The following is a 57,671-nucleotide window of genomic DNA, read 5'->3' as shown; positions in this document are numbered from 1 at the left end:
TAGGGGATACGACTGACGATACATATAAAGGCGTGCCAAATTTCTCCATGTTCCCCCTACAGCATAAAAATCCCGATCCTCAAAATCAGATAACCACTCTTCCCCAGATAAAGTTTTATCTATCAGCGCAGTAATTTTCTTAAAGCTTCTTTCTTCATTCATTAACCGCAACACCCCAAGGGGAAAAGAAACAGCCTCCGTAACCCGACCCTCAATAACGCCAGCCAGTTCAAGACTGCCCCCGCCTAAATCACCTACAATCCCATGAACCTCCCCCATACCCATCAAGACACCGCGGGCTGCTAAATGAGCCTCCTCGACGCCAGATATCTGCCTGATGGGCGTGCCAAGAGTCTCCTCGGCGGCGGCCACAAAATTATCACCATTATGGGCATCCCGAATAGCCGCTGTGGCTACTGCAAAAATTTGCCCCACCCCAACAATTTCCGCCACAGCACTAAAACCCCGCAAGGCCTCCAAAGCCAGCGCTACCCCCTCTTTATCTAGACTTCCAGTACGCACCACTGTACGCCCAAGACCACATAAGACCCGCTCATTAAACAAAGGTACTGGCACAGATATGTCCCCCCTGTATATGACAAGCCGTACAGAGTTTGAGCCTATATCTACAACACCAACAGGAGAGGTCTCTCTAGAGAAAAAACTTTTCAACGCCGCCAATATACCTGTTGCCATATTGTTATACGGAATAAATAGTCAAAGGCTGGATTCTGCGTTGCAGTCTGAGAAACGAGGTATGTCTTTCGTATCAGAATCCCCCCGCCCCGATAGACTCGGATTGGTCATAAAATAATCCTGAGCATTTAACATCTCCTCATCTTTGCTCACCTCAGTGCGTACATAAAAGCCATCAGGTGACAATTCCCAGCTTTGCAGATTGTCCTTCAAATTAGCTACCATGATTTGATCTAAAATCTGCTCATGGACTGTTGGATTCAAAATCGGAACCAACGTTTCCACTCGACGGTCAAGATTACGCGGCATCCAATCAGCAGAGGAAATAAAAACCTTAGCCTTATCAGAAGGCAAACCAGAGCCCGCCCCAAAACAAACAATACGAGAGTGCTCAAGAAACCGACCAATGATACTTCTCACTTGAATGTTTTCTGACAATCCAGGCACCCTTGCCCGCAAACAACATATGCCACGCACTACCAATCTAATAGCGACACCCGCCTGTGAGGCCCTATAGAGGGTATCAATAATGTCCGCATCAACCAGAGAGTTCATTTTTGCCCATATCTGAGCCGGTCGCCCAGCCTCGGCGTGAGCAATTTCATCATAAATAAGAGCGACCAACGTCTCTCTCATATTGGCAGGCGAGGCGGCAACATGACGAATACGCGTTGGTGGTGCATAGCCAGTAATATAATTAAACAAGCGGCCCATATCGCTTGTTAAAGCACGGTCAGCTGTGAATAAAGATAAATCCGTATAAATTCTTGCAGTCACAGGATGGTAATTGCCGGTTCCAAAGTGAGCATAGGATCGCAGTTTACTTCCCTCACGGCGTACTACAAGACTCAACTTGGCATGAGTCTTAAGATCAATGAAACCGTAGACCACCTGAATGCCCGCCCGCTCCATATCTCGTGCCCATTTAATATTGGCGGCTTCATCAAATCGGGCTTTAAGCTCCACCACCGCCGTTACGGATTTACCTGCTTCCGCCGCCTCAATCAGTGCCTTGACGATAGGAGAATTACTAGACGTGCGATAAAGGGTCTGTTTGATGGCTACCACTTCAGGATCTGTTGAGGCTTGGCGTATAAATTGCACCACTACATCAAAAGACTCATATGGGTGGTGAACTAAAATATCCTTCGCTCGGATGGCTGCAAAGCAATCGCCACCATGGTCCCGAATACGTTCTGGAAATCGCGCATTATAAGATTTAAACCGTAAATCAGTGCGATCGGCGACCACCATCTGACTGGTCTGCACCAGACCTATCAAGCCATCTACAAACATCATATTATCGTCGGACACTTCCAGCGCCGATATAATCATATTGCGCAGATCGGCGGGCATATTGTTAGTAATTTCAAGGCGAATAACATGGCCCCGACGACGGCGCTTTAAGGCCGTTTCATAAACACGGACGAGATCTTCTGCCTCCTCCTCAACCTCAACATCACTATCTCGAATAGCTCTAAAAACACCAAAGCCCTTAACGTCATAGCCGTAAAATAGCTGATTTAAAAAAAGACTAATTGTATCTTCTATGCTGATAAAACGTATTTGATTTTTTTGTCCTGCTTCCTCCTCCCTATCGTGCTCTTGCACACTACGCCCCAACCCATTGGGCAAGCGAATAAAACGGTCAACCTTGCCTGGCACAGAAAGAAGAGCATTCAAAATTGTACCATCATTCCTGCGGCACATTTTCACTGCTAGTGTAAACCCAAGATTAGGAATAAAGGGAAAAGGGTGTGCTGGATCAATTGCCAACGGCGTTAAGACCGGAAATATCTGCTCAAGAAAATAATCCTCCAACCATTCATGATCTTCATTATTAATATCCTCGGGGTTGAGAAGAACAATGTCGTTCTCCTTCAAGGACTGTCGCAGAAGTGCCCAGCATTTCTGCTGCTGCTTCATTAGATCATTAGCTACAGTGTTAATACGCCTGAGTTGTTGTTTTGGCGTCAAGCCATCCTGACTAATTAGATCAATGTCTGCGTTAATCTGCCCCCACAAACCACCGACGCGAACCATATAAAACTCATCCAGATTGTTTGCGGAAATAGACAAAAACCGTAACCGTTCCAACAAAGGATGATTTTCATTCTCAGATTCCTGCACAACACGGCGATTAAATTCCAGCCATGAGAGTTCACGATTGATAAATCGCTCTGCCGAATCAAGTGTCAAACCTACAGCAACCTCTTGGGCTATCTCAACAACAGACATAAATCTCAAATGCCTCACTCATAATAAACTCCCTCTGTCACTATATGTTGCTCCCCCACCTGAAACAAAGCCTGTGACTTCTTGCCTTATCCGGCCCTCCTTCATTATCTTAGCCAACACCAAAAGCACGAGCCCTTTGGTTATAGATTTGCCTTCTCCCAACGAGACTGCATCCAAGGCCTCTACAAGCCGCCCCGCTGCCGCCAACGAGCGCTCCATGCGCGACACCATATAATGAACTAAATCTTCCGAAACCCGCAACTGCCGGTCACGCAATAATTTATCCAAAACTGCTGCCAATAGGGTATCATCAGGCGACTCTAGAAAAACATGCGGGGCTGCTCGCAGCCGCGAGGCTAGATCCGGTAAACAAATTGGCCATTTGGTCGGCGTTAAGCGGCTAGTTAGCAAAAGCCATCCCTTCTCCTGACGCACCATGTTCACCAGATGCAGCAACTTTCTCTCTCCATCTTTTGGGCATTGATGTATATCTTCCACAATAACAGCGCACTGTCCTATACCCTCTGCTAAGGCTTGATTTAACCCACCCAAGTCAACCATTTGTGCTCCAGAGATCTGTTGCCAGACGCAAGCCAGATGGCTCTTACCACTACCCTCAGGCCCACATAACACTAACACACGGTCCGGCCAGCTAGGCCAGCAATCAATCATGGAGAGCGCATGCGCATTGGCCTCATTCATGAAAAAATCATCACGGCCCACAGCCGAGTGATGAGGCAAATCAAGAAATAGCTGATGAATCGTCATAGTGTCTACATCCAGATGTTAATGTACTGTTTACTGTTGCTATGCACTTTTTTTAGGCGTAAGGATGGCTTTTATCCACTGCCGACAATAAGACACAATAGAAAGCACCGATGTTATAACCATAACCCAAACAACACCTTCAATGAGCGTATTGCCTATCACTGTCACAGCGTCTACAATAGACAGATTATCTGCATACATGATAGTTTTATTCCAAGAAGCTACTGCCAAAATGAGCGCAATCAGCAAGATTTGCACTACCGAGTTTACTTTACTGACGAAAACAGGACTGATCTTCAAAGGAACCCCCCAAAATCGCGCCAGCAGTACGCCCGCAATAATGAGGGCATCGCGACCGATAACCACGCCCGTAACCCATAACGGAATAACTTGCATATATCCCAGTAACACGTATGAACTTCCCAGCATAATTTTATCTGCAGCGGCATCCAACCATACGCCAAGGTCGGTATAATTCTTAGACATGCGAGCTATAAAACCATCAGCCGCATCACTCAACCCCGCCAACACCATAGCACCAAGAGCAAAGGTCGGTTCATTCCAGACGATCATGACAATAACTAAAGGCGTTAGTACCAATAAACGCGTTAAGGTAATCATGTTTGGTATTGTCAGGTACGTCATAATGTTATCTGAATATTATTATTTGCACCCACGATTAATCTAAGACGAACTGAAAACAATCCACCCACCCTCTTCTCTGACAAGATGTAGATTCTGTCGAGACAGCGCCATTGACAGAGCACTCACATCGCCAAGATGCGATAATACCACCCAAGCACCCGATATCGTCTGCTCCTGAATAGTAAAACTGTCAACTGATGCCACACCTTGAATTTTTTTTCTTATCCCCAACCATTCTCTAAGATTATCATAGGCTACCCACACCAGCAATGAACCCCCTCCATCATCTTGAGCCAACAAGCCCTTTTTCCAACCCTCCTCAGAGCGGGCAATAAGTTGTTGAATGCCCTCTTCTAACAGGTTATTCCTAGCTATACCAGCGTCAGTCATCGCTCTAGGCAGTTGGTCAGAAGATTCTTCTGTTTGAAAAACGGGCTGCACCTCCACTTCCTTGTTGCTTACAGTGAAGGTGAACGTACGTTGCACACCATCATAATCGTAGAGAGTGGCCACTACTTGCACCAAACCACCCTCCAGAAACAGCAAGGCTTGCGCTACCATAATACGGTTCAGCTGATAGCGAGCGGCTAGATTGTACAAAGCCGATACATCACCTGTCAGAGCCTGTTGGACCGACACATCGGTGATATCCTCAAGGTCACCTACCGGTAAAACAAAGGGCGTCAAACTACCAACAATATCAGCTCGCGCCCAAGCCTCACGCCAGTTGTTATCTTCTTGCCACAAGATACTCCCATATTGGTCACTATATACCGGCAAGAGAAGTATCGGTTCTGATTGAAGTTGCACAAAATCAATCCCCGCCCCCTGTAGCAGTGCCGTAATAGCAGGTGGCTTAAAACTCACCGCCAACCATCCCAGATAACGCGTGGAGCTAGTTTTTTCTCCTGTAACCTGCAATCCTTTAACAAGAAAAGGGAGCGCCTCTGACTCCACCACCGGCAACTCATCCCAGACAGATGATGGCGTTAGACGACGCAAGAGATGTCCGATGGCCTCCTCTTGACTCTCCTTGAGAGCTATCGCCCGTGCTTCTCTAGCAGAAGCCGCTGTTTTATCCATACGAATTCCCTGAACCGTAAAGATATCCTGCGCCTGCACATCTGGTGCCCAAACCGGAGCTAAGATGAGAATGGCCACAAAATGAATGCCAAAATACAGAGAATGCAGTAACTTTGGTTTTTTTTGAGTATCCTTCATGTTTATTTTTGCCAACTCTATGGATTCCCAACGTACTTCGGTATAGAAGGAGTACATCACGCTTGACGCTAACATAAGGCGCTACCGAAAACCACACATTGTCCGCCTAGCATGATAATACCTCTAAGAGAGGTATGCGTATTTGCTCCCCCTGAAAGTCTTGTTGGAAGACAAATCAAGAATATGCAGAAATCATTATGAGTTCTACTAAAAAAGGTCAAAGCCGCCTCACCAATAGCTATAGTTACCAGAAGGCTGGGGTGGATATTGACGCAGGCCATGCCCTGATACGTGCCATAGCTCCATTGGCAGCCTCAACGGCTCGTGCCGGAACCAGTGCCTCTCTTGGAGGATTTGGGGGCCTGTTTGATATGGCCTCTCTTGAGTATTGCGATCCAATTCTGGTACTTGCAACCGATGGCGTGGGGACAAAACTCAAACTCGCAACCGCTACCGGGCAAAATAATACCATCGGCGTTGATTTGGTTGCCATGTGTGTCAATGATTTGATTGTACAAGGTGCCGAGCCTCTTTGTTTTTTGGATTATTTTGCAACCGCCCACCTTGATATCAAGCAAGCCACACAAATAATTGAAGGTATTGCCGTGGGATGCCGCGAGGCCGGATGTGCTTTGATTGGTGGAGAGACCGCCGAAATGCCCGGGCATTATCAATCTGGTGACTATGATTTGGCGGGCTTTGCTCTTGGTGTTGTAGAGCGAGAAGCCGTGTTGCCCCGTGATGATATTGCCGAGGGAGATATCCTGCTAGGGTTGGCCTCTTCCGGTGTTCACGCCAACGGTTTTTCGCTAGTGCACCAGTTAATTGAAGATAACGCTTATAGGTATGATGATCCTTTTCCTTTAGACCCTTCTCAAAATATTGGAGAATGTCTACTAACCCCTACCCGTATTTACGTCCGCTCTCTACTGGCGGCCCTGCAGCATAAAGACGCTTCTATGTTCAAGGGTATCAAGGCCATGGCTCATATCACCGGTGGCGGGTTGATAGATAATATTGCTCGTTTTCTGCCAGACACCATTCAGGCTCATGTTGATGGCACAACATGGCCTCTGCCTCCGATTTTTCGCTGGTTGTCTGATTTAGGCGGCCTGCCAGACATGGAAATGGCCCATACATTTAACTGCGGCCTCGGCATGGTGGTGGTTGTACCCGCCAGCCAAGAAGACACCCTAAAAAACCACTTTGAAAGTTTTGGTGAAACCGTCTGGACCATTGGAACTTTTGTTTCCCGAATGCCAGAAGAGGCTCCTGTCATTATTACTGGCTCCCCCGGAAGCGCCCCATGACAGGCCAGCAGAAGCACATCCCCACAGGTATCTTGATTTCCGGACGTGGCTCTAACATGGCAGCCCTTGCCAAAGCCACTTTTGACTCCACCTACCCTGCCAAGATTGCCCTTGTGGTTTCAGACCGACCCGATGCCTCTGGGCTTGAATGGGCAAAAACCCATGGCTTAACCACTCAGGTCATTGACCACAAGGGCTACGTAAGCCGCGAATCTTTTGAAGAGGCTCTCACCACAACTCTAGAAGACGCTGGTGTGGAAATTTTGTGCAACGCGGGTTTTATGCGCTTATTGACCACCTCTTTTGTTAATCGCTGGCATGACCGCCATCTCAATATTCATCCCTCCTTGTTACCTTCTTTTCGGGGACTTCATGTCCATGAGCGAGTATTAAAGACAGGTGTTTGCCTAACCGGATGCACAGTGCATTATGTACGCACCGAAATGGATGCAGGCCCCATCATCGCCCAAGCCGCCGTACCCGTAAGCCCAGATGATACCTCAGATAGCCTTGCCGCCCGTGTTCTTAAGGCCGAGCATAAAATCTATCCCCTAGCTCTAAAGCTGGTCATAGAAGGTCGTGCTCCTGTTATTGATGGGCGCGTTCAGTTACACGATGTAACACTGCCACCTACATTCCTGACAGTACCACAATAATCATCCAACAATTTCATCTTCTCTGAAGAAGAATGCAATTTCCTCGCGGGCTGTATCTACACCATCAGATCCATGCACTGAATTGGCTTCAATGGACTCCGCAAAGTCAGCGCGAATGGTACCGATCTTTGCATCTACCGGATTTGTCGCCCCCATCACTTTTCTGTTGAGGGCAATAGCATCCTCCCCCTCCAATACCTGAACCACCACTGGACCAGACGTTATAAAAGACACCAACCCGTCAAAAAACGGCCTATCCTTGTGAACACCGTAAAAATTCTCTGCTTGTGCCGTAGTCATCCGGATGCGCTTTTGAGCGACTACCCGCAACCCCGCTTTTTCCAGACGATCAACAATAGCACCGGTGAGATTGCGACGAGTCGCATCAGGCTTGATGATGGAAAAGGTCCTTTCAAAGGACATGGTATAAACACCTTCTTTAAGTAAAATCAAGGTTATTGGTTATAGAACGTCACCATTACGGTCGCAAGTTGAAGCCTTTATCCAAGGCTGTCATGCCATAAAGCCCTTATGGGTTTTATATTCTCTCTGGCATGGATCACACCAGCACCATACACCTCTCCTACATAACCATTTCTAGCTTACGGCTGAAAAACTCCCTTGTCCAGCACAGTAGCATCTAGCATCCTTAATTATTGGCTTCCCTTCTCCCAGCGACCGGCCTCATTTTGAAGCCAATAAACTGTCTTCTGTTTTCCCTCCCGGGCAGTGCGCCAATCCTCCCGTGCGCCCACTACCATTGTTTCATTGCAACCATCAAACAAAACCGCACACCGCTCATAACCATTGACCTGACTCACCCGCATCCCGTCAACAAGAAACAATGCCTGCGCTTCATTAGGGTTATCAACTTCGTTATCTGTAATCCATATTGGTTGTTGATCTCCTTCGCTTGAGCCCCGTGACCCATGAGGCAAGAAACTATCATCCCGCCACGTCCACAACAGAGTATCCAAATCTTTCACGCGTTCTGCTGATCCGGTGCGCACCACACACCGCCATCCCCGCTCCAAAGAGCGCTCTAGCAATTCCGGCAAAGCCCGTTCCAGAGGTTTGATCGTTAGCTGATAAAACAAGAGTTCTGCCACTGTATATCCTAGCCTTTTCAAAGATTATTTTTCGTAGTGCCTGACTACTAACTGATTAAGCAACCTCACGCCATAGCCACTGCCCCACGAGTGGTTAATGTCAGAAGATGGACACGCCATAGCCGTTCCCGCAATATCAAGATGCGCCCATGGTGTTTTATCAATAAATCGCTGGAGAAATTGTGCAGCTGTGATGGATCCTGCATAGCGGCCTCCAATATTCTTTACATCCGCAAACGAAGACTTAAGCATCTTATCATAAGAGTCATGCAAGGGCATACGCCATACTTTTTCGTTCACTGTCTCTCCTGCTGTTATAAGGCGCTCCGACAACCGATCATTATTTGAAAACAATCCCGCATATTCTTGCCCCAGTGCCACCATGATCGCACCAGTTAAGGTCGCCAAATCAATAACTATTTTAGGTTTGAACCGTTGCTGAGCGTACCACAGAGCATCCGCCAAAACCAAGCGCCCTTCGGCATCCGTATTCAAAATCTCAATGGTCTTGCCAGACATAGACGTCACAATATCTCCGGGTCGCTGAGCGTTGCCACCGGGCATATTTTCCACAAGACCAACAATCACAACCGCATTAACTTTCGCCCGACGCCTAGCCAGTGCATGAATAAGGCCTGTTACACACGCAGCCCCTCCCATATCACCCTTCATATCTTCCATGCCTACAGGAGGTTTCAAAGAAATGCCGCCCGTATCAAAACAAACTCCCTTACCGACAAAGGCTATTGGCTGTGATGTTTTCTGACGCGCTCCCTTCCACTGCATGACCACCAGTTTGCTCTCTCTGATACTCCCTTGTCCCACACCTAACAGGGCATTCATGCCAAGTTTTTTCATTTTTTCTTCATTTAAAACTTCAACCTTCACCCCTACAGAGCGCAGTTCAAGGGCACGTGCAGCAAACTCTTCTGGACAAAGTACATTGGGTGGTTCATTCACCAAATCTCGCGCCAAATAGATACCTTCCGTTAGAGCTTCAGAGGCTTCATAAGCCCTGCTGGCCCCCACAACAGATTGCGTCATCAAACAGACATGCTCAAGGCATAGCGATCTGTCTTTTCCTTTTTTCTTGCTTTTATATTTATTAAAGCGATACGCCCGCAAGCGCGCGCCCAAAGCAATGCAGGCAGCCATTCGCGAAGCTGATACCTGACATCCATGAACGGGCTCAACAGCAATATTCAATTTTGTCTCACCACTATTTTCCACCCGCCCAACCAGTTTTCCCCCCAAATTCTCTAACTCTCTCTCCCCTACCGATGGCCTACTCAACCCCATCACCACAACACGCCCTATACCCCCTGACGCGCCTAATACGTCCACAGTTTCGCTAGATTTTCCCTTAAAATGAGAGGCATTCAGAGCACGACTCACTGCTCCTCCGGTTGCCGCATCAACCTTTCGGCCAAAAGAGCCCAGCCGAGTTCCCTCAGCAACAATCAACGCCACTATACCTTTAGTGGGTATTTTCAGTGAGGTAAAGGAAATTTCCATAATTTTACTCCTATGCTACTATCAAAAATCAAGGCTCTTTCGGCGAATCCTTAAAAAGGCGTGGGGATAAGAAACCAAAACTACAACAATTATAATAGAAAATAACCCATCCACAATAAGGGGGATATTAAGACCAATGACAATCCTCGACCGCTACATTATCCGACAACTAATGATCTCTTTTGGCTTTCTGACACTCATTTTAGCCAGCGTTACTTGGCTTACCCAAACCCTAAAGTTTTTAGAAATCTCTATCAAATACAATCAGGGTATTAGTGTCTTTTTTGAACTCGCCCTGTTTTACCTGCCCTACATTATGACTCTTATCCTGCCAGCGGCCCTACTGTGTGCCTCACTTTATGTGCTGTACCGCCTAAGAACCGACAGAGAACTCATTATCATGCTAGCAACTGGCGTTAATTACTGGGGGTTCATCCGCCCCGTTATTACTTTTGCCGGTCTTATCGCCATCCTAACCTTGTTGATTAATATCTACGTTAGTCCGGCCTCCATGCGCCACAATCGGGATGTAATGATGGAAGCACGTAGCGAACTTGTTTTTTCTCTCGTTCGCGCAGGTCAATTTATGAACCCTACCATAGGCATTACCATTTATGCCCAACACAAAAACCCAAACGGTGTCATTAACAATATCCTATTTCAGGATGAGAGAAATCCTGACGAACGCCTCACCTATATTGCACAATCCGGCACTTTATCTATTGATGGCGAAAGATCCTTCCTGATTATGCACAACGGCTCTGTACAATACAGCCCCACAAAGAGTGGTGTACCACCCGCCAACACCATCAACTTTGACCAATATAGTATTGATATCTCCAACCTGATAGAAGAAAACAACGACGTCAATTACAACTCCCGTGAACGTTTCATTCAGGAGCTGCTGTTTCTTAACGCAAATAATCTCTACGAAAACCAACAAAAAAATAAATTTCTAGCACGAGGACATGACCACCTAACCTCTCCCTTGTTTTGTTTTCTCTACGCTCTCATTGCTCTGGCAACCTTCTTGCCGGGTTTCCATAGCCGGCAAGAAAATTACACTTTGCGTATTGCCATAGGCGTTTCCATCGCCGTCGTGTTACGCATCGCTCAACTTGGCTTAGTTTCCCTCTCTACCCGTTACCCAGCCCTGTTGTTCACCCTGTATATGCTCCCCCTCAGCGCTTGCTTCATTACTGTACTTATTATCTTCGCAGGGGGTCCTTCAAGGTTACTATCACACCTCATACAAAAGATTACACCTCCTCAAGAACAAGGCACGTAATCGTCTCATGCCTTGGACTCTTTTCCTTTATCTTGCGAAACAATCTCTTACCGCCTTGATGATTGTCGTTTCTGTCTTCGGAATAATTATTTTTCTTGGTGATTTTACAGAATTGCTAAGACGCACTGCAGGTAAGGCTCATATATCCCTTGATCAGGTGTTAGGCATGGCGCTTCTCAAACTACCCAATTTGATGGAGGAAGCGCTTCCCTTTATCGTATTGCTAGCAACATTATTATATTTTTTCCGATTGTTGCGTAATCACGAACTAGTTGCCATACGAGCAACCGGCCTTTCCATCTGGCAGATGCTAGCGCCTGTGTTGAGTCTTACGCTAGCTGTCGGTGTTTTAGCTGTGACTATCTATAATCCGATAGCTGCATTGTTATTTCAAAAGTACAAGTATATGGAGAACGTTCTCATTCAAGAACGCTCCGAATTTCTTTCTGTTTCCAACACCGGATTATGGCTGAGACAAAACAATAATGGCGGATGGGCTATTATTCACGCTGACCAAGCCAGCAAAGATAATCAAACCCTCACGTTAGAGGATGTCACTATTTTCTACTATGACAATGATTACCTCTTTTCTGGTCGCATAGACGCTCCCCGTGCTCGGCTGGTATCAGGATATTGGAGGTTAGACGATGTATGGTTCACCCATCGTGACCAGACAAGCGAATTTCTCCCTTCCTATCGGCAACCTTCCACCCTCACCGCAGAGCAGATATTAAAAGGTTTCGTTGAACCACGTACTGTCTCGTTTTGGAGCCTCAATCAAACTGCCAAGCTTGCTGAATCTGCAGGGTTTTCTACTACCCAATACCGCCTTCACTATCTTGAACTCATGATTCTCCCTGCTTTGATGTGCGTTATGGCTCTTCTAGCAGCTATCTTTCCGCTTAATTTAGATCGCTCTGCAAAAACAAGACGTCTTTGGCTAGGGGGAATTCCGGCGGGATTCATATTTTTCTTTTTAAGCCAATTCTTTTCCATATTGGGAGATTCCGAAGTCGTCCCTGTCTATCTAGCCGCTTGGGGTCCAACCCTGATCACAGCTTGCTTTACTCTTACTATCCTAATTTATCAAGAAGATGGATAGCAACTCCGATATCACCCAGCAAATGGATGGACACTACATAGCTATCGTGCAATTTTTTAAAATCATTAACCTGTTTTTCATGCTGATTATCACTCTAGTGAGCGTTCATTCGTTTGCCTATGAGCAAACGACGCCTCCCTTAAACCCGTTAGACGACTTAACCACAGGGCGCGTTCTCATTCAGGCTGATGTTTTGTCATACAATGAAGTCACCATGGTGATAACCGCTGAGGGCAATGTAGAACTTACCCATAACAATCACACTCTCTTGGCCAATTACATACGATATGACCAAAAAAGTGGTACTGCCCACGCGAGTGGCTCTGTACGAATTATAGATTCTGAGGGTAATGTCATTTCTGCCGATAGTATAGAACTTGACGATAGCCTGAACAGCAGCTTGGTTTTAATGCCCTCTCTTCTAATGGCAGATAATGCACGACTGGCCGCAAAGCAAGGTGAACTTTCGGATGATGGCAATGTGCGCACGCTTCATAATGTAGTCTACAGTCCCTGCCGTTTATGCCTTTCTGAAACTAGAGAGAGCAAGGTTCCGTTGTGGCAAATCAAGGCTGGTAAGGTTGTTCACGACACAAAAGTGCAGACCATTCGCTATGAGAATGCCCGTTTGGAGTTTTTCGGAATACCGGTCGCTTGGTTGCCGTTTCTAATTCAACCTGACCCACTCGTTAAACGGCAAACAGGCTTTTTGGCTCCCAATGTTGGAATCTCCTCAGATTTGGGCGCTTATGTAGAAACCCCTTGGTTCTGGAGTTTAGCACCAAATTACGATTTAACTGTTACTCCGCAATATTACACCAAAAGTGGCCTTCTACTCCATAATGAATGGCGGCATAGATTGCACTCAGGCACTTATACCGTTCGAGCTTCTGGGATTCTCACTCAGGATGCATCAGCCCGAGGCCCCAATGGCAAAATGTTCCGAGGAAGTCTATTTGTACGCGGACAATTTGATATTGACGAAGAAACACGATGGGGCGTTGATTTAGAAACAACAACGGATGATACGTTTTTACGTCGCTATAACATTACTGACAGCACAGATCTTGTGTCGCGCCTATATGTAGAGAACCAATCTGGTTTGAATTATGGATCCGTTACCGGATATCATTTTCAAAACCTACTAGACAAAAATCAACGAGCGATCTTACCCGTCGTTACTCCCCTAGCGAGTTATAGCCATTTATGGCCTGAACTTGTTCAGGGCGGCGTTGTAACCATTGATAGTAATTTGATGATACTTACTCGTAAAAAAGGGGCCACTTCACGACGATTATCTAATGCTCTTACATGGCAGCGGCAATTTTATGATACTGCTGGCGGCGCGTGGAAAACCTTAGCTCAAGTACGTGGCGATATCTATTCCGTCACGGATATTCCAGACAATACAAGACAGCCTGTTAGAGAATCTGGCGAACAGTGGACTGGTCGTTTCTTGCCAACCGCAGGCCTTGAATGGCGACTTCCTCTCGTTCACAACGGTACGGGATTCAATCAAATTCTTGAGCCTATTGCTCAGCTTTTTGTTGCGCCAGAAAGTCGAAATCGCGATAAAATCCCCAATGAAGATAGCCTCAGTGTAGAATTAGACGAGACTAATCTCTTTGCCCTCAATCGCTCTTCCGGCTTTGACCGTTGGGAAGGTGGTATACGCGCTAATGTCGGCGTCAAAATGACCATTGTAGGAACTAATAGCCATAATAGCGCGCAATTTCTCTTTGGACAGGTCTATCGTACGCACTCCGAGAAGGCTTTTGCAGGAAATCCTAGCCTTGCGGGTCGTCGCTCTGACTATGTGGGTCTTATAAGCCTCACGCTCGCTCCATGGCTATCTCTAGAACATCGAGTTCGCCTTGATCATGAAGATTTTGCTGTCAGACGCAATGATATTAATCTGAAAACTCAATTCGGTATTTTTCAACTGGACGCCGGTTATGTAAAACTATCCGGGGATTTAGCTTCAGATACTGAAGTCAACAAAGAAGCACGCTTTAAATTCTCTGCCAACATTCATCAGAACTGGACGGCTTATGGATCATGGCGGCGTAATCTGACGACAGAAAGAACCATCAAAGGTGATACCGGTCTACGCTATGAGGACGAATGTCTTATTGTAGACATGGCTTTGCAGAATGATTTTACCGAGGATCGTGATATCTCTAGTAATAGACGGCTTTACGTTCAAATTAGTCTAAAAACGCTAGGAGGCACTCAATTCACTACAGCATTGGATGATGGCAAAAACGAGACGTCTTTCTGATTGATACTCTGTTATCTCTGGCTTCTTCCTCTTCTCCTCTCCATGCCCCGTATCCTGAAGCCCCACCCCCCTACCCTTACCCTCAAGAACCTACCCGCCGGAGAGGGTTAACTTCCATTATCCCCTCTTAGATTATGGTTTTTGTGGATTAAGGTTTATTCGAAGGGTAGACTAGCGTCCCCGCATCATTGCTAGGTAACTCTCCTTTATGATTCTATCTGTCGTATAAAAAGCCACTATAATTATGATAAAAAAAGTAAATATATATTCTCTGATTTCCCTTCAGTGCCAACGCGCCCTTTTAGTGAGATTTCTCATTTGCGCTTTGGTTTCTATAGCGCCCGAGTACGCCAATGCTCAAGTTCAACTAGAAACAGGAACTCAACCAACAACAGAATCAAGATCAACGGTAATCCAAAGTACGTCTCCAACTGTTTCTCCAGACTCGCTCACCTCTCTACCACGGGAAGAGCAGGGCATCGCAGTTATTGTCAATGACAAGCTGATTTCTGATTATGACGTTGAACAGAGATTAAAACTCATTTTTGCAACAGCTGCCCTTGAGCATACACCAGAAAACGAAGAACGTATCCGTGATCAAGTAGTTCGCTCTCTGATTAATGAACAAATAAAGATTCAAGAAGGAAGCCGCTTAGAAGTCAGTATTAATGTTGACGATCTAAATGAGTATATTGATCGGATTGCAAACCAGAATGATATGGATACAGAAGGCTTACTTGATTTTCTAGAGCGCAAAGAAATTGACCCTCAGACCCTCCAGCATCAGGCATACGCCAACGCCACATGGGATAAATTGCTGATTGGAAGATTTGGCTCTGACATCGCTCTTAGCGACAATGAAATTAACGAACAATACCAACGCATGCAGAAAGCTTTTGACAAGCCCCGTTATCAATTAGGTGAGATATTTCTAGCGTTTGACAATGCTCGTGAATCTACCATTGTAGCCCAAACAGCGCGGCGGTTATCTCAAGAACTTCAGCGTGGGGCGTCCTTTCCAGCTATAGCAGCGCGCTTTAGCGAATCTCCCACAGCGGCACAGGGCGGCAATCTTGGCTGGATACAAGAAGACCAGCTAGCACCGGAACTAACGCGAGTCATTCGCACCATGAGGCCCAACAGTATATCTGCCCCTATTCGCGCCTCTGATGGTTATTACATCCTAGCCCTTATTGATAAGACTATAGGCAATGAAGCCGATGCTCAGCGTAATCAATTCCGGTTGATGCACGTTTTAGCTCCCCTTGAAGCGGATGCTAGCCGGGCCGACGTAATTTTAGCCCAGAACCGGATCAACTCTCTTCTTGAGAGATTTACAAGTTGCGAGAATATCGCCCCTCTCATTGAAGACCTCAACTTTCAAATTGACAGCGTGAATACTATTATGGCAGGTCAGGTTGATGATCGGCAACAGGCTATTCTCCAGTCAAAGAATGCTGGCGATATCATCCCTCCGCAACGCTCTCCGCGAGGCATAGAAGTCGTTCTCGTATGTGATCGTCAGAACGATACAGGTATTGCTGTGACGAGAGATATGATTGAGGATGATTTGTACAATCGAGAGTTAGAAATGGTAGCACGGCGTTATTTGCGCGATTTACGCCGCAGTGCTGTCGTTGATATTCGTTAAGCGCACTGATACTGACAGCATTAGACGTTGAGGATGCACTCATGACAGGACCACTGGCACTCACCACAGGAGATGCATCCGGCATTGGTCGCGAGATTACCCTAAAAGCATGGCAAGGGCGGGTGCAATATAACATGCCACCGTTTTTTGCCATAGATGACCCCGAGCACATAGAATCCTGTGCCACTCACCTAAGCTTACCGGTATCCATTGCCTCAATTGAAAGCCCACAGGAGGCTCTTTCTGTCTTCCAGAAGGCTTTACCCGTCCTGCCCCCTGATACAACCACCACTTCCAACATCACTTTAGCCTCCATCCAGCAGGGTGCGCGCCTCGCATGGCAGGGAAGTGCTGGTGGCCTTGTTACTAATCCGGTACGCAAGTCTGTGTTTGCACAAGCACGTCTTCACCATGCGGGCCATACGGAATATCTCGCTCATTATCTGGGAAAACTTACGTGCGCACAGGCACCATTTCCTGTAATGATGCTGACTTGCCCTGACTTAAAAGTTATTCCTGTCACCCGCCATATTCCTTTAGCCACTGTATCGACCACCTTAACCGCTACCCTACTAACAAAGACTGTGCGCGCTGCCGCTCATGGGTTACGCAGTGATTTCGGCATACATCAGCCACGATTTGCTGTTGCGGGGCTTAATCCTCATGCCGGAGAAGATGGAGACATTGGCAATGAAGAGCAAAGCATCATTATTCCCGCCATCAAGCGATTACAATCGGAAGAATTTGACATCTCAGGTCCATTTTCAGCAGATAGTTTGTTTCATACTAACCGCCAAGGTGGTTATGACGTGATTTTGTGCATGTATCACGACCAAGCACTTATCCCCATCAAGACCATAAGCTTTGGAAGAAGCGTCAACGTAACCCTTGGGTTACCCATCGTGCGCACCTCACCAGATCACGGGCCCGCGCAAGATATTGCCGGTCAAGGACGCGCAAACCCCTCTAGTCTCATAGCAGCCTTATGCCTCGCCGGAATCTGTGTACACACAAAACGTACCCGTCACGCCAAACAGCACCCATGAACCAGCCTCCAGATTTGCCCCCCTTACGTGAAGTAATACGGCAACACAAACTTACCACCCGCAAATCTCTCGGGCAGAACTTTATTTTAGACCTTAACATAACCGAACGTATCGCCCGTGCTGCTGATATATGCTCCAACGATACTGTACTGGAAGTAGGTCCAGGTCCAGGTGGACTCACAAGGGCGCTTCTGGAACGTGGCGCACAGCATATTGTTGCCATTGAGCGTGATAGTCGCTGTCTTCCAGCATTGGAAGAAATAGCAATGGCTTTTCCAGGCAGGTTAACTTTTATTGAGGGTGACGCACTGACTATGGGTTTAGCCGAAGCCGCCCCCCTACTAGAATCTGCCAAATCAAAGTCAGCAAAACTAGCTAAGCCAAAACCTAGTAAAATTGTATCCAATTTACCCTATAATATAGCAACTCCACTTTTAACGCGCTGGCTTTTATCTCAACACTGGCCACCTTGGTGGAGTAGTTTAACGCTTATGCTACAACGAGAGGTGGCCAAAAGAATAACCGCTCAACCCGGCACTCGCACCTATGGACGATTATCTGTCATCAGCCAGTGGCGCACCCACCCTCGTGTAATCTTTAACGTAAATCCTCAAGCCTTCACACCTCCCCCCGCTGTTACCTCTACAGTGGTGCATTTTGAACCTATCGCCTACCCGTTTGACGTACCCTCTGACGCGTTAGAGCGAGTTACAGCGGTAGCCTTTGGGCAACGACGCAAAATGTTGCGGAATAGCCTTAAAACTCTGACAAAAGATCTTGAAACTTTGCTGGATGATTCTGGGCTTGATAGTTCTTATCGGGCAGAAAACCTAACACCAGAAGATTTCTGCCACCTAACCCGTGCCCTTATAACACAACAAGGCGGTTGAGTCTTATGGACTTACGTGGCAAAGTAATGGTGTAGTGGGATAGTGGTGCTACTACGTAATAAGTCTGGAGAAAGGATAGTCCCTCATGAAAAGCCAAGCCCTTACCGAATACGGCGCTCCCCTTCAGCCAGTTGAAAGCGAAACACCAACGCCATCAGGCACAGAGGTTCTGTTACGCACGACCCATTGTGGTGTTTGCCATAGTGATGTGCATATTCAGGATGGACATTTTGAAATGGGTGGTGATAATCAGCTAGATATTCGTGGAGGCCGTGAGTTACCTTTTACCATGGGCCATGAAATTGAAGGAGAAGTGATAACTCTCGGTCCTGAGGCTACGGGCGTAGAGGTTGGAAAAAAATATGTGATCTGGCCTTGGATTGGCTGCCAGAACTGTCCGGCTTGCGAGCGTGATGAAGAGCAATTATGCCGAGCGCCACAGTTCTTAGGCGTTAATGTCTCTGGTGGCTATTCAGACCACGTGCTAGCCCCCCACCCGCGTTATCTTTTTGATTACGATGGTATCGCCGACGGTCTCGCAGCTACCTACATGTGCTCCGGTATTACGGCATTTGGGGCCCTAAAAAAAGTACAAAGCCATAACCCTAACGAACGTGTCATGATTGTAGGCCTTGGTGGTGTTGGCATGATGGGGTTGCAATTTGCCCGCTCATTATTTGAGGCTGCTCCACTGGTGGCCGATGTTGACCCTCACAAATTGCAAGAGGCCATGGGGGCGGGCGCTCATGCTGCCTATGACCCATTAAATGCCGAAGATCTCAAGAAACTTCACACAGATACTGGTGGCGGCGTTGTAGCGGCTATAGATTTTGTAGGCTCAGAGGCCTCTTTAGCTTTTGCCCAAGGTGCTGTAAGGCAAGGTGGACAAGTAGTGGTGGTAGGCTTATTTGGTGGTGGCCTTGCTATGCCTATCCCTATGTTTCCCCTACGTGCCCTTTCTATCTGTGGCAGTTTTGTAGGCTCCCTTGCGGAAACCCATCAAATGATGGATCTTGTACGCTCTGGAAAAGTTGATCCCATTCCAGTCACTGAGCGGCCTTTGGACCAAGCCTCTCAAGCCCTTGAAGATTTACGAGAGGGAAAAATTATGGGGCGCGTAGTTTTAATCCCATAAAAAGATATCCGGTTAGAGTTCGCTACTGAGCTGGCTTACAAAATCCGCGAGTCCGATTTGTCTAGTGCGACGGAGTCTTTCGGCACATAAAATAGCCTTCAGATTATATAAACTCTCATCCAAATCGTGATTGACTATAATATAATCATACTCCGCATAATGCTTAATCTCCCCAGCGGCCCCCATCATGCGTTGTTCAACAACGGATTCGCTGTCTTGAGCTCGCATCCTTAACCGATTCTGAAGGATCGTTGCCGAGGGCGGTAAAAGAAACACCCGCACCAAATCATCCCGTGTTCTTTCCTCAAGTTGTTGAGTACCCTGCCAGTCAATATCAAACAACACATCCCGCCCCCCACTCAGTACCTCCTCTACCGGACTACGGAGCGTACCATAATAATGGTCAAAAACATAAGCATGCTCCAGAAACTGCTCATTGCGGCGCATGTCTTCAAATTTTTTTCTAGAAACAAAATGATAATCTTGCCCATTACGCTCACCTTTACGCTCGGGGCGCGTAGTGACAGAAACTGACAAAGACAACAAGGGATCATCTTTAAGAAGCATACGTGATAGAGTCGTCTTACCAGTCCCTGAGGGAGATGTGAGCACAAACATCAACCCACGGCGCTTTATATAGTTTGTGTGACTTGCCTCCATTACGCTTTTATCTCTTGTTTTCTCATCTCTTCCACTCCCGCAGACGCCGCCATTTTCTCACCTGTTTGTTGTGCTCAGCAAGGGTACGAGAAAAAGAATGGCCCCCCTTACCATCTGCTACAAAATATAGATAGTCGGTTTTCTCTGGATGTAATGCAGCCATAATACTGTCTACACTTGGATTAGCAATCGGAGTCGGAGGCAGACCATATATAATATACGTGTTATAAGGTGTATCTTTTTTTAACTCCCCTTGACGAATGCGTCGTCCCAAAATACCAAAACCATCCGTAAGGCCATAAATGACAGTGGGATCTGACTGCAAACGCATGCGACGGCGTAGCCTATTAATAAACACACCCGCAACAACTGGCTTTTCTCTCGCCAAGGCAGTTTCTTTATCCACAATAGAGGCTAAAATAACGGCTTCATCAGGGGTCTTAAAGGGTAGGTCTTTAGCACGATGTGGCCATAATTCTTCCATAATTTTATCATGAGCCGCCGCTATCCGCATCACTATCTGCTGGCGCGTTGTGCCATATTCAAAATAATACGTCTCCGGCAACAAAGATCCCTCTGCTGGTAATGAATCAATCTCGCCTTCTAGGCCATCCTGCGCATCAATCAGTTTGACAATTTGCTGTACCGTTAACCCTTCAGGAATGGTTAGGCGACGCTGCAGACTACGCCCCGCCCGCAGCTGAGCGGCAATATCGGCCATACTCATCCACGACTGAATACGGTATTCCCCTGCCTTTAAGAAATTACTAAAATCAGTAAGTCCCACCCCTAAACGAAAAGCCAGAGGAGACATCAAGACACCGGCTTTGTTTAGAATCTCTATAATTTGGTCAAGGCCTGCCCCCTTTGGCACTACCACCACCACAGACTTTTCATGAGGCCCAGGCCAATGCCAAATGGCACACAGAGATTGAGTGCCAACGTAAATGAGAAAAAAAACGCCAAGAATAAATCCAATCTGACGAAATAAACGGGAAGACGTTAAATCGCCCAACTGTTTCTTCACGCTACCGCCCCAAATACCAGTGACGCATTGGTACCGCCAAAACCAAATGAATTGTTCATGACGATAGAGATATCGCGAGGCACAGATCTATGTGGTGCTAGGTTAATAGCTGTATCAATTGATAGGTTATCAAGGTTAAGAGTTGGGGGAGCTATATTGTCACGCATAGCCAGAATTGCAAATATAGATTCTACAGCCCCTGCCGCACCCAGAAGATGTCCAATGGATGATTTTGTGGATGACATCAACAACTGATTAGAAGCTTCCTCCCCCCACAAACGCTCAACGGCTTTAAGTTCAATTTCATCACCAAGGGGTGTAGAGGTAGCATGAGCATTGACATAGTCAACATCGGAGGGAGTAAGTTTGGCACTTATCAGAGCCATTTGCATAGCCCGATACGCCCCATCTCCATTATCTTCAGGGGCCGTCATATGGAATGCGTCACCGGACATGCCATAGCCTAAAACCTCAGCATATATAGTGCTTCCACGGGCCTGCGCTTGATCCAGAGACTCTAGGACCACAACGCCTGACCCTTCTCCCATAACAAACCCATCTCTGTCTCTATCGTAGGGTCGTGAGGCGTGTTCTGGTTCGTCATTATAACCAGTGGATAAGGCTCGACAGGCGGCAAATCCACCCATAGTCAGCCTACACATGGGCGCTTCTGCACCTCCGGCCAGCATAACATCAGCCTCGCCAGTAGAGATAAGCCGTGCAGCATCTCCAATGGCATGCGCTCCAGTGGCACATGCTGTTACAGGACAATTATTTGGTCCTTTCAAACCATGGCGTATAGAGACAAACCCCGATGCCATATTGGCAATGTTACCAGGCACAAAAAATGGGCTAACCCGCCGAGGGCCTTTTTCATGAAGTAAAATAGAAGAGCGTTCAATTTCTACAAGGCCGCCAACGCCAGAGCCTATAATAACGCCAGCACGTTCTTGCTCTTCGGTTGAGGAGAGTGACAGTCCTGCGTCCGCTATGGCTTGGGACGCTGCAACAGCAGCATAGGCAACAAATAAGCCGATGCGTCTTTGCTCTTTGGTATCTAGCCAGTCGTCAAGGTTGAGGGCATTTTCTTCATTGCCTTGAGGAACACGACACGCAACCCTGCTGACAAGGTCAGCAACCTCAAACCCTTCCCGCTCGCTGGACATGAGGCTGGCCCCCGACCGACCCGCTAACAAGGATCGCCACGCAGGCTCCAGAGCCCCGCCCAACGGGGTAACAGCACCCATTCCTGTAATAACAACACGTCGGCTCATGTTTTACTCCACGCCACCCCGTGTTGCATAATCACAATGCTGAATCAGGCACAATACCGGACAGGTCGCTTTAGGTTGCGTTTTAAGAGGCCTTGCTGTCGACGTACTTAACTGCATCCCCAATGGTAAGAATCGTTTCAGCCGCATCATCGGGAATCTCAACGCTAAACTCTTCTTCAAAAGCCATGACAAGTTCAACAGTATCCAGACTGTCAGCGCCCAAATCGTCAATGAAACTAGCGCTTTCTACAACTTTGCTCTCATCAACACCGAGATGCTCTACTACAATTTTTTTAATACGTTCAACGGTATCACTCATTACTTTATCCCTTCATCCTTCAATGATATTCAGCAGATTGCGGGTTACTATCACACTTTTTCAAACATGACCAGAGAGAACCCCAGTTGCCTTATCATACCATAGCCATACCACCATTCACATGGAGTGTCTGACCGGTGACGTAAGCTGCCTCCTCGGAGGCCAAATACAACACGGCCGCCGACACATCATCCGGCTGACCTATAGAACCCACAGGTATCTGGGTTAAAATCCGCTCCCGCCAACTACCATCCCCTGCATCATCAGTCATATCGGTTCCAATAAAGCCTGGGGCTACGCAATTCACCGTTATGCCACGACTAGCCACCTCCTGCGCCAAAGCCTTTGACATACCGACCATACCCGCCTTAGAGGCTGCATAATTGCCTTGACCCCGATTTCCCACCACACCCACCACCGAGGTGATACCAACAATGCGCCCCCATCGCCGCTTCATCATACCTCGCACAAAACCACGGGATAACAAAAAAGTCGCAGTTAGATTGACACTCATCACTTGGTGCCAATCCTCATCCTTTAGGCGCAAAAAAAGATTATCTCGCGTCATGCCTGCATTATTGACCAAAATATCCACTGGCCCCATGACTTCTTCAGCTTTTGCTGGTAGGGTTGCAACGGCAGCTTCATCAGATAGATTGCACGGGACAACATGGGCGCGCGAGCCAAGGTCGTGGGCCACTTCTTCCAGAACCTCTTGACGGGTTCCAGAAAGAGCTACCTCAGCACCTTGGGCGTGCAATCGGCGAGCAATCGCCCGCCCAATGCCTCCTGAAGCCCCCGTCACAAATGCCTTTTTATTCTCCAGATTAAACACGTACCCTCCTTATCCCCTTTCTTATTTTTTGGCCTCATTTACTTTCGCTCATTATCCGTCCAAAAATTCTTCAATATCCTGCGACGTTTCAATAGACTGTGCTGCAAGGTCCCGTGCAATCCGCTTCCCCAAACCGCTTAACACCTTACCTATGCCAATCTCAACCATTTCCTCGATCTCTTGGTCTACCATATACTCGATACTCTCCCGCCACCGCACCATACCTGTTACTTGCTCTACAAGCATCTCCTTAATCATATCAATATTACCCTCGGCTACAGCACTCACATTAGCCACCAACGGTACTACTGGTGCTTGCATCGTCACCCCCCCTAGTGCTTCTTTCATTACTGTCGCCGCCGAGGCCATCAAGGAGCAGTGAAACGGGGCGCTCACAGGCAATAAAACCGCCCGCCGAACACCGCGCTCTTTGGCTAATTCTACAGCCCGCTCTACGGCAGCCTTATCACCACTAATCACCACCTGACCAGGGGCATTGTCGTTGGCTGGCGTGCAGACCTCACCCTGTGCAGCCTTAGAAGCTATATCTGCTACCTCTTCAAAATCAGACCCCAAAAGAGCCGCCATTAAACCCGCCCCCACCGGCACGGCCTGTTGCATAGATCGACCTCGTGTCCTTAACAGCCTCGCGGTATCTGCAAGGTTGAAACTTCCAGCCGCCGCAAGGGCGCTATATTCTCCCAGAGAATGCCCCGCTACAAAAACTGCTGCTTGACTCAAATCCAAACCCCCTTCTACCTCTAGCACACGCATAACAGCCATGCTAACAGTCATCAGGGCGGGTTGCGCATTTTCCGTAAGAGTTAAGGTATCTTCTGGCCCCTCCCAAATAATCCGCGATAAATGATGCCCCAGAGCGTCATCTACCTCCTCAAAAACCTCACGAGCCACTACAAAAGCCTCGGCAATATCACGCCCCATCCCAACTGCCTGACTACCCTGCCCCGGAAAAACAAATGCACGTTTTTTCATATAATCCCCTAATCCCCGCTATATCATCCTCTGAATTATCCTCCTTTCCTACTCCCCACACGGTCAAAGCTCAAGCCCCATCTGGCATAGTAAAAGAGAGGGAGAAAACAGGGTAATAATGGTTGCATAAACCTGTATTTTAATTATAGTCCTCGTTTCCTTAACTTTTAAGAACGAGGACAATATTCTATGGCGCTCTACGAGCATATATTCATTGCGCGACAGGATATATCGGCACAGCAAGCCGAAACCTTGATGGATGACTATGCTGCGCTTATACGCGAGCATGGCGGTATTATTGGTCGTACTGAGTATTGGGGGTTACGCCCTCTAGCGTACAGAATTAAAAAGAACCGCAAGGGTCATTATATCCTTATGGATATTGATAGTTCCCACGATGCTGTCGCCGAGATGGAACGGCAGATGCGGTTCAATGACGACGTCATCCGGTTTTTGACCGTTCGGGTTCAAGAGCATGAGGGCAAGCCATCGGTACAGATGACGCGGCGGGAAGAACGTCGCAGTCCACACCGGGAGAGCTTTAGCGATGACAGTAATGGCAACGACAATAATGGTGAAACTGTCAGCGCCGATGCAAACCCCGCTCTTGAGCCTGGCCAATAACACAACGAAACACAAAATACAGAATAATGTCCATTTCCTCTTCTTCTGAATCTTCTTCCAACTCTGCACCTGTAGCGCGACGACCTTTCTTTCGGCGGCGCAAAAATTGCCCTTTATCCGGCCCAAGTGCTCCGATCATTGACTATAAAGACATACGTCTCTTGCAACGCTATCTATCAGAGCGTGGCAAAATCGTTCCAAGCCGACTGACCTCAGTGTCAGCAAAAAAACAACGCGAATTAGCGCGTGCCATTAAACGGGCACGATTTTTGAGTCTCATCCCTTACGTCGTTAAATAATAAAACGGGGGTTACAGGAATATCAAGATGCAGATCATACTTTTGGAGAGAATAGAAAAACTCGGCCAAATGGGGAATATGGTAACCGTCAAGAATGGCTATGCTCGTAACTTCTTATTGCCCCGTGGCAAAGCCCTCCGTGCGACAAAGGAAAACCTAACCCGCTTTGAGCAAGAGCGCATACAGATGGAGGCTCAGAACCTAGAACGCCGAACAGAGGCAGAATCCATTGCCCAAAAACTCGAAGGCCAACAATTTATCGTTATGCGTCAAGCAGGCGAAACAGGCCAACTCTATGGTTCAGTCACAACCCGCGACTTAGTTGAAACTCTCACACAAAACGGCTTCACTGTGATACGTGATCAAGTTAACCTCATCCAACCCATTAAATCCCTTGGGTTACATGAGGTTCTCGTGCGACTTCATCCAGAGGTGCGCATTAGAATTAGAATTAATGTAGCCCGCAACGAGGAAGAGGCAGAACGCCAGGCCCGTGGCCTCTCCATCACCCCCGATGATGAAAACAAAGCTGCCACAAACGAGGAGAGCATCAGTCCGACGGATGTCTTTGAGGACGAAGTACAGGCACGTCTTGCTGAGGAAGACGCTCAAGAGGGTATAGATAGTGACACAGAAACCGATATGCTCTCAACTCACAATACCCCAGAGGGCAACGATGACTCTGACGAGCCATAGAATTTTTAACCCCTGAAAATCATCCCATATAATTTCTGACTTGTTGCACCACTTGTGCTAGACTTACTCTCTCTAAGAGAGGTTGATGATGGACAATTCGGTACACGCCCATAACTTCAGGCAACTGCCCTCCGGCGCACCAGATGATGGAACCACCATCCCCCACCAACAGCCCAGCAACCTAGAGGCCGAAGAATCTCTTCTCGGAGCCATCTTAATTAACAACGATGCCCTAGACCAAGTATCTGATTTTCTGGAAGACAAGCATTTTTACGAGCCACTCCATGGGCGCATTTATGATTTTATCGCCCGCTTAGTCAACACAGGTCGCCTTGCCTCAGAAAAAACACTGAAGAGTTTTTTTGAAGATGACGAAGCTCTTAAGGAAGTCGGTGGGGTTAGTTATCTGGGCCGATTGGTATCTAATGCTACCACAACGGTGAACGCTGGCCACTATGGCCACCTTGTCTACGAGGAGGCATTACGCCGAGAGATGATACGGGCGGCTGAAGATATTCTATCCGCTGCTTATACGACCCAGCCAGGCCAATCGCCTCTGGAACAACTAGAGAATGCTGAGCAAATACTTTATTCGGTCGCTGAAAGAGAGCGCTACGAAGGGGGCTTTCAGCCCTTTGATAGTGCCCTTGCCAGCGCTTTGGACATGGCTGCTAATGCGTTCGAGCGCGACGGGCATTTATCAGGACTGCCCACGGGATTAACAGACCTTGACCACTTGATGGGCGGGCTTCAACCCTCTGACCTTGTCATTATAGCAGGACGGCCTGCTATGGGAAAGACAGCGCTGGCCACCAACATTGCCTGTAATGTTGCCAAACTCCTTAATAAGGATACGCAGCCGAATAAAAAAAATGATAATAGGGTTGTTGGATTCTTTTCTCTTGAAATGTCATCAGAGCAGTTAGCAACACGTATTATTTCAGAAACCTCAGAAATACCATCAGAGCGTATTCGCCGAGGCCGTATTACAGCAGATGAGTTTCATCAACTCAGAGATGCGAGCGAATTCCTTGGCACCCTACCTTTGTTTATTGATGCAACTGGTGCCTTGAACATATCTCGCCTAGCGGCCCGTGCCCGACGTCTTAAGCGGCAACATGGCTTGGATTTAATCGTTGTGGATTATCTACAACTGGCGGCGGGCAACGGACGGTTTCGCAATGAAAATCGTGTACAAGAAGTCAGTGAGGTTACCCAAGGCCTTAAAGCCTTGGCCAAAGAGCTCAGCGTGCCCATCGTGGCTCTTTCTCAACTCTCTCGTGCTGTAGAGCAGCGCGATGACAAACGCCCCCAATTAGCTGATTTGCGCGAGTCCGGCTCTATTGAGCAAGACGCGGATGTTGTGTTGTTTGTTTATCGTGAGGAATATTACCTTGAACGCGCCGAACCTCTTGAAGGCACTGAAGAGCACGACAAATGGAGAATGCGTATGGATAGAGTGCATGGACTAGCCGAGGTGATTATCGGTAAGCAGCGTCATGGACCTACAGGTGTCACCCGCCTTGCTTATCAAGCCAACTTGACGCGCTTTACGGATTTAGCTCAATCCGACCACATACCGGAAGAGAGGTTGTGAACGGGCCACAACAATCATGCTCTCTTATGCCGAGAATGACCTACAATGACGCATGCTTGACCATCAATTTGAGCGCTCTTATTGATAATTGGAGAATCTGCGCTGCCCAAGCCCCCAATGTGCAAACAGCCGCCGTTATCAAAGCCGACGCTTATGGTCTGGGCCTAACCTCAGTAACGCCATCCCTTGTAAAGGTGGGCTGTGAATGTTTTTTTGTAGCCCTTGTAGAAGAAGGTAAACAGGTAAGATACCTAGCACCCGATAGCGCTATTTATGTGATGAATGGCTTGTTTCCGGGTCTTTCTGATACTCTCACACACTACAATTTGCGTCCGTGCCTTGGCTCGTTGGAAGAAATACACGAGTGGGTAAATTTCTGCCGTATGCGGGATATACGCCCCCCCGTAGCTCTCCATATTGATAGCGGTATGAACCGCCTTGGGCTTAGCAGCTACGACGTCCGAACGCTAGCTGGTGATCATGACCTCCTCAACGCTTTAAACATTACCCTCATTATGAGTCATTTAGCGTGCGCCTCCATGCCATCACATCCCATGAATGAAAAACAGCTCCGGTGCTTTAATGAATTACGCGCCCTATTGCCTACAGCTCCTGCTAGCCTTGCTAATACAGCCGGAATATGGCTAGGCCCACCTTATCACTTTGATGTAATTCGTCCGGGTATAGGTCTGTACGGAGGTAACCCCAACCCTGAGCGCCCCTCTCCTTTCAAGACAGTGGTAACCCTTGAAGCACCTATCATAAAAATCCGCACCATCTCTGCCGGTGAGAGTGTTGGATATGACGCAAACTACACTGCTCAAAGTGACCGCCGCATTGCCATTATTTCGACAGGCTATGCTGATGGTTATCCTTATGCCCTTGGAGCGGGGCATTCACCGGCTACCGCTCGTGCAGCTGACATAGATGTGCCTATCATCGGGCGCATCTCGATGGATATGCTAGCACTGGACATCACCGACACTCCTCCGGATAGCCTTAAACGGGGCGATTGTGTGGAACTTTTCGGCAACCAGATATCCCTAGAGCGTCTGGCAACAGCGGCAAAAACAACGTCTTATGAGATTTTGACCCGTATAGGCAAACGCTATGATCATTGTTATATTTAGTTGTTGCTATAAGCCAACAAAGATAAAGAGAAACACATTGTGGAATCCTTAGCTATTATTGGACGTGTTGTTTTAGGAACTCTGGCACAGGCTGGGCGTTTAACCATATTCATTGGAAACTCCATCGGCTATAGCATACGCCCGCCGTATTTTGTGGGACTGGTCTTCTATCACATGATGAAAATCGGGTATAATTCTCTCCCCGTTGTAGCCTTAACAGCATTCTTTACCGGTGCTGTTCTAGCTCTGCAAATTTTTTATGGGGGCAATCAATTTAATTCTGAGACTATTATTGCCTCTATTGTTGCTCTTGGTATAACCCGTGAGCTAGGGCCGGTGCTCGCTGGATTAATGGTAGCGGGACGGGTCAGTGCTGCACTAGCGGCTGAAATTGGCACCATGCGTGTGACAGAACAAATTGATGCTCTAAAAACTTTGTCTGTGAATCCTTATCAATATTTGTGTACGCCTCCTCTGGTAGCCTCAGTTATAACACTGCCTTTGTTAGTTTTGATTGCCGATATTATCGGTGTTCTGGGCGGGTTTGCAGTAGGCACTGAGAGTTTAGGCTTTAATGGCGGAGTTTATATCGCCAACACCATAGATTTTCTAAAAGCCGATGACGTAACCTCTGGTTTGGTTAAATCAGCCGTGTTTGGCTTTATCATCGCTATGATGGGTTGCTTTCATGGCTTCCATAGTAGCGGAGGCGCACAAGGTGTTGGACGAGCAGCTACCAATGCTGTCGTAAGTTCATCTATTCTTATTTTAGCTGCCAACTACACCATGACATCTGTTTTCTTTGCCTCGTAAGGATACCCCGTGTCAGACACACCCTTAATAAAACTCAATGGCCTAACAAAACGCTTTGGCGACAAAAGCATATTGAATGGCATCAACCTATCTGTGACATCAGGCGAATCCATGGTCATCATTGGTGGCTCCGGAAGCGGCAAATCTGTTACGCTAAAGTGCATCCTTGGCCTTCTACGACCCAGTGGAGGTGCCATCTATATTGACGGAAAAGAGACAACCTATATCAGGGGTCGGGAGAGAGACAAATTGCTACGCCATTTCGGAATGTTGTTTCAGGGTGGCGCTTTATTTGACAGCCTCACGGTGTGGGAGAATGTTGCCTTTGGCCAGATTCAAGGCAATCAGATGAATCACATTGACGCTCACGATATGGCCATAGAAAAACTAGCCAAGGTAGGGTTAGGGCCGGAAATTGGTGACCTTAACCCATCAGAACTATCCGGCGGTATGCAAAAACGAGTGGGATTAGCACGCGCGATTGCTCTAGACCCGGATATTATTTTCTTTGATGAACCAACCACTGGTCTTGACCCTATAATGGCGGATACCATCAATAACCTGATACGTGAAACAGTTAAAGATTTAGGTGTGACAGCTGTCTCAATCACTCACGATATGGTCAGCGCCCGTAAAATTGCCGACCGTGTTGCTATGATTTACAAAGGTGAGATTATCTGGACAGGTAAGATTGAAGACATTGATCAAAGCGGCAATGGTTATGTTGATCAGTTTATTAATGGGCGTTCCGACGGCCCCATCCAGATGAATATTCTAAAACAGTAAATCTCTTTTTTGGGGTTAGCCCCCTAGATGGGTATTCTTAAAATGGCACGTTCCGCTTTTTACATATGCCAATCCTGCGGTACAGTCTCCCCTCGCTGGAAAGGTCAGTGCGATGCCTGTAATACATGGAACAGCCTAACCGAAGAAGTACCCCAAGAACCGGGAGCTGTCAAGAAAGCAACCAAATCCATTAGCACAAGAGCGCCAGCCATTGAGCTAGGCTCCTTATCTGGTGTTGGCGACCCCCCACCCCGCTTAGCTAGTGGCCTTGGCGAATTTGATCGTGTGTGCGGCGGTGGCATCGTACCAGGGTCGGTGTTATTGGTAGGGGGCGACCCAGGTATTGGCAAATCTACCCTTCTGCTACAGGTGTTGGCGCATCTGGCATCCAATAACATCCCATCTGTTTACATATCAGGGGAAGAATCAGTTGAGCAAATACGTCTGCGTGCTCACCGACTAGATCTTATCCATAACCCCTTGCCCATTGCGGCCGAAACATCTCTAGCCGCAATTTTAGCAACCCTTGAGAGTATGGACTCTGGAGGCGTTGTAGTGATTGATTCCATTCAAACCATGTGGAGAGACGACATTGACGCTACCCCTGGTGCCATCACCCAACTGCGGGCTAGTGCTCAAAGCCTGATACGCTTTGCCCGACGGCACAACACGGCGGTTGTCTTGATAGGCCATGTGACAAAAGATGGTCAGATTGCAGGCCCCCGCGTTATAGAACACATGGTTGACAGCGTTCTTTATTTTGAGGGGGAGCGGTCACATCAATTTCGTATCCTACGAGCTGTTAAAAATCGCTACGGCCCTACCGATGAAATTGGTGTCTTTGAAATGAGTCATACCGGCTTACAAGAAGTTCAGGAGCCATCAGCACTTTTCTTAGATGATCACGAGAATCGAGTCACCGGCTCAGCCGTATTAGCCAGTATTGAAGGCACTCGTCCGGTCTTGGTTGATATTCAAGCTCTAGCAGCTCACGGAGCGGGCGGCGGCGCACCTCGGCGGGCCGTTGTAGGATGCGATGCTGGACGGCTGGCTATGGTTCTAGCGGTGTTGGATACTCGGTGCGGGTTAAAACTGAATGGCCATGACATCTATCTCAACGTAGCAGGAGGCTTGAGGGTTACCGAGCCGGCAGCTGATTTTGCTATGGCCGCCGCCCTTATTTCATCGGCGATAGCCGTTTCCTTACCTCCCCATTGCGCATTGTTTGGTGAAATCAGCTTATCTGGGGCCTTACGACCACCCGCCCATTGCGATATCCGTCTAAAAGAGGCCCAAAAACTAGGCTTTCATCACATTTTCATGCCCCAGCAAAGGGGCAAAATAAGCACACCCGAGGGAATAACAATTGAGACTTTTGCCAGCTTGCCGGATTTTTTTAGCCACTTTAGTCAAGGAATTGCTCTGGACGACTCAGTTGCAACAACTTAGTTTCCAATTTAGAGACGGGGGGACTGAGAGCAAAACAAACAGGGATATGGAGCTTTGCCCGAAATTTTGCCTGATATTGCCTTAACCAGTTTCATTATCCTATCGGCCTTTGTGGGATTTTTACGGGGCGTTCTGAAAGAAATTTTGAGCATTGCCTCGTGGGTTCTGGCTATCGTAGCGGCTGTTTTTGGAACTGCCCCTTTAGGAGAATTATTCCTGCCTGTCATTTCTTCTCCGTGGGTAGCCCAGAGTTTGGCAGGAGCACTCATTTTTGTGGTTATTTTTCTGTTATTACGTTCCCTAACAGGACGCTGGAGTGTTGCCCTGAAAAATACCACCGCTAACGGTGCTGATCGACTGTTGGGTCTTCTTTTTGGCGTAGCCCGTGGCGTTTTTGTGTTAGCGGCGGCATGGATGTTATTTATTTTTCTGACAACCCCCACACCTCCCCCAGCTTGGATGCAAAGCCTCCGCCTACTGCCCACCATAGAGGCTGTAGCTAATATTCTCCACCCTCTTCTACCAAACACCCTCTCAGGAGAAACCTCCTCAGAGGAATTCCCCCAAGAAGAATTACCCCCGCAGATATAATAAGTGCTATAAGCCATGAATAAGCAGCCAATCAATCTACAAAAGGCATGGTGAACTATATGTCAGTCTTGAGAGAGGACCGCTTGCATGAAGATTGCGGCGTGTTTGGCGTTTTTAATCATCCTGATGCAGCTGCTTTATCAGTTCTAGGACTTCACGCTTTACAGCATAGAGGACAAGAGGCTGCTGGTATTGTCAGTTTTGACGGTACTCATTTTAATTCTGAAAAACGACCCGGTTTGGTTGGTGATCATTTCTCGGACGCCCGCACCATAAGTCGTCTTCCCGGGCGAAGTGCTGTGGGCCATGTGCGGTATTCTACAATTGGCGGCAGTGTTGCCCGCAATATACAGCCACTCTTTGCAGATCTTGTCGGTGGTGGGTGTGCTTGCGCCCATAATGGACACTTCACCAATGCAGTTACCCTGCGTAATGAACTTGTGCACTCCGGCGCTATTTTTCAGTCTACCTGTGATACGGAAACGTTTCTCCATCTTCTAGCCCGTAGCCCCATAGCGGGGATAGCTCACCGGATAGTAGATAGTTTACGCCAAATTGAAGGTGCATTCGCTATGGTCATGCTGACCACAAAGAAATTAGTGGGCGCACGTGATCCTCTGGGTATCCGTCCTTTGGTTCTAGGGCAATTAGAAGATGCCTATATTTTAGCGTCCGAAACCTGCGCACTAGATATCATCGGCGCCCATTTCGTACGAGACATAGAACCTGGAGAAATTGTTATCATTTCTGAACAAGGCATACAAAGTCTGCGCCCTTTCCCGCCCATGAAGCCGCGCCCCTGCGTCTTTGAATATATCTACTTCGCCCGCCCTGATAGTATTGTGGGCGGTAGAAGTGTCTATGAGCATCGCCAAGCCATGGGACGAGAATTGGCCAGAGAAAGCCATAACACTAATACTGACGTTGTTATTCCAGTGCCTGATTCTGGCGTTCCGGCGGCTATTGGCTATGCGTCTGAAGCCAATATGCCCTTTGAGCTAGGCATTATTCGCAATCATTATGTGGGGCGCACGTTTATCCAACCCACTCAGCAGATACGCCAGCAAAGCGTCAAACTTAAGCATAACACCAACCGGACGGCCATTAGGGGGCGACGCGTTATTTTGATAGATGATAGTATTGTACGCGGTACTACATCTATTAAAATTGTTCAAATGCTTTATGAGGCAGGAGCACGAGAGATACATTTCAGAGTTGCCTGTCCCCCTATAGCTCACCCTGATTACTACGGCATTGACACACCAGAAGAAGAACAACTCCTAGCCGCTCAACACAACTTGGAAAGCATGAAGCGGCATATTGGCGTTGATAGCCTATCTTTTTTATCCGTAGATGGTCTCTATAGAGCCATGGGATATTCGGGGCGCGATCCGGTAAGTCCACAATTTACAGATCATTGCTTCACAGGGGACTATCCAACCCCCCTGACGGATCAGTCTGTCAACCGTCATACCGAGCAACTCTCCTTGTTAACTGAAATCGGCTGAACACCCTAATGGGCGAACGTCTAGACAAACAGATAGCCCTTATTACAGGCGCATCACGCGGGATTGGACGTGCTGTAGCCGTTGCTCTGGCCGCTGAGGGCGCCCATGTAATACTCGTAGCTCGCACCGTAGCAGATCTTGAAGAAACAGACGATTTAGTGCGCTCTGTAGGAGGTACGGCAACTCTAACCCCCTTAGATATCACCGAGGGAGATAGCATAGACCGCCTAGGTGGTATCATCTACGAACGCTGGGGCAAGCTGGATATTCTTGTAGGCAATGCCGGAGTTCTAGGCCCTTTGTCTCCGTTATCCCACGTATCACCGGACGCTTTTTCGCAAACCATAGAAGCCAACTTAACGGCCAACTGGCAGCTAATACGCTCTATGGAAACTCTTTTGCTACAATCTCAAGGGGGGCGCGCTATTTTTACCACCTCCGATGCAGCTCACAAATGCCGTCCTTATTGGGGGCCTTATTCCGTTACTAAGGCAGCTCTGAATGCTTTGGTAAAAACATGGGTTCATGAAACCCGCGATACGTCTTTGCGCATCAATATAATCTCTCCTGGGACAGTACGCACCGGCATGCGAGCCAAAGCTATGCCGGGAGAAGACCCTAGCAGTCTACCCACAGCGGAAAGTATTACCCCTCTTTTTGTTGAACTAGCAGCCCCCACCTGCGCCTGTCATGGTCTCTGCATAACACCGGAAGATTATAAAACACCGCAAGGTCTACGCCGTATTCACGAGGGGTTGTAGGGGTTATCCCCCTTGCGCAAGCGCAGGCGCAATGGAACACCCAGCAAATCAAAGCTCTCTCGCAAGCCATTCACTAAATAACGTTTATATGAGGGTGTAATGGCGCCTATCCGATTAGCAAACACAACAAACGAGGGTGGACGGATACCAGCTTGTGTCATATAGCGTAAATGGGTGGGCCGCCCACGTAGAGTGGGAGGTGGATGCCAGCGAGTCATTTGCGCTAACCAGCGGTTTAGTTGAGAGGTTGACAGTTTGCGGTTCCATAGTTCTTGGCACCCAAAAACCGCTGGTGCTAGCCGAGAGATGCCATAACCCGTATGAGAAGATAACAACAACACAGGCACGCCGCGTAACTGAGGTAGTAAGTGATCTGCTTTTTCCCGTAACTCTTCTGCTAGAGATTTTTTATCCTCTACAAGATCTGCCTTAGCCGCTACCATAACCAACGGGCGACCTTCTTCCGCAACTTTTTCTGCCAACCGCAAATCCTGTTTTTCAAAAGGCGCAAGGGCCTCCATAACCAGCACTACCACCTCGGCAAACCGCATAGCTTGCAGACTACCACCCACCGTCAAGTTTTCAATCTTATCAGCGACTTTAGGCCGATGGCGCATTCCGGCCGTATCAAACATCCGTACCGGACGCCCCCCCCACTCCCAGTCAATCTCAATGGTGTCCCGTGTGACCCCCGCCACCGGCCCTGTCAACGCCCGCTCCATACCCAACAACCGGTTCAGCAACGTAGACTTGCCTGTATTAGGTTGCCCAATAATCGCCATACGCAAAGGTTTATCAATTGTTTCTGCATTGTCATCCCCATCTGTTTCGTCTGTTTCCAGATCATAGGTTTCAGACTCCCCTGTAAAAGAAGATAAATAATCCCGCAAGCTCTCCATGCCTCTGTCATGCTCCGCCGATATGGGCACAACCTCCCCCAACCCCAAAGTCCAACACTCACCAGCAGAAGCCTCAACCTTCTCATTGTCGCATTTATTAGCCACTAGAATAATAGGTACAGATAAACGACGCAGACGATCCGCTAGCGTATAATCCAGTGGCGTTAATCCCTGCCGGGCATCTACTAAAAACAAGCACACATCAGCGCGGGAAAGAGCGATCTCCATTTGCCGCTGAGCATCAGCCTCTATGCTGTCATCCCGCACATCGCCAAAACCCGCAGTATCCAAAACCGTAAAGTACATATCTCCAAGATGGGCTCGACCCTCCCGCCAGTCGCGGGTAAGCCCTGGTGTATTATCCACCAACGCAACACGCCGCCGCACCAACCGATTGAACAACGTGGATTTTCCCACATTTGGCCGTCCTACAATAGCCAACGTAAATGACATAAACTTAATACCTTACTCACAAGCCCCCTATTATAATTATAGAGCGGTGAATTATCTGTTTTTAGGCGTACATGCTTACTACCGCCATGCCGCCAACGTTGCATCATCGGTCAATATATAAATCATCTCATTAGCTACAATGGGTGCGATGTAGGCTGCATCTTCAATGGAGAACTCACGAAATACCTCGCCTGTATAGGGAGAAACCAAAACAGATTTTCCGGCAGAAGATACAGCCAAGAGCGTGTCTCCTGCTAAAACCGGACCGGCCCATTCTATCGGATCTTCCAGATCCTCTGAATCCTCATGGGTCTGTAACTGTGTTACCCAGAAAATACGACCATTGTCCCGCGACAGACAAATCAGCTGGGCATCCGTCGTAACAACATAAATATAATCTCCCACCACCCATGGAGTCTGGATACCCCCTATATCGCGCGTCCATATAGGCTGACCTGTGCGCAGATTAACAGCCACCATGCGGCCCGCATGACTGATAGCAATCACCCTATCTTTATCAATGACAACATCGCCGGATACATCATTAAGACTCTCCAAATCGCTTCCCGCTTGCGTCAAAGTAAGAGACTCCTCCCAAACCACAGCGCCGGTTTCCACCCGCATAGCGACAATCTCACCGGAACTAAAGGGAGCTACAACAACTGACTCAGAAACCGCAGGACTTGTTGCCCGCAAAATGCCGGCGTTTTCGGGAATCCCCTGATATGACCACAAGACCCGGCCATCTACAGCAGAAAAAGCATTCAAATCATTATCATAAGAGATGGCAAACACCCGACCATCCTCAACCGTAGGTGCCGAACGGTACGGAATACCCCCTTCATACATCCAAAGAACCTCACCGGTCCCTGAATCAAGGGCTATCAGTTGGCCAAAGCCGGTTGTCACAAACAAACGGCCATCCTCATAAGCGACCGCTCCACCAAAACCTTCTCTTTCATCCTCCCCCTCAGGAGCAAGAGTTCTTGACCATAACAGATAGCCACTTTCAGCATCATAGGCGCGAACCTCTGTTCCCGCATCCAGTGTATAAACATGACCGTTCGCTACAATCGGCGGGGCGGTTAAAAATCCACGGCTGGATGACCCAGTGCCAATATCGACGCTCCACAATTCCGTCAATGTGCTGGCCGCCGCCAGATGATACATAGTGTGACTTGCATTCCCTCCCGCCTGCGGCCACGCCTTATTGACACTGGCGGAGGGCAACGTGATAGACTCCGCCGCTAACCCCGGATCAGCCTCCAACTGCCGTTCAAAAACCAGAACGGGTAAGCGCTCGCCCTCAAGTATAGGACCTGAAGGAGCTGAACATGCCCCTAGCGCGACAATGGGAATCAAAAAAGCGTGTATTCGTAACAAACGACTTATCCTTTCAAAGGTGGTCTTTTTAATCAGGAACTTAAAATGGAGGATTCGCTGAGGAAGATCCATCAGAGGAAAACTGCCCCGCAGGTGCTCTAGGCCCCAAAACTGTCATCATAATGTAGGCGCGCTCTAACAAGCCGGACGGGGAACTGGGATCATTAATTATACTACTATAATAAGAGCGGGCTTGCTCTGTTTGTCCAGCCAGAAATTTAGCCAACCCCAATACTTCACGAGCCATATTACGCATGGGCTGCCCTGATTGAGCAACATCCCCAAGACGGTCCTGTAACTCTTGCGTATCAACCTTACCTATCATCACAAAGCCTGCTCGTACCCGCGCTACATTACGCAAACTTAACGGCAAAGAACGGTTATTGGCTATCATATCATATAGATGAACCGCCTCTTCCCAATTTCCTGTTTCCGAAAGCAAAGCCGCTTCTTGTAGCTGCGCCAACGTCCTATACCCCTCTGGCCCCCCCTTTGCAATCAGAGCTAAGGTCTCTCTAGCCGCTACTATAGTATCTTCCGTTGCTTCTACTTCTTCTCTCCTGACTTCCTCCAGACTCTTAACAGCTAGGTCATACTGACGAGAGGCCTCTTGCACCGTTGAAATCGTCCAACTTCGTACCCCCGCAAAGGCCACCACCACAAGAGCAACCACAACAACAACACCAACGACATAAAAACCATACTTACGCCATAAGGTCATATAGCGCTCACGGCGCAAATCCCGCTCCACTTCCCGAAAAATATCGCTCATGCCACTTTCATATATCTTTCATACGCTACAATAAAGTCTATAAGGACGAACCAGATAAGGTTACCCCTTAATAATTAAGGACAAAATAACCCAGCCGCCTCCCCACGTAAACCTTGAAGAGGTTACTTATCTACTGAATTGAACTATTTTTTTTCACCTGACGGCTAGAAGAATCAGAAGAAGACTCCTCCATACCATAAACATGAGTAGAAGACGGAAACTTTCTAGCCCGAACCTCTGCCCCATAGGCCTCCGCCGCCCCTGCAATAGCAGCCCCCAACGAGGCAAATTCCTTAACAAAAAGCGGTGCTTTGGGAGATAATCCCAGCATATCTTCCGTCACCAAAATCTGCCCATCGCAAGCCGGTGAAGCCCCTATGCCTATGGTGGGTACCGAAACCTGATGAGTAATGCGGACCGCCAGAGGTTCTGCCATACCCTCCAGTACCATGGCGAACACGCCAGCGTCCACCAGCGCCCTAGCGTCTGCCTCTAGCGCAGGCCATGTATCCTCCGTCCGACCCGTTACCCGAAAGCCACCCGCAACATTCACATTTTGCGGAGTCAAACCGATATGCCCCATCACCGGCACACCACGCAACACAAGATAACGGACCGTCTCTGCCATCCGCTCACCACCCTCCAGCTTAACCGCCGTACATCCCGTCTCCTTAATCACCCGACAAGCATGACGAAAAGCAACCTCCGGACTTTCCTCATAACTACCAAACGGCATATCCACCACCACTAACGCCCGTTCGGCACCCCGCACAACCGCCGCCCCATGAGCAATCATCATATCCAGTGTTACCCCCAGAGTAGTCTCCATACCATACATGACCATGCCAAGAGAATCGCCCACCAACAACAAATCCACATAAGGGTCTATAAGACGTGCCGTATGAGCATGATAAGTCGTAAGACACACAAGAGGTTCTCCACCCTTGCGCGCTACAATATCTGGAACCGTGGTACGTTTAATGCGTGTTTCTACAGACATGGAAGACCCTATTATTTTTATATACCGTCTTTTATGCCCCAGAGCGCTTCGCGAGACGGCGATAACTAACGGCTAAGACAGCAATACTCAATAACGTAACAAACAGGAAATTTACCATATAAAGAACGACAAGAAACAGAAGAAGAAGAATACCTTCACCTCCCGCAGTGCTTAAGAAAGCATATACAGGCGCAGCTATAAGTAAAGAGATCAGCGGTATGGGAAGAGTCGCTCCCACAATAGCAAGGAATAACCTCCAGCAATTTCCCTCAGCAATTTGCCAGGCATCTTTAATAAAGATACCTCCCCGAACTGCCGTAAGAGGTAACAACAAGCTTAACCGCACGAGAACATAAAATGTAGCCCAACAAAAGAGCAGAAACACACCCGCACCGACAAAGGTTATAGCATCACCAAGGAAAGGTAGACTAAACGCTGCACCTATAATGAGAAAAATTCCCGGCAAAGACGAAACTATCGTTGCTAAAAGATACCACAGATAGCGGCCATGCCAGCCAGCATTGCGCTCCCCTTCAATAATATACCGATGCAAAGGAACAGAAATCATGGGTAAAATCAGCCATGTCAGAATGCTAATTCCATAATCCGGATAAACCTCCTCCAGTGCTATCAACACAAAATAAGCTAAAAGAGCATACCAAATCAGGCCCACCATAACTCTTGCATGGAGGAATACCCCTTCGTAGGTTTCCCTCAAAACTTCCCCAACGGGTAATTTCATCTTACACCTGCCTCTACCAAATTAGCCCCTGAGCACTACTATAACAAATTATATCTTGCCCAACATATACTACTATCTATTGCTTCCGGGAGGGCCTTTTTCGCAGATTCCTACCTCAGTGTTTGCACACAAATACCATAATTTCAACACAGGACCTTCACCACGTGCATTCGTAAGAACAAATATAAGCCTCATAGGTCAAGGCCAGTTCGCCGTTGCACCCCAAACATCTATCCTCCATCTCCAGCATGGTATACCTATAACATCTACAAACAGCGAGCTGCCTGGGAGAAGTTTGGCATATCAGAGCGCCGCGCCTGCAAGGTGCTCAGGCAGTATCGATCAACACAACGCCGTGTTCCACAAGGCCGTGCTGATGAAGAGCGCCTTGTGGCAGATATAATAGCGCTTACCCGCGAATATGGTCGCTATGGTTACCGGCGCATTGCCGTAAAGCTGCGCGAAGCGGGCTGGTCTGTGAATGACAAGCGCGTTGAGCGGCTCTGGAGACGGGAAGGGTTGAAAGTACCGCAAAAACAGCCAAAGAAGGGAAGGCTATGGTTCAATGACGGTTCCTGCGTCAGGCTCAGGCCTGAATATCCCAATCATGTCTGGTCTTACGATTTTGTACATCACCGCACTGATGACGGAAGGGCTTTCCGGACACTGAACATCATGGATGAATACTCCCGTGAGGTCTTGATGATTCGCGTCCGGCGTAAGATCAACCCGTTTGATGTGATTGATGCCTTAACGGATCTGTTCATTCTACGCGGTGTTCCCCGGTACATCCGCTCCGATAACGGTCCTGAGTTCATCTCAGCTAGTGTCAGAAAGTGGATAGCGGCCGTGGGTGCACAAACCGCCTATATCGAGCCGGGGTCACCATGGGAGAACGGCTATATAGAAAGCTTCAACGGACGCTTCCGAGACGAGTTGTTAAACGGGGAGATATTCTACACACTCAAGGAAGCGCAGATTCTGATTGAGCAATGGCGTGTCCACTACAATACCAGACGACCGCATTCGGCACTTGGATACAGGCCGCCGGTGCCGGAAACTATCATCCCGATTGACCCAAGACCTGCTCTGCTCCCTATAATTTAGACCATAAGAGAATAGAGTTTTCGGGTTATTTTCCTAGCCGGAAGGAGAAGGAAGACCGATGAAAGGATCTCGATTTACGGACGCCCAGAAGGCGTTCCTCATCAAACAGGGCGAACTGGGCGTGCCGGTTGCGGAGCTTTGCCGCAAGGCAGGGATTTCGGAGGCCACCTACTACAACTGGAAGAAGAAATACGCCGGTCTGATGCCCTCGGAAATGAAGCGGCTTCGTGCGCTGGAGGAGGAAAACAGCAAACTGAAGAAGATTGTTGCCGATCTGACGCTTGACCGTGAAATGCTTCAGGATGTCGTCAAACGAAAGTTCTAGGGCCGGCTCAGCGACGGGCTATCGTCAGGGATGTATGTAGCGACTGGCAGGTGTCGGCACGTCGTGCGTGCCGTGTCTTCCGGTTCTGCCGCTCAACCCATCACTATGTATCCCGTAGAGCTGACCCGGCCTCGCTCAAAAAACGCATCAAGGAGATCTGTGAGATCCGGGTTCGCTACGGTTACCGGCGGGTACACTGTGTTCTCCGTCAGGAAGGCTGGAAGGTGAATGTGAAGAAGGTACACAGGCTTTATAATGAGATGGGGCTTCAATTAAGGAATAAAACACCCAAACGTCGTGTTAAGGCGAAGCTTCGTGAAGACCGCGCCGACCCGACCCATACCAACCAGGTCCTGAGCGATGGACTTTGTCCATGATCAACTGGCCACAGGCCGTAAGCTACGCATACTGACCGTTGTGGATACTTTCTCCCGGTTCTCGCCTGTGATTGACCCGCGCTATAGATACAAGGGTGAGGACGTGGTCAGAACGCTTGATGAGACCTGCCGGAAGGTGGGTTACCCTAAGACGATCCGTGTTGATAACGGCAGCGAATTCATCTCAAGGGATCTTGATCTCCGGGCCTATCAGAATGATGTGGTCCTTGACTTCTCGCGTCCCGGAAAGCCGACGGATAATGCCTATATTGAAGCCTTCAACTCCAGGTTCAGGAGCGAGTGTTTGAACACACATTGGTTCTTATCGCTTGAAGACGCTTGCCAAAAGGTAGAGGAATGGCGTAAGTACTATAATGAAGAACCACCCCATAGTGCGATTGGTAACAAACCCCCGATCACACTCGTGGTATCAGGTGACGCATCCGGCGCGTCACCCTGATAGAAACCGGAAATCCTAATCTCCGGTGGTCCAAAGAAGGGTAGCACTGCAGACCGCCAATAAATTACCTTTCAAACTGGACCGATTGATGGGGGCAGATCAATAATTCTTCTGTGGTTAAGTGGTATCAAATATTTCTTCTTTAGCTATTGTCCAATCAATTAATTTTATACCAGCTTTTTGATAAGCTACTTCAGGCCTTATAAAATTTTCTACTCTCTGATGGATAGAAACTCTTTTATTTTCTTCTTTTGTTACATAATGAAATCTTCCATATTTATTCAAATAACGATCGATAAATTCATCTATAGGATTATCAAAACGATTCCAATCAGTTTGAAGAGCTTCTATCGCTGATATCTTTCTTGGGTAAAAATGTTCTTCAGATAATTTAGCTTTTAAATCTTTTTGTAATCCAAAAAAAGCTTCTTTTGATATTTTTCCAGTCCACACAAATTTTGTGGATTTATTGAGGTACCATACCCCTGCTCCAACTTCGGTTTCAATAAAACTCTTATTAATTCTAATATCTTCTTTTGAACCCATATTAAAAATATGGTAATTTTTTGCATACCTTTTACAAGGTCTAACAAAGCAGTAGCTTTTGGAACAAGCTTTTTCCTGTATCCTTTTTCTTCATAGCTACTTGGTTTCTCATACGTACAAAGATTTAGCATTATTCCCACTCAATAGTGCTTGGGGGTTTTGAGGTGACGTCATATACAACACGATTGATGCCCCTCACTTCATTGACAATACGCGTGGCTACTTTTGTTAAAAAATCATGCGAGAAAGGATAACTCTCCGCTGTCATTCCATCAACGGCTGTCACCGCCCTTAAAGCGCATACATAGTGATAGGTGCGGCTGTCTCCCATAACGCCCACGGTGCGCACCGGAAGTAACACCGCAAACGCCTGCCAGATTTCATCATAAAGACCTGCCATGCGGATTTCATCAAGATACATGGCATCCGCCTTACGCAAAATATCCAGTTTTTCATGTGTAATCTCTCCCGGAATGCGAATACAAAGACCGGGTCCAGGAAAGGGATGTCGCCCTACAAAACTATCCGGCAACCCTAATTCACGACCCAACGCCCGCACTTCGTCTTTGAACAGATCACGCAAAGGCTCAACCAATTTCATGTTCATACGTTCAGGCAAGCCGCCAACATTATGATGGCTTTTGATGGTAACGCTTGGGGCCCCTGTGAAGGAGACGCTTTCAATGACGTCAGGATAAAGCGTACCTTGGGCGAGAAAATCGGCACCACCGGCACGGCAAGCCTCTTCTTCAAAAACATCAATAAAGGCTGCGCCAATAATTTTGCGTTTTTGCTCAGGATCCGCGATATCACTGAGCCTCTCAAGAAATATATCCTCCGCCTGAACATGAACAAGAGGAATGTTGTAATGATCCTGAAATAATCTTACGACCTCCTCCGCTTCTCCGGCGCGCATCAAGCCGGTATCTACAAACACGCATATCAGTTGATCCCCCAAAGCCTCATGAAGCAGTACCGCCGTCACCGATGAATCCACCCCCCCCGAAAGACCACACAAAACACGTGCGGTCCCCACCTGATTGCGTATTTTGGTAATCGCCTCCTCCCGGAAGGCAGCCATGTTCCACATTCCGGTACAACCCGCTATGCCATAGGCAAAGTTATGTAGCAACTGTGCTCCGCAAGGAGTATGAACCACCTCAGGATGAAACTGCACACCATAGATATGCCGTGCCTCATCCGCAATAACAGCAAACGGCGCATTATCACTCACGCCAATACTGCGAAAGCCGGGTGGGGTTTTTACAATTCTGTCTCCATGGCTCATCCAGACGGAGGCACTATCTCCCTGAGAGAATAATCCATCAAACAACGCACTACCCTCGACAATCTGCAAACTAGCCTGTCCAAACTCATGATTGCTGGCGATTTCAACCTGACCCCCCAATTGAGCACACAAGGCTTGTTGGCCATAACAAATGCCAAGCACAGGAACATTAGCATTGAGGATCTCATCCGGGATTTGTGGGGCATCCTGCCCTATCACACTGGCTGGTCCCCCTGACAGAATAATCGCACGAGGCCGGAGAGTTGCCATTTTATCCGCCGCCTGATTAAACGGTGCTACTTCACAATATACGCCGCTTTCACGCACCCGCCGAGCGATAAGTTGAGTCGTTTGTCCCCCAAAATCAACAACCAGAATACTCTCGCCTGACATTTATTCCTTATCCGGACTGATATCTTCGCCCGCCTTAGCAGCCTCCTCAATGCTATAAGCCACAATCATATCATTCAAAGCCTGATAAGCAGAACACTCACCACACAGAACCTGCAAGCGCTTTAGTTTTTCCTCTGCCTCTTCAGAAGCATCGTCGGCTAAATCCATCTCCCCTCCCCACAGCAAAGCATCCTGAGAGATCGGGTCAATGCCCAAACTTGTGTCGTAATATTTACGAGCACGTGGTATATCTTCCTGTTCCTGACTAAGCCGCCCCAACCATAGATAGGCCGAAGCGTTAGAGGGATCTGCTACGATAGCTTGTTCCATAAGAAAGTTAGCAGTGTCAAAGTTTTTGCTCTCTAATGCCGCACGGCCTTGAGATAAAAGAGAGTCAGACAAAGCATTAGCCCAAACGTTTCCGCCACCCACGTCTGCCACAATCAGCGCAACACCCAGATAAACAAGGGATGGTATGCTTTTCACACTTTTAACAAATCTTTCAGTCATAATTCTAAAAGTGCTCCGGCCCATGGTAATTGGGGGATTCCCGCGTAATACTAACATCGTGGACATGACCCTCCCGCAAGGCAGCCGGTGATACCCTGATAAAAACGGAACGTTTGCAAAAATCTGCCAGCGTTGAACTTCCTGTATAGCCCATAGCGGCCCGAAGCCCACCGACCAACTGATGCAAAACCGCACTCACCGGACCTTTATAGGGAACACGTCCCTCAATACCTTCCGGCACCAGTTTAAGATTATCATCAACATCTTCTTGAAAGTAGCGATCAGCCGAACCACGCGCCATAGCACCCAGCGACCCCATGCCCCGATAGGCTTTATAGCTGCGTCCCTGATAAAGCAAAACATCCCCCGGACTTTCATCCGTGCCCGCAAGCAAAGAGCCTATCATGGCACAGTCAGCACCTGCAGCCAGCGCTTTAGCAAGATCGCCGGAATATTTTATACCTCCATCAGCGATAACAGGCGTGTTGGTTTTGTGGGCCACCTCAACACTATCCATAATGGCGGTGAGTTGCGGTACGCCGACTCCAGCCACCACCCGAGTGGTGCAGATAGACCCCGGGCCAATGCCAACTTTAATGGCATCTGCGCCGGCATCAATCAAAGCTTGTGCGCCTCCTGCTGTAGCAACATTGCCCGCCATCACCTGAGTTTTGTTGGATAATTTCTTGACACGCGTTACAGCCTCACACACCCGCGCAGAATGACCATGAGCGGTATCTACTACAATCACATCAACGCCCGCCGCTATTAGCATTTCAGTGCGCTCAAATCCTTCATCCCCAACCGTTGTGGCCGCTGCTACCCGAAGGTGACCCTGACCATCTTTGCAAGCGTTTGGATAAAGTTTTGCCTTTTCCATATCTGTAACCGTAATCAGGCCAATGCAACGATAGGTTTCATCTACCACTAATAGTTTTTCAATACGATTTTTATGTAATAACCGTCTGGCTTCTTCCTCGGCTACACCTTCACGCACCGTTACCAGGTTTTCACGCGTCATAAGTTGTGCTACCGGCTCATCAGCATTGTTAGCAAAACGCACGTCCCGATTGGTCAAAATGCCGAGTAATTTCCCCGTGCCGTCCTCTACCACAGGAATACCGGATATATTATAATTCTCCATCAGGGTTAAGGCATCCGAGAGGGTAGCATTGGGACCAATGGTGACAGGGTCTACGACCATACCGCCTTCAAACTTTTTCACACGCCGCACTTGCTCCGCCTGTTGCCCCGGTGACATATTCCGGTGCAATACCCCTAACCCTCCAGCCTGGGCCATAGCGATAGCAAGAGGCGCTTCGGTTACCGTATCCATGGCCGCCGAGATAAGAGGAATATTGACACTGAGTTCTCGCGTGAGGCGTCCCTGAACATTCACCTCACCGGGCAACACGCTGGAAGCTGCAGGCTCTAAGATAACATCGTCAAACGTCAGGGCTTCACGTATTGCGCCTCCGTTGTTGGGCGTATCAACAGCGGCCACCGTGCCATTATTAGGCACATAAGAGGCGATAGGATCGCGTGTCATAGAAAGGGTCAACCTCCTGAGGATGAAATGCATCGGTTGACGGTAGTTTATACCACGGCTTGCTCCTAATGGGAAGGTACTATGACACCCGCTTTCCCCTGAACCCCTGCGCCAGCACATAGAGCTCGGTGGATTCAGGGCGGCTAGCCCGGGGTTTTACGTGAGAAACCTTTGTAAACTCCCGTTTGAGGGTTCTTAAAAGATGACTTTCGGCACCCCCCTGTAACACTTTTGCGCAAAACGCCCCGTTTAGTGCCAGAATCATTCCAGCAAAATCAGCGGCGGCCTCTGCCAACGCCATAACGCGTATACGGTCTGTCGGGCGGTGACCAGTAGCCGAGGCAGCCATATCAGAGAGCACCACATCTACGGGACCATCCGCCATCTCCCGAATGATTTCTTCCGATTCAGGCTCCAGAAAATCAATCTGAGCTAATAAGCAGCCTGCAATGGAGTCTATGGGCAACAAATCAACCCCAATAACTTTTCCCATACCCTCCACGGCCCGCACACGCCGAGCAGCCACCTGACACCACCCCCCGGGAGCTGCCCCTAAATCCACCACCCGTCCGCCAGGCTTAAGAAAATGGTGGCGATTATCCATCTCCAGTAATTTCCAAGCCGCACGACTGCGGTATCCCTCCCGCCGTGCAGCCTCAACATAAGGATCGTTTAACTGTCTTTGCAGCCAACGAGTAGAAGAGAGGCTCCGCCCTCGTGCCGTACGCACCCGCGTTGACAAAGGGCGTCCACCCCGACCATGAGTACGATGCGCCATGACTTTATTATAGCCAATAGTCTCCAGATAAAACCAACACTTTGACGAATACCCTACAAGCGCTATCTTGCGCCTATGAAACTACCCCTACCCGACCCAGCCATCCTGAAGCAACGCCATGCACTCATTACTGCTCTGCACAACATTGTGCCGGATGACTGCATCGTACAGGATGACGAAGGTTTGCGCGTTTTTGAATCTGATGGCTTAACCGCCAACTGCCTCTTGTGATGGTGTTGCCGGAAGCTATGGAGCAGATTTCACGGATTTTACGTTTATGCCATGAGTAGCGGGTGAAGATTGTACCCCGCGGGGGCAGGGACATCTCTTTCCGGTAGCGCAAGGCGTTAACTGTTGCGGTGCTCTTAACTCACCACATAGGGCGCAAGCACCCAATAGAACGCCTAATGCGCAACGCCATTGACCGATGATATCGTGAGGTAGAAAGCGAAGATCTGGACGCCATCCTCACCAACACAACAGGCTGTGGTGCAACCATTCAAGATTATGAGCGGTTTATGAATGCTGACCTGGAGTATGCGGAAAAATTGACCCCTATGGACATCCATCACAAGGCGGCACACTGTTCAGTGTCATATCATGTTCCATGCACCCTACAGCACAGCCAAAAAGCAGGCGATATTCCCGGCACCCGGCTAGAGAAACCTGGATTTAACGTCCACTACCCTAAAGAGAGCGCCTTATGTTGTGGATCAGCGGGTGTTTACAATCTGCTGCAACCTACGCTGGCTCATCAACTGAGCAAGCGCAAGGCTGCGACCTTAAAAGCACCTAGTAGCCATGTAATTGCCACCGGTAATATTGGGTGTATAGTTCAAATTGCCGGACATACTCCAAGACCGATTGTTCATAGTGTAGAACTTTTGGATTGGGCAACCGGTAGCCCTGCACCGGCAACCCTCATAGGAGAAAAGAGCACATGATACTCCCCTACGTTAGAAAAATAAGATAGGCTAACGGCGGTGGATATTGGGGGATCGTCTAACGGTAGGACAGCGGACTCTGAATTCGTCAGTGGAGGTTCGAATCCTCCTCCCCCAGCCAGTTTTGGCTTTTACCCCAATCACACTTGTAGTCAACACTCCTGCTCTTTTGGCCGGTAAGAAATTCAAGATTGATGCCGGATTCGGCCATTATACTTTATACTTCAAGCCTGCTAATGGATCTTACCGGAAACACCCTAATGAGACTTTAGAGAGAAATTTAATCTCCCCGAATTTGAATATTGACGCGGAAAGGGGAAAGGAATTACTTTCACACCAATATAATGAATTGCTCTCACACAATATGACATTATCTGCGCTTGCAAGCCGCATCGGCAACCTACGAGGCTATCAAGTCTGGCTGTTGGCCTTTCTCATGGGAGTTGGGTGTGTCCTTGCGCTTGCTCCCTTTCATTTTCTGCCCGCACTCCCTGTCTGCCTGTGTGTGCTGGTCTGGCTGCTGGACGGATGCGTATCCCCCACACCACGCCAAACGGCCCTACGCACCCTTGTCGTTTCCTGGGCTTTCGGCGCAGGTTTCTTCCTTGCCGGTGCCGGCTGGACCGCAAACGCCTTCCTCATTGATCCGGAACGACTATGGTACTTCATTTTTCCTCTGTTATTCCTAGTGTTTGTAGGGCCCGCTTTCTTCGTTGCCGCCTGTCTCATCGCCCGCCTGTTCTTCTGGCAAGACGGGCCCGGACGTATTCTCGCCTTGGCGTCTCTATTCACTCTTGCCGACTGGACGCGCGGACATTATCTCCTTAACGGACTTCCCTGGAACCTTCTGGGCAACACCCTGACCGCCGTGCTGCCATGGGCGCAACTGGCTTCCCTCGTCGGGGTCTACGGACTCACCTTTCTTTGTGTCCTGTTCTCGCTCACGCCTGCTCTGCTTGCCGATGGCCGGGGCGCATCCTATCGCGCAGGACATCTCACACGATGGATTGCCACACCCCTTTTGATAGCGCTGGCTGCCGGTGCGTGGGTGTGGGGTACGTATCATATAAAGCCCATCACTCCCCCAACAGAAGACTCTCTTGCCATTCGTATGGTACAACCCAACTTTGCCCAAGAGGACAGATCAAACCGTGACAAACTCGTTGATATGGCAAACTCCCTCTTGCGCCAGAGTTTCTTTCCCGACAGTATTCCTAGCCTCTCACTCGGTGGCGATACAAAACAACCGACGCCGCTGATTGTCATCTGGCCCGAAGTAGCCCTGCCCGTCTTCATGGAACGCGAACCGGTGTTACTTGACCGCCTCGCAAAGTATCTACCCGAAGGGGGCCGGTTGCTGACAGGTTCCAGACGGCAGAAACCCGACGACACCGAAGGGTACGCTTACAACTCTCTGCTGGTCATCAATGATAGTGGTACTTCTGAAGCCTTCTACGACAAGCGGTACCTCGCACCCATGGGCGAATATATCCCTTTCGGAGAACTGCTGCGCTGGCTTGGTGTTGACGCACTGACACGGCAAGGGGGCTATACTGGGGGAACCGCCTCGCCTGTCCTTCCACTAGGCGACCTCCCCGATGTGGGCGTTCTGATCTGCTATGAGGCCATCTATTCAGGTGAGATCCTTCCGGCAGGTGAGCGTCCCGAATGGCTCCTGAATATCTCCAATGACGGATGGCTCGGTGAGTACATGGGTCCCTGGCAGCATCTTGACCACGCCGTCATGCGCGCCATTGAGGAAGGACTCCCTATGGTCCGCACAGCCAACACCGGCATCTCCGCTCTTATTGACCCCTTTGGGCGCATCCGCGCCATGCTGGGAATCAATCGGCACGGCAACCTTGATATTCGCCTGCCCGCACCCCTGTCACCGACGTTCTTCTCACGCTGGAGAGATATCCCCGCACTCACCATAAGCCTGTTGGTGTTACTTCTTTTGGCAGGATACTCGAAATTCATCCATCCAGAAACACCCAAAAAATCAACCATGTTTCGCAAAACCGTTCCGGTTGAATGAGGATGGCACACCCGTTGAGAGATACCCCAGATTGTCTGGAGAATTAGAGACAGCGGAATAATAAACTAATTCCATTTAAAGTACTAACAATAGAAACGGCAAGCCAAAACGCTTGGATTGCCGCTATCGTTTGTGCTTGCCATTGTAGAAGTAAAAAAGTAAAATATTATGGCAATGGGCTGGCTTGGCACTACCTAATAAGGGGTCTAAAATGGGGATTCTAAGAACAGTTTCAATTGCTACTGTGATGGTATTCGCTTTTTCCAGACCAGTAGTTTTTACAGTTACCCTTGCTGATGCTGAGGATTTTTATCCTTGCAGTTTGGATAAATGTTACATTGAGGATAACGAACCCAGACAGTCATTTGGGTAAGTAGGAGTTTCGGAAATTTTATTGGCAACATAATAAATCTACACTTTTTCCTCCATCCCCAGTTACTCTCTTGCCAAGTTTTGAGAGCAGCAGAGCATGCGCCGTGAAAACCCTATGAGAGCTACCACCCTGTTGGATCGATTCAGACGATTATGACCAATCTCCAACCGGAGCCTGCTAGCCTCGTTGCCTGCAATCGTCTCCAGAATATCCTAAGTATCATTGTCCCGATTGGATACGCCACTCTAGTGTAGCCTGAATCCTCTTCCCTCGGCCACTTAATCACCAAAAAAGAAGATTTTAAAATGTATGCCATCCCCCGCGATCTTTATCGTTGTTGTATTTCAGTTTTGACTGTTATTTTTTTTGCCACAGTAACCTGTTACTCTTCATCCGTATGGTCACAGACAGTGCAAGGCCCAGTCGTTGACTGGAATATCTCCTTCTGGGGCAAGAAACGCGCCATGAGCGCCGGTATGGAACATGTTGCCGAACAAATAGCCAAACGCACCGATAATAAGTTCCGCATTAAAATTCATTATGGTGAGGCTCTCTCTAAGTCCCGCGAAAATCTTGATGGTATCAGCCTTGGCGCTCTTCAGGGAGCATTTTTCTGCAACTTCTATCACCCGGGAAAAAACCCCGCATGGATGATCCTCACCCTTCCCTTTCTTCCTATTGATAACCCCGATATCTCGCAAAGAGTCCGAGAGATGTTACTTGATCATCCGGCATTTCTCGCTGATATGGAACGCTGGAACGCCATTCCCTATATCTCCTCGCTACTGCCAACCTATCAGTTTATGGGTCGTGGCGCACCACCTCTCTCTCTTGAAGAGTGGAAAGGCCTTCGCGTACGGGCAGGTGGCGGCATTGGAGAAGCTATGAAAAAACTGGGCGCTACCCCAACCACTATTCCATCACCGGAAATATATACATCTATTGAGAGAGGAACTATTGATGCAGCGTCTCTGCCCTTCACTTATGGTTTCAAGTCTTTCAACGTAAACGAAGTAAGTGATTGGTATACGGTCAATCTCAGCCCCGGCACCGCAGAGTGCGCTGTTGTCTTTAACAAAGACTCTTATGAAGCCCTTCCTCCGCAATATCAGGCCTTACTAAACGACCTCAAACGAGAGGCTTATACCATTCAACGCGCTACTTACAAGAATGTAGACGCAAAAAATTTACCTCTTTTTGAAAAGGACCTAACCGGCATCGTCTATACCGACGCGCAAATTGCACAGTTTAGAGATATTGCCGGACAACCCATCTGGGAAGAATGGGTTATTGAAAACAATAGCTTTTTTGATGCCCGTAGTTTGCTAAACGATCTCCTCGCCACCGCCGAAGAAGGAAACTAGCCAGATCCCCCTAGCAGTTTCTCTGTATCAATACTTTTATAATTATCTGACACGCCATGCCCCTCTCATATAATGATGCCAGCAGTAGGCTCCTTAAGGCTCATATTGGCACAGATACTATCGTTCGTAAAATTGAACGTTTATTTGCCATGGCTGCTGCCATCGGCATCTTTTTGTTAATGTCCATCGGCATTACTCAAATCGTGGGGCGGCAGGTCTTTAACACTCCCATTTTTGGTTACATTGATATTGTGGAACTGCTAATGGCACCCTTCGCTTTTTTTGCGATTTCTTATGCGGAACGAGCCGGAGATCACGTGCGTATGACGTTGCTTGTCAACCGCCTTCGTGGGCGCTGGCTTTATGCGATGCAACTCATTGGAGCACTCATTGGCTTGTTTGTTATTGCTACTTTAATCCGCTACGGATTCGACCATGCCCTCCGTGCCTATACAAGCGGTGATGTCACCATCGACGCCAGATATCTCTGGTGGCCCTCTAAACTTGTAGTCCCCATCTCACTATCCCTTTTATGGGCGCGGCTTCTTGTAATGACGATCGGGTTTATAGGCCTGCTGATACGACCCGCTCCTGAACCATTCTACCTCTCTTTGCAGAACCTTAGTGGCATGCATAAAACCCAAAACCCCAATGACGAGATCTATGACCCCCGTGGAGATTGATAATAACCTTATCGGCTTAATTGGTGTTGGCTGTCTCATCGTTTGCGTTCTACTGGGAGTTCGGATTTATATCGCTGCCAGTTTTGTTGGTTTGTGTGGACTTATCATTATCCTCGGATGGGATGCAGGGGCAGGACTTGCCGGTACCATCCCCCATTCAAAGTCGGTAACCTACAGTCTGTCAGTCCTGCCCATGTTCATTCTCATCGGCTACTTAGCCTTTCATGCAGGTATTACAGCCAAACTTTTTGATGCCACCCGTAAATGGTTTGGTTGGCTACCAGGCGGGTTGGCTATCGCTTCCGTTTTTGCAACGGCGGGATTTGCCGCCGTATCGGGTGCCTCTACCGCAACGGCCGCCGTCTTCAGTCGTGCTGCCATCCCTGAAATGCTGAATGCAGGTTATTCAAAACAACTAGCTGCCGGTGTTGTCGCCGCCGGGGGAACTCTAGCGAGCCTTATTCCTCCAAGTGCTATCCTCGTCATTTACGCTATCGTTGTAGAACAATCCGTTGGCAAACTTTTGTTAGCCGGATTTATTCCCGGTCTTATTTCGGCACTCATTTATGTAATTATCATTCTCCTTTGGGTGCGATGGTATCCTACCATTGCCCCCAAAATCCCAAACGTTACATGGCGTGAACGCTTCCGTGCTCTACCGGGTGCTCTGCCTACTCTTACGGTAGTTGTCATCATTTTTTCCTCCATTTATCTGGGCTGGGCAACACCCACCGAGGCCGGTGCCCTAGGCGCTGCCATCGTCTTTCTCATAGCTCTTATCAACAAAACATCAGCGCACAGTTTCCAAAATGCCATGCTGGAAAGCGCCAAACTAACCGCTATGATATTCGCCCTCATCTGGGGCATCCTTATTTTTGTGCGTTTTTTAGGATTTACAGAGATTCCTGCACAATTTACCGAATGGGTCGTTTCTCTGCCCTACCCACCTGTGGTTATTATGATCTGTATCCTAGCGAGCTATGTCATATTAGGCATGTTTATGGATGCCATCGGCATGCTTTTGCTCACCCTTCCCGTGGTTTATCCCGCTGTTATAGCCCTTGGATACGACCCCATCTGGTTTGGTATTGTGGTCGTCAAAATGGCAGAAGTCTGTTTGGTAACACCACCCATTGGATTAAACTGCTTTGTTGTTGCAGGTATACGCAAAGACATTCCCATATCAACCGTTTTCCGTGGTGTACTCCCCTTTGTAGTCGCTGACATCCTGACGGTAACCGTCTTCTTAATCTGGCCCGAGACGATTACCTGGCTACCCGAAACCCTGACCCGATAGCACCTCCCCCCGTCAAGAGGCACACCCCGACAGAGATTAGGTCTCTAGAGACAAGACTCCCGTCAGGAAATAAGCCCTGCCACCAAAATAACAACAATGGCCGGTGGAGCAATATATCGACAGATAAAACCCCACACCCTGACCGTAGCGGCAGAACCCTCACTTCCCTGAAGAACCTCGTCGCGTATCCTAGGCCAGACGATCCAACCCACAAAGATAGCTAGCGCAAGAGCACCTACAGGCAACATGATTTTGCCACTCAGTCCATCAGCCAGTTCAAACAAGTTCAGCCCGACCAAGGTGACATCCTGCCATATGCCGAACGACAGTGAGACAGGAACACCCATAATCGTCACAATCACCCCAACCAACAAAGCCGATTTTTGGCGTGACACACTAACCTGACTATGAACCCACGCGACGGCCACCTCCAATATAGAGACCGCTGATGTCAACGCCGCAATGGCAAGCAACAAGAAGAATGCCGTGGATAGTACCAATGCACCAGGCAACCCGGAAAAGATCGCGGGCAAGGTTACAAAGGCAAGGCCGGGACCACCATCGAGACTGTACCCGAAAGCAAAGACCGCCGGCAGGATAAGCAGACCAGCCACAAGGGCAACAAATGTATCCAACGCTGTTACAGCAAGGGCTGCCCGAGGTAAATTTTCTTGCTGCTTTAAGTATGAGCCATAAGTAATCATAGCTCCCATGCCAACAGATAACGAGAACAGCGCTTGTGAAAGGGCTGTCACGAGCATACTTGGTGTGAATTTTGAAAAATCAGGCAAAAACATGTACTTAACACCCTCCCAAGCGCCCGGCAAGAACAAAACCCAAATAGCCAGCCCTACCAGTAACACCAACAATATAGGCATCAAAATCCGCGACCACCGTTCAATACCACTACTTATGCCGCGCATGACCACATAGACTGTCAGGACAATAAACAATAGCTGCCAAAAAACCGGCTCTAAGGATGAGGCAGTAAAAGTGCTAAATATAGTCTGAAGAACCTCAGCATCATCACCCGCCAGTTGACCCATTCCTGCCCGAAAGGCGTAGGATAATGTCCACCCACCGACGACACAGTAAAAAGACATAATCAAGAGGCCGGTCAGGACGGAAACATAGCCCACCCAAGACCATTTTTTGCTCCCTATGGTCTCATAAGCCCCCACGACATCACGCTGAGAAGCCCGCCCTAAAGCAAACTCCGCCATCAGCACTGATAACCCTATGGTAAAAATCAAAATCAAATAGGTGAAAAGAAATGTACCCCCGCCATTTTCGCCCGTAAGCCATGGAAACCGCCAGATATTTCCCAGCCCTACCGCGGACCCCGATGCAGCCAGCATAAAGCCCAACCTTGATTGCCATTGTTCTCGCTCTATAGGTATAGCCATGAGACCCTTTCTCCATCTCTGAATTCACAATTTGGTAGCCGTACTCATGGAGAGTACCAGATTTGCATAAAACACTAAATCCATATACCATCACATGATTTTGAAGGCTTTGAACTGCATTGGTAAATTCTTTTGTGTATTGGTCGTGGTGCGGAACATTTAGAGGATAATGCACTAGAGCCTAGAATATCTAAAATATTACCTCATCTGCCAGAAGCATAAAAAATACAATTCTGCGACGGAGTTTAGCCTACTATCCGTTTAATCTTGTATGCACTATGAATATCGCCTACTCTTAGGGCATCCCTAATAATGTGTATAATCCGTACATAGGGTTACAACTCAGGGTTCTCTCATGAAACGTTCCTACATTGCCGCCGCCCTCATAGCGCTCGTTGCTGCGGGCTGGCTGTTGTCTGGCTTAATGACCTCCGACGACGATAAAGCCAACAGCAGTCCTAACCCTCAAGGGTTTGACGTTCAGACAACCCCCAAAGGGGATAAAGACGTATTTCTCGTCAAAGGGCGCATTATCACCGCCCAACCCTTTGTCAGTACCATCACACTACAGGGCCAGACGGAGGCTATTCGTAAGGTATCGGTGCGCTCAGAGACCACAGGAACCATCAAAACCATTCCCGTTGCCAAAGGAGATTTTGTCTCTGCCGGTGATTTATTGTGTGAACTAAACCTTGAAGCGCGAATGGCGCGCCTTGATGAGGCCCGTGCCCTAAAGCGTCAACGTGAGTTGGAATATAATGCAGCCGTAAGTTTGGTGGAGCGGGGGCATATGTCCCCAAACAGAGTAGCCGCAGTCAAGGCAGCCTTTGATGGTGCGCAAGCCGCCGTAGCTCAGCACGAGGTAGAAGTAGAGAAAACCAAAATTGTAGCCCCCTTTGAAGGTATTGTTGATGAACTTCCCCTTGAGGTCAGGGATTATGTCCAGGTCGGCCAGCCTTGTGCAACGATTGTTGATTCCCAACCTATACTAGCCGTAGCCATGGCTTCAGAAAACGAAGTGAGTCATATTGCGCAAAACTCGCCGGGTATAGCGCATTTTCCTGATGGCACAGAAGCCACAGGGCATATCCGTTTTATTGCTGTATCTGCCGATCCGGCCACCCGGTCATTTCGTACAGAACTGGAAATACCCAACGACAATGGCGGTTTGCGAGATGGCATCACGGTTGAGGTCAAGATCCCCGCCCATGATGTTATGGCCCATCATATATCGCCTTCTGCTCTGGTATTAAACGATAATGGACAAGTCGGTGTTCGTCTCATTGACGGCAATAACCGCGTAACTTTTGCGCCTGTTACTGTGCTCTCAGGCGGTAACGAGGGGGTATGGATTACCGGCCTCCCTCAAGAAGCCACCCTCATTACAGTCGGTCAGGAGTTTGTCGTTGAAGGACAAAACGTACAGATTACCCTTGAAGAGGGATAAGGACCAAAATAAGGCACCACAATCATGAACGGCCTCATTGATTTTATGCAATCTCACAGGCGAACCGTCCTGACGACCATGGCGGTTTTGTTCATAGCGGGCGTTTTCTCCTACATTACCATCCCTAAGGAAGCGGACCCGGATATTCCTATCCCCTGGGTCTCGGTCTTTATTCTGCATCCGGGCATATCGCCGGAGGACTCGGAGCGTCTGCTCATCAAGCCGATGGAATTCGAGATGCGCTCACTGGAGGGACTGAAAAGCATGACCTCCATAGCCAATCAGGGAAGCGCCATTATGCTTCTGGAGTTCGATGTCTCTTTTGATGTACAGGAGGCTCTCGCCGGTGTGCGCGAAAAAATTGATCTGGCGAAACCCAAACTCCCCTCAGAGAGCGAAGAGCCCATCGTGATGGAGATTAACGCCGCTCTGCAACCGGTGATGCTCGTGGCCCTGTCCGGGGATGTTCCGGATCGCACACTCTTCCGGTATGCCAATGTGCTGAAGGATCATATTGAAAGCATACCCTCGGTGCTGGAATCTAAACTGTCGGGACACCGCGACGAACTTCTGGAGGTCGTGATCGACCCCGCCCGTCTGGCCTCCTACGGCATTTCCCATCAG

General features: G+C 48.5%; 53 protein-coding genes, 1 tRNA gene and 2 pseudogenes (1 of these 56 running past the window's edge). 31 read left to right on the top strand and 25 right to left on the bottom strand.

What is annotated here, in order from left to right; all coding sequences use genetic code 11:
- The 5 genes in view from V6Z81_02915 to V6Z81_02895 are tightly spaced (at most 39 nt apart) and all read right to left on the bottom strand, a layout consistent with a single transcriptional unit that may run on beyond the window.
- Positions 1-696 carry the 5' portion of a Ppx/GppA family phosphatase gene (locus tag V6Z81_02915; GenBank protein ID MEG9861442.1) on the bottom strand. Its footprint begins 828 nt before the window's first position, so the window shows 696 of its 1,524 coding nt (coding positions 1-696); the start codon lies at positions 694-696; the stop codon falls past the left edge of the window.
- Positions 697-717: 21 nt separating this feature from the next.
- Entirely contained in the window at positions 718-2,934 is a 2,217-nt protein-coding gene (locus tag V6Z81_02910; protein MEG9861441.1) for an RNA degradosome polyphosphate kinase, read from the bottom strand.
- A gap of 18 nt (positions 2,935-2,952) precedes the next feature.
- Positions 2,953-3,702, bottom strand: coding sequence for a hypothetical protein (locus tag V6Z81_02905; GenBank protein ID MEG9861440.1), 750 nt, complete (start codon positions 3,700-3,702; stop codon positions 2,953-2,955).
- 39 nt (positions 3,703-3,741) lie between these two features.
- A complete protein-coding gene (locus V6Z81_02900; protein MEG9861439.1) occupies positions 3,742-4,347 on the bottom strand; it encodes a CDP-alcohol phosphatidyltransferase family protein in 606 nt (201 codons plus the stop codon).
- A 39-nt stretch (positions 4,348-4,386) separates the two neighbouring features.
- Positions 4,387-5,568 carry a DUF2066 domain-containing protein gene (locus V6Z81_02895; GenBank protein MEG9861438.1) on the bottom strand — a complete coding sequence of 394 codons (1,182 nt, stop codon included), beginning with the start codon at positions 5,566-5,568 and terminating at the stop codon, positions 4,387-4,389.
- Positions 5,569-5,765: 197 nt separating this feature from the next.
- On the opposite strand from V6Z81_02895, the gene purM reads away from it, so the two are divergent.
- Together purM and purN are read left to right on the top strand one after the other, a co-directional pair.
- Entirely contained in the window at positions 5,766-6,878 is a 1,113-nt protein-coding gene (purM, locus tag V6Z81_02890; protein ID MEG9861437.1) for a phosphoribosylformylglycinamidine cyclo-ligase, read from the top strand.
- On the top strand, positions 6,875-7,534 hold the full coding sequence (purN, locus tag V6Z81_02885) for a phosphoribosylglycinamide formyltransferase (GenBank protein ID MEG9861436.1): 660 nt from the start codon (positions 6,875-6,877) through the stop codon (positions 7,532-7,534). Before purM ends, purN begins: the two co-directional genes overlap by 4 nt.
- On the opposite strand, the gene ndk is transcribed toward purN, so the two are convergent.
- The 3 genes from ndk to V6Z81_02870 all read right to left on the bottom strand — a co-directional run bounded on the left by ndk (position 7,535) and on the right by V6Z81_02870 (position 10,158).
- Positions 7,535-7,957, bottom strand: coding sequence for a nucleoside-diphosphate kinase (gene ndk, locus V6Z81_02880; GenBank protein MEG9861435.1), 423 nt, complete (start codon positions 7,955-7,957; stop codon positions 7,535-7,537).
- Positions 7,958-8,187: 230 nt separating this feature from the next.
- Positions 8,188-8,643, bottom strand: a complete 456-nt coding sequence (locus tag V6Z81_02875; protein ID MEG9861434.1) for a DNA polymerase III subunit chi — start codon at positions 8,641-8,643, stop codon at positions 8,188-8,190.
- Positions 8,644-8,667: 24 nt separating this feature from the next.
- Positions 8,668-10,158: a leucyl aminopeptidase gene (locus V6Z81_02870; protein MEG9861433.1), complete on the bottom strand. Its 1,491-nt coding sequence runs from the start codon at positions 10,156-10,158 to the stop codon at positions 8,668-8,670.
- 136 nt (positions 10,159-10,294) lie between these two features.
- On the opposite strand from V6Z81_02870, the gene V6Z81_02865 reads away from it, so the two are divergent.
- The 7 genes from V6Z81_02865 (at position 10,295) to V6Z81_02835 (ending at position 19,551) form a co-directional block, all read left to right on the top strand.
- Positions 10,295-11,446, top strand: coding sequence for an LptF/LptG family permease (locus tag V6Z81_02865; protein MEG9861432.1), 1,152 nt, complete (start codon positions 10,295-10,297; stop codon positions 11,444-11,446).
- A 7-nt stretch (positions 11,447-11,453) separates the two neighbouring features.
- Complete coding sequence (lptG, locus tag V6Z81_02860; GenBank protein ID MEG9861431.1) at positions 11,454-12,548, top strand: LPS export ABC transporter permease LptG; 1,095 nt, start codon at positions 11,454-11,456, stop codon at positions 12,546-12,548.
- Positions 12,541-14,829 carry an LPS assembly protein LptD gene (gene lptD / locus V6Z81_02855; protein ID MEG9861430.1) on the top strand — a complete coding sequence of 763 codons (2,289 nt, stop codon included), beginning with the start codon at positions 12,541-12,543 and terminating at the stop codon, positions 14,827-14,829. Before lptG ends, lptD begins: the two co-directional genes overlap by 8 nt.
- Before the next feature lie 244 nt (positions 14,830-15,073).
- Entirely contained in the window at positions 15,074-16,480 is a 1,407-nt protein-coding gene (locus V6Z81_02850) for a peptidylprolyl isomerase (protein MEG9861429.1), read from the top strand.
- Between the two features lie 41 nt (positions 16,481-16,521).
- A complete protein-coding gene (pdxA, locus tag V6Z81_02845; protein MEG9861428.1) occupies positions 16,522-17,526 on the top strand; it encodes a 4-hydroxythreonine-4-phosphate dehydrogenase PdxA in 1,005 nt (334 codons plus the stop codon).
- Complete coding sequence (rsmA, locus tag V6Z81_02840) at positions 17,523-18,416, top strand: 16S rRNA (adenine(1518)-N(6)/adenine(1519)-N(6))-dimethyltransferase RsmA (protein MEG9861427.1); 894 nt, start codon at positions 17,523-17,525, stop codon at positions 18,414-18,416. The genes pdxA and rsmA overlap by 4 nt, the downstream gene beginning before the upstream one ends.
- An 85-nt stretch (positions 18,417-18,501) precedes the next feature.
- The gene (locus V6Z81_02835) at positions 18,502-19,551 is read left to right on the top strand and encodes an alcohol dehydrogenase (protein MEG9861426.1); all 1,050 of its coding nucleotides are present in this window, start codon (positions 18,502-18,504) and stop codon (positions 19,549-19,551) included.
- A 12-nt stretch (positions 19,552-19,563) separates the two neighbouring features.
- On the opposite strand, the gene gmk is transcribed toward V6Z81_02835, so the two are convergent.
- The 6 genes from gmk to fabD all read right to left on the bottom strand — a co-directional run bounded on the left by gmk (position 19,564) and on the right by fabD (position 24,659).
- The gene (gene gmk / locus V6Z81_02830; GenBank protein ID MEG9861425.1) at positions 19,564-20,211 is read right to left on the bottom strand and encodes a guanylate kinase; all 648 of its coding nucleotides are present in this window, start codon (positions 20,209-20,211) and stop codon (positions 19,564-19,566) included.
- A 22-nt stretch (positions 20,212-20,233) separates the two neighbouring features.
- Positions 20,234-21,238, bottom strand: coding sequence for an endolytic transglycosylase MltG (mltG, locus tag V6Z81_02825; protein ID MEG9861424.1), 1,005 nt, complete (start codon positions 21,236-21,238; stop codon positions 20,234-20,236).
- Positions 21,235-22,512, bottom strand: coding sequence for a beta-ketoacyl-ACP synthase II (fabF, locus tag V6Z81_02820; GenBank protein ID MEG9861423.1), 1,278 nt, complete (start codon positions 22,510-22,512; stop codon positions 21,235-21,237). Before fabF ends, mltG begins: the two co-directional genes overlap by 4 nt.
- An 82-nt stretch (positions 22,513-22,594) precedes the next feature.
- Positions 22,595-22,831 (bottom strand): acyl carrier protein, encoded by a 237-nt coding sequence (locus V6Z81_02815; GenBank protein MEG9861422.1) that lies wholly within the window; start codon positions 22,829-22,831, stop codon positions 22,595-22,597.
- A 94-nt stretch (positions 22,832-22,925) separates the two neighbouring features.
- The gene (gene fabG / locus V6Z81_02810; protein MEG9861421.1) at positions 22,926-23,666 is read right to left on the bottom strand and encodes a 3-oxoacyl-[acyl-carrier-protein] reductase; all 741 of its coding nucleotides are present in this window, start codon (positions 23,664-23,666) and stop codon (positions 22,926-22,928) included.
- 51 nt (positions 23,667-23,717) lie between these two features.
- Positions 23,718-24,659 carry an ACP S-malonyltransferase gene (gene fabD, locus V6Z81_02805; GenBank protein ID MEG9861420.1) on the bottom strand — a complete coding sequence of 314 codons (942 nt, stop codon included), beginning with the start codon at positions 24,657-24,659 and terminating at the stop codon, positions 23,718-23,720.
- Between the two features lie 189 nt (positions 24,660-24,848).
- Here fabD and rpsF point away from each other — a divergent pair, with 189 nt between their 5' ends.
- The 11 genes from rpsF to V6Z81_02750 all read left to right on the top strand — a co-directional run bounded on the left by rpsF (position 24,849) and on the right by V6Z81_02750 (position 34,913).
- Positions 24,849-25,283 carry a 30S ribosomal protein S6 gene (gene rpsF, locus V6Z81_02800; protein MEG9861419.1) on the top strand — a complete coding sequence of 145 codons (435 nt, stop codon included), beginning with the start codon at positions 24,849-24,851 and terminating at the stop codon, positions 25,281-25,283.
- Between the two features lie 26 nt (positions 25,284-25,309).
- Positions 25,310-25,582 (top strand): 30S ribosomal protein S18, encoded by a 273-nt coding sequence (gene rpsR, locus V6Z81_02795; protein MEG9861418.1) that lies wholly within the window; start codon positions 25,310-25,312, stop codon positions 25,580-25,582.
- Positions 25,583-25,609: 27 nt separating this feature from the next.
- On the top strand, positions 25,610-26,278 hold the full coding sequence (gene rplI / locus V6Z81_02790) for a 50S ribosomal protein L9 (protein ID MEG9861417.1): 669 nt from the start codon (positions 25,610-25,612) through the stop codon (positions 26,276-26,278).
- An 85-nt stretch (positions 26,279-26,363) separates the two neighbouring features.
- Entirely contained in the window at positions 26,364-27,875 is a 1,512-nt protein-coding gene (locus V6Z81_02785; GenBank protein MEG9861416.1) for a replicative DNA helicase, read from the top strand.
- A 56-nt stretch (positions 27,876-27,931) separates the two neighbouring features.
- On the top strand, positions 27,932-29,005 hold the full coding sequence (gene alr, locus V6Z81_02780; GenBank protein MEG9861415.1) for an alanine racemase: 1,074 nt from the start codon (positions 27,932-27,934) through the stop codon (positions 29,003-29,005).
- A 39-nt stretch (positions 29,006-29,044) separates the two neighbouring features.
- Complete coding sequence (locus V6Z81_02775; protein ID MEG9861414.1) at positions 29,045-29,818, top strand: ABC transporter permease; 774 nt, start codon at positions 29,045-29,047, stop codon at positions 29,816-29,818.
- A gap of 9 nt (positions 29,819-29,827) precedes the next feature.
- On the top strand, positions 29,828-30,604 hold the full coding sequence (locus tag V6Z81_02770; protein MEG9861413.1) for an ATP-binding cassette domain-containing protein: 777 nt from the start codon (positions 29,828-29,830) through the stop codon (positions 30,602-30,604).
- Positions 30,605-30,631: 27 nt separating this feature from the next.
- Positions 30,632-32,053 (top strand): DNA repair protein RadA, encoded by a 1,422-nt coding sequence (radA, locus tag V6Z81_02765; protein MEG9861412.1) that lies wholly within the window; start codon positions 30,632-30,634, stop codon positions 32,051-32,053.
- Between the two features lie 54 nt (positions 32,054-32,107).
- The gene (locus tag V6Z81_02760) at positions 32,108-32,644 is read left to right on the top strand and encodes a CvpA family protein (protein ID MEG9861411.1); all 537 of its coding nucleotides are present in this window, start codon (positions 32,108-32,110) and stop codon (positions 32,642-32,644) included.
- A 59-nt stretch (positions 32,645-32,703) separates the two neighbouring features.
- Positions 32,704-34,152 carry an amidophosphoribosyltransferase gene (gene purF / locus V6Z81_02755; GenBank protein MEG9861410.1) on the top strand — a complete coding sequence of 483 codons (1,449 nt, stop codon included), beginning with the start codon at positions 32,704-32,706 and terminating at the stop codon, positions 34,150-34,152.
- Positions 34,153-34,160: 8 nt separating this feature from the next.
- The gene (locus V6Z81_02750; GenBank protein ID MEG9861409.1) at positions 34,161-34,913 is read left to right on the top strand and encodes an SDR family NAD(P)-dependent oxidoreductase; all 753 of its coding nucleotides are present in this window, start codon (positions 34,161-34,163) and stop codon (positions 34,911-34,913) included.
- Here the strand turns inward: V6Z81_02750 and der are convergent.
- The 5 genes from der to V6Z81_02725 form a co-directional block, all read right to left on the bottom strand.
- On the bottom strand, positions 34,898-36,265 hold the full coding sequence (gene der, locus V6Z81_02745) for a ribosome biogenesis GTPase Der (GenBank protein ID MEG9861408.1): 1,368 nt from the start codon (positions 36,263-36,265) through the stop codon (positions 34,898-34,900). The genes V6Z81_02750 and der overlap by 16 nt on opposite strands.
- 78 nt (positions 36,266-36,343) lie before the next feature.
- Positions 36,344-37,648, bottom strand: coding sequence for a PQQ-binding-like beta-propeller repeat protein (locus tag V6Z81_02740; protein MEG9861407.1), 1,305 nt, complete (start codon positions 37,646-37,648; stop codon positions 36,344-36,346).
- A gap of 40 nt (positions 37,649-37,688) precedes the next feature.
- Positions 37,689-38,420 (bottom strand): tetratricopeptide repeat protein, encoded by a 732-nt coding sequence (locus V6Z81_02735; protein MEG9861406.1) that lies wholly within the window; start codon positions 38,418-38,420, stop codon positions 37,689-37,691.
- A 130-nt stretch (positions 38,421-38,550) separates the two neighbouring features.
- The gene (panB, locus tag V6Z81_02730; protein ID MEG9861405.1) at positions 38,551-39,420 is read right to left on the bottom strand and encodes a 3-methyl-2-oxobutanoate hydroxymethyltransferase; all 870 of its coding nucleotides are present in this window, start codon (positions 39,418-39,420) and stop codon (positions 38,551-38,553) included.
- Between the two features lie 31 nt (positions 39,421-39,451).
- Complete coding sequence (locus V6Z81_02725) at positions 39,452-40,162, bottom strand: hypothetical protein (protein ID MEG9861404.1); 711 nt, start codon at positions 40,160-40,162, stop codon at positions 39,452-39,454.
- Positions 40,163-40,459: 297 nt separating this feature from the next.
- Between V6Z81_02725 and V6Z81_02720 the strand changes: the two are divergent.
- Positions 40,460-41,269: pseudogene (locus V6Z81_02720) on the top strand (IS3 family transposase).
- A gap of 58 nt (positions 41,270-41,327) precedes the next feature.
- Positions 41,328-42,431, top strand: a pseudogene (locus V6Z81_02715) (IS3 family transposase).
- 117 nt (positions 42,432-42,548) lie between these two features.
- Here the strand turns inward: V6Z81_02715 and V6Z81_02710 are convergent.
- The 5 genes from V6Z81_02710 to V6Z81_02690 all read right to left on the bottom strand — a co-directional run bounded on the left by V6Z81_02710 (position 42,549) and on the right by V6Z81_02690 (position 47,495).
- Positions 42,549-42,977: a hypothetical protein gene (locus V6Z81_02710; GenBank protein MEG9861403.1), complete on the bottom strand. Its 429-nt coding sequence runs from the start codon at positions 42,975-42,977 to the stop codon at positions 42,549-42,551.
- Between the two features lie 130 nt (positions 42,978-43,107).
- Positions 43,108-44,658: a glutamine-hydrolyzing GMP synthase gene (gene guaA, locus V6Z81_02705; GenBank protein MEG9861402.1), complete on the bottom strand. Its 1,551-nt coding sequence runs from the start codon at positions 44,656-44,658 to the stop codon at positions 43,108-43,110.
- On the bottom strand, positions 44,659-45,144 hold the full coding sequence (locus V6Z81_02700) for a tetratricopeptide repeat protein (protein MEG9861401.1): 486 nt from the start codon (positions 45,142-45,144) through the stop codon (positions 44,659-44,661). It lies immediately after the preceding gene.
- 28 nt (positions 45,145-45,172) lie between these two features.
- Positions 45,173-46,717 (bottom strand): IMP dehydrogenase, encoded by a 1,545-nt coding sequence (guaB, locus tag V6Z81_02695; GenBank protein ID MEG9861400.1) that lies wholly within the window; start codon positions 46,715-46,717, stop codon positions 45,173-45,175.
- Between the two features lie 79 nt (positions 46,718-46,796).
- Positions 46,797-47,495, bottom strand: coding sequence for an RlmE family RNA methyltransferase (locus V6Z81_02690; GenBank protein MEG9861399.1), 699 nt, complete (start codon positions 47,493-47,495; stop codon positions 46,797-46,799).
- Between the two features lie 75 nt (positions 47,496-47,570).
- Between V6Z81_02690 and V6Z81_02685 the strand changes: the two genes are divergently transcribed.
- From V6Z81_02685 to V6Z81_02655, 7 genes are all read left to right on the top strand, one after another.
- Positions 47,571-47,726 carry a hypothetical protein gene (locus tag V6Z81_02685; protein MEG9861398.1) on the top strand — a complete coding sequence of 52 codons (156 nt, stop codon included), beginning with the start codon at positions 47,571-47,573 and terminating at the stop codon, positions 47,724-47,726.
- A gap of 287 nt (positions 47,727-48,013) precedes the next feature.
- A complete protein-coding gene (locus V6Z81_02680) occupies positions 48,014-48,439 on the top strand; it encodes a heterodisulfide reductase-related iron-sulfur binding cluster (protein ID MEG9861397.1) in 426 nt (141 codons plus the stop codon).
- A 47-nt stretch (positions 48,440-48,486) separates the two neighbouring features.
- A tRNA-Gln gene (locus V6Z81_02675) sits at positions 48,487-48,560 on the top strand.
- Between the two features lie 243 nt (positions 48,561-48,803).
- Positions 48,804-50,477: an apolipoprotein N-acyltransferase gene (gene lnt / locus V6Z81_02670; GenBank protein MEG9861396.1), complete on the top strand. Its 1,674-nt coding sequence runs from the start codon at positions 48,804-48,806 to the stop codon at positions 50,475-50,477.
- A 678-nt stretch (positions 50,478-51,155) separates the two neighbouring features.
- Entirely contained in the window at positions 51,156-52,214 is a 1,059-nt protein-coding gene (locus V6Z81_02665; protein MEG9861395.1) for a C4-dicarboxylate TRAP transporter substrate-binding protein, read from the top strand.
- A 56-nt stretch (positions 52,215-52,270) separates the two neighbouring features.
- Positions 52,271-52,897 carry a TRAP transporter small permease gene (locus V6Z81_02660; protein MEG9861394.1) on the top strand — a complete coding sequence of 209 codons (627 nt, stop codon included), beginning with the start codon at positions 52,271-52,273 and terminating at the stop codon, positions 52,895-52,897.
- Complete coding sequence (locus V6Z81_02655; protein MEG9861393.1) at positions 52,878-54,194, top strand: TRAP transporter large permease; 1,317 nt, start codon at positions 52,878-52,880, stop codon at positions 54,192-54,194. Before V6Z81_02660 ends, V6Z81_02655 begins: the two co-directional genes overlap by 20 nt.
- Before the next feature lie 62 nt (positions 54,195-54,256).
- On the opposite strand, the gene V6Z81_02650 is transcribed toward V6Z81_02655, so the two are convergent.
- A complete protein-coding gene (locus V6Z81_02650; protein MEG9861392.1) occupies positions 54,257-55,600 on the bottom strand; it encodes a sodium-dependent transporter in 1,344 nt (447 codons plus the stop codon).
- A 355-nt stretch (positions 55,601-55,955) separates the two neighbouring features.
- Between V6Z81_02650 and V6Z81_02645 the strand changes: the two genes are divergently transcribed.
- Positions 55,956-57,047, top strand: a complete 1,092-nt coding sequence (locus V6Z81_02645) for an efflux RND transporter periplasmic adaptor subunit (GenBank protein MEG9861391.1) — start codon at positions 55,956-55,958, stop codon at positions 57,045-57,047.
- Positions 57,048-57,071: 24 nt separating this feature from the next.
- A partial coding sequence (locus V6Z81_02640) for an efflux RND transporter permease subunit (protein ID MEG9861390.1) occupies positions 57,072-57,671 on the top strand: 600 nt, incomplete at its 3' end.

It is taken from the genome of Parvularculales bacterium (assembly GCA_036881865.1).
In the GTDB taxonomy this organism is placed as follows: domain Bacteria; phylum Pseudomonadota; class Alphaproteobacteria; order JAPOUT01; family JBAJNM01; genus JBAJNM01.
This window is presented reverse-complemented; position numbering and strand designations above follow the sequence as displayed.

What these genes read in the sequence shown, in the direction of transcription:
- fabF (MEG9861423.1), bottom strand. Translation starts at nt 22,512, where the DNA reads ATGAGCCGACGTGTTGTTATTACAGGAATGGGTGCTGTTACCCCGTTG.
- V6Z81_02895 (MEG9861438.1), bottom strand. Translation starts at nt 5,568, where the DNA reads ATGAAGGATACTCAAAAAAAACCAAAGTTACTGCATTCTCTGTATTTT.
- V6Z81_02650 (MEG9861392.1), bottom strand. Translation starts at nt 55,600, where the DNA reads ATGGCTATACCTATAGAGCGAGAACAATGGCAATCAAGGTTGGGCTTT.
- purF (MEG9861410.1), top strand. Translation starts at nt 32,704, where the DNA reads ATGTCAGTCTTGAGAGAGGACCGCTTGCATGAAGATTGCGGCGTGTTT.
- V6Z81_02660 (MEG9861394.1), top strand. Translation starts at nt 52,271, where the DNA reads ATGCCCCTCTCATATAATGATGCCAGCAGTAGGCTCCTTAAGGCTCAT.
- V6Z81_02815 (MEG9861422.1), bottom strand. Translation starts at nt 22,831, where the DNA reads ATGAGTGATACCGTTGAACGTATTAAAAAAATTGTAGTAGAGCATCTC.
- lnt (MEG9861396.1), top strand. Translation starts at nt 48,804, where the DNA reads ATGACATTATCTGCGCTTGCAAGCCGCATCGGCAACCTACGAGGCTAT.
- lptG (MEG9861431.1), top strand. Translation starts at nt 11,454, where the DNA reads ATGCCTTGGACTCTTTTCCTTTATCTTGCGAAACAATCTCTTACCGCC.
- V6Z81_02690 (MEG9861399.1), bottom strand. Translation starts at nt 47,495, where the DNA reads ATGGCGCATCGTACTCATGGTCGGGGTGGACGCCCTTTGTCAACGCGG.
- guaB (MEG9861400.1), bottom strand. Translation starts at nt 46,717, where the DNA reads ATGACACGCGATCCTATCGCCTCTTATGTGCCTAATAATGGCACGGTG.
- V6Z81_02870 (MEG9861433.1), bottom strand. Translation starts at nt 10,158, where the DNA reads ATGGAAATTTCCTTTACCTCACTGAAAATACCCACTAAAGGTATAGTG.
- V6Z81_02710 (MEG9861403.1), bottom strand. Translation starts at nt 42,977, where the DNA reads ATGGGTTCAAAAGAAGATATTAGAATTAATAAGAGTTTTATTGAAACC.
- gmk (MEG9861425.1), bottom strand. Translation starts at nt 20,211, where the DNA reads ATGGAGGCAAGTCACACAAACTATATAAAGCGCCGTGGGTTGATGTTT.
- ndk (MEG9861435.1), bottom strand. Translation starts at nt 7,957, where the DNA reads ATGTCCTTTGAAAGGACCTTTTCCATCATCAAGCCTGATGCGACTCGT.
- V6Z81_02865 (MEG9861432.1), top strand. Translation starts at nt 10,295, where the DNA reads ATGACAATCCTCGACCGCTACATTATCCGACAACTAATGATCTCTTTT.
- rsmA (MEG9861427.1), top strand. Translation starts at nt 17,523, where the DNA reads ATGAACCAGCCTCCAGATTTGCCCCCCTTACGTGAAGTAATACGGCAA.
- V6Z81_02750 (MEG9861409.1), top strand. Translation starts at nt 34,161, where the DNA reads ATGGGCGAACGTCTAGACAAACAGATAGCCCTTATTACAGGCGCATCA.
- V6Z81_02655 (MEG9861393.1), top strand. Translation starts at nt 52,878, where the DNA reads ATGACCCCCGTGGAGATTGATAATAACCTTATCGGCTTAATTGGTGTT.
- guaA (MEG9861402.1), bottom strand. Translation starts at nt 44,658, where the DNA reads ATGTCAGGCGAGAGTATTCTGGTTGTTGATTTTGGGGGACAAACGACT.
- V6Z81_02785 (MEG9861416.1), top strand. Translation starts at nt 26,364, where the DNA reads ATGATGGACAATTCGGTACACGCCCATAACTTCAGGCAACTGCCCTCC.
- radA (MEG9861412.1), top strand. Translation starts at nt 30,632, where the DNA reads ATGGGTATTCTTAAAATGGCACGTTCCGCTTTTTACATATGCCAATCC.
- purN (MEG9861436.1), top strand. Translation starts at nt 6,875, where the DNA reads ATGACAGGCCAGCAGAAGCACATCCCCACAGGTATCTTGATTTCCGGA.
- V6Z81_02905 (MEG9861440.1), bottom strand. Translation starts at nt 3,702, where the DNA reads ATGACGATTCATCAGCTATTTCTTGATTTGCCTCATCACTCGGCTGTG.
- der (MEG9861408.1), bottom strand. Translation starts at nt 36,265, where the DNA reads ATGTCATTTACGTTGGCTATTGTAGGACGGCCAAATGTGGGAAAATCC.
- V6Z81_02910 (MEG9861441.1), bottom strand. Translation starts at nt 2,934, where the DNA reads ATGTCTGTTGTTGAGATAGCCCAAGAGGTTGCTGTAGGTTTGACACTT.
- rpsF (MEG9861419.1), top strand. Translation starts at nt 24,849, where the DNA reads ATGGCGCTCTACGAGCATATATTCATTGCGCGACAGGATATATCGGCA.
- V6Z81_02850 (MEG9861429.1), top strand. Translation starts at nt 15,074, where the DNA reads ATGATAAAAAAAGTAAATATATATTCTCTGATTTCCCTTCAGTGCCAA.
- V6Z81_02835 (MEG9861426.1), top strand. Translation starts at nt 18,502, where the DNA reads ATGAAAAGCCAAGCCCTTACCGAATACGGCGCTCCCCTTCAGCCAGTT.
- V6Z81_02725 (MEG9861404.1), bottom strand. Translation starts at nt 40,162, where the DNA reads ATGAAATTACCCGTTGGGGAAGTTTTGAGGGAAACCTACGAAGGGGTA.
- panB (MEG9861405.1), bottom strand. Translation starts at nt 39,420, where the DNA reads ATGTCTGTAGAAACACGCATTAAACGTACCACGGTTCCAGATATTGTA.
- fabD (MEG9861420.1), bottom strand. Translation starts at nt 24,659, where the DNA reads ATGAAAAAACGTGCATTTGTTTTTCCGGGGCAGGGTAGTCAGGCAGTT.
- V6Z81_02735 (MEG9861406.1), bottom strand. Translation starts at nt 38,420, where the DNA reads ATGAGCGATATTTTTCGGGAAGTGGAGCGGGATTTGCGCCGTGAGCGC.
- V6Z81_02680 (MEG9861397.1), top strand. Translation starts at nt 48,014, where the DNA reads ATGAATGCTGACCTGGAGTATGCGGAAAAATTGACCCCTATGGACATC.
- V6Z81_02685 (MEG9861398.1), top strand. Translation starts at nt 47,571, where the DNA reads ATGAAACTACCCCTACCCGACCCAGCCATCCTGAAGCAACGCCATGCA.
- lptD (MEG9861430.1), top strand. Translation starts at nt 12,541, where the DNA reads ATGGATAGCAACTCCGATATCACCCAGCAAATGGATGGACACTACATA.
- V6Z81_02645 (MEG9861391.1), top strand. Translation starts at nt 55,956, where the DNA reads ATGAAACGTTCCTACATTGCCGCCGCCCTCATAGCGCTCGTTGCTGCG.
- V6Z81_02900 (MEG9861439.1), bottom strand. Translation starts at nt 4,347, where the DNA reads ATGACGTACCTGACAATACCAAACATGATTACCTTAACGCGTTTATTG.
- rplI (MEG9861417.1), top strand. Translation starts at nt 25,610, where the DNA reads ATGCAGATCATACTTTTGGAGAGAATAGAAAAACTCGGCCAAATGGGG.
- rpsR (MEG9861418.1), top strand. Translation starts at nt 25,310, where the DNA reads ATGTCCATTTCCTCTTCTTCTGAATCTTCTTCCAACTCTGCACCTGTA.
- V6Z81_02665 (MEG9861395.1), top strand. Translation starts at nt 51,156, where the DNA reads ATGTATGCCATCCCCCGCGATCTTTATCGTTGTTGTATTTCAGTTTTG.
- pdxA (MEG9861428.1), top strand. Translation starts at nt 16,522, where the DNA reads ATGACAGGACCACTGGCACTCACCACAGGAGATGCATCCGGCATTGGT.
- purM (MEG9861437.1), top strand. Translation starts at nt 5,766, where the DNA reads ATGAGTTCTACTAAAAAAGGTCAAAGCCGCCTCACCAATAGCTATAGT.